Origin of the sequence: Agrobacterium pusense, from assembly GCF_900102105.1 — a bacterium.
GTDB lineage: Bacteria > Pseudomonadota > Alphaproteobacteria > Rhizobiales > Rhizobiaceae > Agrobacterium > Agrobacterium pusense.
Genome location: NZ_FNBB01000002.1, coordinates 284,131 through 340,244 on the forward strand (window position 1 = coordinate 284,131; position 56,114 = coordinate 340,244).

53 protein-coding genes, 1 other RNA gene and 1 pseudogene (1 of these 55 running past the window's edge) are annotated in these 56,114 nt (G+C 59.5%); 32 read left to right on the forward strand and 23 right to left on the reverse strand.

Features of this window, described 5'->3' with window-relative positions; translation table 11 throughout:
* Positions 1-208 precede the first annotated feature (208 nt).
* The 5 genes from lpxC to BLU28_RS05965 all read left to right on the forward strand — a co-directional run bounded on the left by lpxC (position 209) and on the right by BLU28_RS05965 (position 7,205).
* Positions 209-1,168, forward strand: a complete 960-nt coding sequence (lpxC, locus tag BLU28_RS05945) for a UDP-3-O-acyl-N-acetylglucosamine deacetylase (protein WP_004442781.1) — start codon at positions 209-211, stop codon at positions 1,166-1,168.
* 232 nt (positions 1,169-1,400) lie between these two features.
* Positions 1,401-2,267 (forward strand): outer membrane protein assembly factor BamD, encoded by an 867-nt coding sequence (locus BLU28_RS05950; RefSeq protein WP_006697761.1) that lies wholly within the window; start codon positions 1,401-1,403, stop codon positions 2,265-2,267.
* A 15-nt stretch (positions 2,268-2,282) separates the two neighbouring features.
* The gene (gene recN / locus BLU28_RS05955) at positions 2,283-3,956 is read left to right on the forward strand and encodes a DNA repair protein RecN (protein ID WP_077987441.1); all 1,674 of its coding nucleotides are present in this window, start codon (positions 2,283-2,285) and stop codon (positions 3,954-3,956) included.
* Between the two features lie 116 nt (positions 3,957-4,072).
* Positions 4,073-6,247 carry an NAD-dependent DNA ligase LigA gene (gene ligA, locus BLU28_RS05960; protein WP_077987442.1) on the forward strand — a complete coding sequence of 725 codons (2,175 nt, stop codon included), beginning with the start codon at positions 4,073-4,075 and terminating at the stop codon, positions 6,245-6,247.
* Between the two features lie 64 nt (positions 6,248-6,311).
* On the forward strand, positions 6,312-7,205 hold the full coding sequence (locus tag BLU28_RS05965; protein ID WP_077987443.1) for an aminoglycoside phosphotransferase family protein: 894 nt from the start codon (positions 6,312-6,314) through the stop codon (positions 7,203-7,205).
* Positions 7,206-7,209: 4 nt separating this feature from the next.
* Here the strand turns inward: BLU28_RS05965 and BLU28_RS05970 are convergent, their stop codons facing one another.
* Both BLU28_RS05970 and BLU28_RS05975 read right to left on the reverse strand, forming a co-directional pair.
* Positions 7,210-7,743, reverse strand: a complete 534-nt coding sequence (locus tag BLU28_RS05970) for a GNAT family N-acetyltransferase (protein WP_035209694.1) — start codon at positions 7,741-7,743, stop codon at positions 7,210-7,212.
* Positions 7,744-7,922: 179 nt separating this feature from the next.
* Positions 7,923-8,852, reverse strand: a complete 930-nt coding sequence (locus tag BLU28_RS05975) for a DMT family transporter (protein WP_045531911.1) — start codon at positions 8,850-8,852, stop codon at positions 7,923-7,925.
* Positions 8,853-9,049: 197 nt separating this feature from the next.
* Here BLU28_RS05975 and gcvA point away from each other — a divergent pair, with 197 nt between their 5' ends.
* From gcvA to BLU28_RS05990, 3 genes are read left to right on the forward strand one after another with little or no spacing between them, the layout of a single operon-like run.
* Complete coding sequence (gene gcvA, locus BLU28_RS05980) at positions 9,050-9,952, forward strand: transcriptional regulator GcvA (RefSeq protein ID WP_004442772.1); 903 nt, start codon at positions 9,050-9,052, stop codon at positions 9,950-9,952.
* A gap of 42 nt (positions 9,953-9,994) precedes the next feature.
* Positions 9,995-10,603, forward strand: a complete 609-nt coding sequence (locus BLU28_RS05985) for a 3'-5' exonuclease (RefSeq protein ID WP_044459616.1) — start codon at positions 9,995-9,997, stop codon at positions 10,601-10,603.
* 46 nt (positions 10,604-10,649) lie between these two features.
* On the forward strand, positions 10,650-11,141 hold the full coding sequence (locus tag BLU28_RS05990; protein WP_004442768.1) for a CreA family protein: 492 nt from the start codon (positions 10,650-10,652) through the stop codon (positions 11,139-11,141).
* A 36-nt stretch (positions 11,142-11,177) separates the two neighbouring features.
* On the opposite strand, the gene BLU28_RS05995 is transcribed toward BLU28_RS05990, so the two are convergent.
* Positions 11,178-11,645 (reverse strand): chemotaxis protein CheW, encoded by a 468-nt coding sequence (locus BLU28_RS05995; protein ID WP_003522339.1) that lies wholly within the window; start codon positions 11,643-11,645, stop codon positions 11,178-11,180.
* 226 nt (positions 11,646-11,871) lie between these two features.
* Here BLU28_RS05995 and BLU28_RS26255 point away from each other — a divergent pair, with 226 nt between their 5' ends.
* The 3 genes from BLU28_RS26255 to BLU28_RS06005 all read left to right on the forward strand — a co-directional run bounded on the left by BLU28_RS26255 (position 11,872) and on the right by BLU28_RS06005 (position 13,739).
* A complete protein-coding gene (locus tag BLU28_RS26255; protein WP_168247042.1) occupies positions 11,872-12,030 on the forward strand; it encodes a hypothetical protein in 159 nt (52 codons plus the stop codon).
* A 141-nt stretch (positions 12,031-12,171) separates the two neighbouring features.
* Positions 12,172-12,780, forward strand: a complete 609-nt coding sequence (gene sco / locus BLU28_RS06000; protein WP_004442764.1) for a cytochrome oxidase assembly protein Sco — start codon at positions 12,172-12,174, stop codon at positions 12,778-12,780.
* Positions 12,781-12,860: 80 nt separating this feature from the next.
* Positions 12,861-13,739, forward strand: coding sequence for a 50S ribosomal protein L11 methyltransferase (locus BLU28_RS06005; protein WP_077987444.1), 879 nt, complete (start codon positions 12,861-12,863; stop codon positions 13,737-13,739).
* Between the two features lie 147 nt (positions 13,740-13,886).
* Here the strand turns inward: BLU28_RS06005 and BLU28_RS26260 are convergent, their stop codons facing one another.
* The gene (locus BLU28_RS26260; RefSeq protein ID WP_003522343.1) at positions 13,887-14,060 is read right to left on the reverse strand and encodes a hypothetical protein; all 174 of its coding nucleotides are present in this window, start codon (positions 14,058-14,060) and stop codon (positions 13,887-13,889) included.
* 293 nt (positions 14,061-14,353) lie between these two features.
* Between BLU28_RS26260 and BLU28_RS06015 the strand changes: the two genes are divergently transcribed.
* Entirely contained in the window at positions 14,354-16,195 is a 1,842-nt protein-coding gene (locus BLU28_RS06015; protein WP_077987445.1) for an aminopeptidase P family protein, read from the forward strand.
* On the opposite strand, the gene BLU28_RS06020 is transcribed toward BLU28_RS06015, so the two are convergent.
* Both BLU28_RS06020 and BLU28_RS06025 read right to left on the reverse strand, forming a co-directional pair.
* Positions 16,192-16,506: an AzlD family protein gene (locus BLU28_RS06020; RefSeq protein WP_004442758.1), complete on the reverse strand. Its 315-nt coding sequence runs from the start codon at positions 16,504-16,506 to the stop codon at positions 16,192-16,194. The genes BLU28_RS06015 and BLU28_RS06020 overlap by 4 nt on opposite strands.
* A complete protein-coding gene (locus BLU28_RS06025) occupies positions 16,503-17,222 on the reverse strand; it encodes an AzlC family ABC transporter permease (protein ID WP_022556587.1) in 720 nt (239 codons plus the stop codon). Before BLU28_RS06025 ends, BLU28_RS06020 begins: the two co-directional genes overlap by 4 nt.
* Before the next feature lie 167 nt (positions 17,223-17,389).
* Here BLU28_RS06025 and BLU28_RS06030 point away from each other — a divergent pair, with 167 nt between their 5' ends.
* The gene (locus tag BLU28_RS06030; RefSeq protein WP_006697775.1) at positions 17,390-17,626 is read left to right on the forward strand and encodes a DUF2164 domain-containing protein; all 237 of its coding nucleotides are present in this window, start codon (positions 17,390-17,392) and stop codon (positions 17,624-17,626) included.
* Positions 17,627-17,706: 80 nt separating this feature from the next.
* On the opposite strand, the gene pncA is transcribed toward BLU28_RS06030, so the two are convergent.
* Positions 17,707-18,333, reverse strand: a complete 627-nt coding sequence (gene pncA / locus BLU28_RS06035; RefSeq protein ID WP_034498807.1) for a bifunctional nicotinamidase/pyrazinamidase — start codon at positions 18,331-18,333, stop codon at positions 17,707-17,709.
* A 451-nt stretch (positions 18,334-18,784) separates the two neighbouring features.
* On the opposite strand from pncA, the gene BLU28_RS06040 reads away from it, so the two are divergent.
* Positions 18,785-20,071: a DUF2778 domain-containing protein gene (locus tag BLU28_RS06040; RefSeq protein ID WP_077987446.1), complete on the forward strand. Its 1,287-nt coding sequence runs from the start codon at positions 18,785-18,787 to the stop codon at positions 20,069-20,071.
* Positions 20,072-20,083: 12 nt separating this feature from the next.
* Here BLU28_RS06040 and BLU28_RS06045 read toward each other — a convergent pair.
* From BLU28_RS06045 to BLU28_RS06065, 5 genes and pseudogenes are all read right to left on the reverse strand, one after another.
* Positions 20,084-20,508 (reverse strand): annotated as a pseudogene (locus BLU28_RS06045) (DMT family transporter).
* Entirely contained in the window at positions 20,505-20,987 is a 483-nt protein-coding gene (locus BLU28_RS06050; RefSeq protein ID WP_004442751.1) for a DMT family transporter, read from the reverse strand. Before BLU28_RS06050 ends, BLU28_RS06045 begins: the two are co-directional and overlap by 4 nt.
* A gap of 272 nt (positions 20,988-21,259) precedes the next feature.
* The gene (locus BLU28_RS06055; protein ID WP_077987447.1) at positions 21,260-22,072 is read right to left on the reverse strand and encodes a glycosyltransferase family 25 protein; all 813 of its coding nucleotides are present in this window, start codon (positions 22,070-22,072) and stop codon (positions 21,260-21,262) included.
* 103 nt (positions 22,073-22,175) lie between these two features.
* A complete protein-coding gene (locus BLU28_RS06060; RefSeq protein ID WP_077987499.1) occupies positions 22,176-24,650 on the reverse strand; it encodes an ATP-dependent helicase in 2,475 nt (824 codons plus the stop codon).
* A 102-nt stretch (positions 24,651-24,752) separates the two neighbouring features.
* The gene (locus BLU28_RS06065) at positions 24,753-25,163 is read right to left on the reverse strand and encodes a carboxymuconolactone decarboxylase family protein (RefSeq protein ID WP_004442748.1); all 411 of its coding nucleotides are present in this window, start codon (positions 25,161-25,163) and stop codon (positions 24,753-24,755) included.
* A 223-nt stretch (positions 25,164-25,386) separates the two neighbouring features.
* On the opposite strand from BLU28_RS06065, the gene BLU28_RS06070 reads away from it, so the two are divergent.
* The 4 genes from BLU28_RS06070 (at position 25,387) to BLU28_RS06085 (ending at position 35,033) form a co-directional block, all read left to right on the forward strand.
* On the forward strand, positions 25,387-26,553 hold the full coding sequence (locus tag BLU28_RS06070) for an efflux RND transporter periplasmic adaptor subunit (protein ID WP_006697783.1): 1,167 nt from the start codon (positions 25,387-25,389) through the stop codon (positions 26,551-26,553).
* Positions 26,550-29,699: an efflux RND transporter permease subunit gene (locus tag BLU28_RS06075; RefSeq protein ID WP_077987448.1), complete on the forward strand. Its 3,150-nt coding sequence runs from the start codon at positions 26,550-26,552 to the stop codon at positions 29,697-29,699. Before BLU28_RS06070 ends, BLU28_RS06075 begins: the two co-directional genes overlap by 4 nt.
* A 131-nt stretch (positions 29,700-29,830) precedes the next feature.
* On the forward strand, positions 29,831-31,243 hold the full coding sequence (locus tag BLU28_RS06080; RefSeq protein ID WP_077987449.1) for an FAD-binding oxidoreductase: 1,413 nt from the start codon (positions 29,831-29,833) through the stop codon (positions 31,241-31,243).
* A 91-nt stretch (positions 31,244-31,334) separates the two neighbouring features.
* Positions 31,335-35,033, forward strand: a complete 3,699-nt coding sequence (locus tag BLU28_RS06085; RefSeq protein ID WP_077987451.1) for an AsmA family protein — start codon at positions 31,335-31,337, stop codon at positions 35,031-35,033.
* Positions 35,034-35,407: 374 nt separating this feature from the next.
* On the opposite strand, the gene BLU28_RS06090 is transcribed toward BLU28_RS06085, so the two are convergent.
* From BLU28_RS06090 to ssrA, 4 genes are all read right to left on the reverse strand, one after another.
* Positions 35,408-35,617 (reverse strand): ribbon-helix-helix domain-containing protein, encoded by a 210-nt coding sequence (locus tag BLU28_RS06090; protein WP_035209777.1) that lies wholly within the window; start codon positions 35,615-35,617, stop codon positions 35,408-35,410.
* A 106-nt stretch (positions 35,618-35,723) separates the two neighbouring features.
* Positions 35,724-35,927, reverse strand: a complete 204-nt coding sequence (locus tag BLU28_RS06095) for a DUF4169 family protein (RefSeq protein ID WP_035209709.1) — start codon at positions 35,925-35,927, stop codon at positions 35,724-35,726.
* A 38-nt stretch (positions 35,928-35,965) separates the two neighbouring features.
* Positions 35,966-36,478, reverse strand: a complete 513-nt coding sequence (locus BLU28_RS06100; protein WP_004442741.1) for an SspB family protein — start codon at positions 36,476-36,478, stop codon at positions 35,966-35,968.
* Between the two features lie 230 nt (positions 36,479-36,708).
* Positions 36,709-37,080, reverse strand: a transfer-messenger RNA (tmRNA) gene (gene ssrA / locus BLU28_RS06105).
* Positions 37,081-37,222: 142 nt separating this feature from the next.
* Here ssrA and BLU28_RS06110 point away from each other — a divergent pair.
* From BLU28_RS06110 to BLU28_RS06140, 7 genes are all read left to right on the forward strand, one after another.
* Entirely contained in the window at positions 37,223-37,531 is a 309-nt protein-coding gene (locus BLU28_RS06110; protein ID WP_004442740.1) for a DUF2853 family protein, read from the forward strand.
* Positions 37,532-37,630: 99 nt separating this feature from the next.
* Entirely contained in the window at positions 37,631-38,425 is a 795-nt protein-coding gene (locus BLU28_RS06115) for a thymidylate synthase (protein WP_004442739.1), read from the forward strand.
* Entirely contained in the window at positions 38,422-38,949 is a 528-nt protein-coding gene (locus tag BLU28_RS06120) for a dihydrofolate reductase (protein WP_077987452.1), read from the forward strand. The genes BLU28_RS06115 and BLU28_RS06120 overlap by 4 nt, the downstream gene beginning before the upstream one ends.
* Before the next feature lie 143 nt (positions 38,950-39,092).
* Positions 39,093-40,211 carry an FtsH protease activity modulator HflK gene (gene hflK, locus BLU28_RS06125; RefSeq protein ID WP_004442737.1) on the forward strand — a complete coding sequence of 373 codons (1,119 nt, stop codon included), beginning with the start codon at positions 39,093-39,095 and terminating at the stop codon, positions 40,209-40,211.
* A 1-nt stretch (position 40,212) separates the two neighbouring features.
* On the forward strand, positions 40,213-41,136 hold the full coding sequence (gene hflC, locus BLU28_RS06130; RefSeq protein WP_004442736.1) for a protease modulator HflC: 924 nt from the start codon (positions 40,213-40,215) through the stop codon (positions 41,134-41,136).
* Positions 41,137-41,329: 193 nt separating this feature from the next.
* A complete protein-coding gene (locus BLU28_RS06135; protein WP_006697792.1) occupies positions 41,330-42,874 on the forward strand; it encodes a Do family serine endopeptidase in 1,545 nt (514 codons plus the stop codon).
* A gap of 88 nt (positions 42,875-42,962) precedes the next feature.
* The gene (locus BLU28_RS06140) at positions 42,963-43,712 is read left to right on the forward strand and encodes an SDR family oxidoreductase (RefSeq protein ID WP_077987453.1); all 750 of its coding nucleotides are present in this window, start codon (positions 42,963-42,965) and stop codon (positions 43,710-43,712) included.
* A gap of 23 nt (positions 43,713-43,735) precedes the next feature.
* On the opposite strand, the gene BLU28_RS06145 is transcribed toward BLU28_RS06140, so the two are convergent.
* Both BLU28_RS06145 and serB read right to left on the reverse strand, forming a co-directional pair.
* Positions 43,736-44,299, reverse strand: a complete 564-nt coding sequence (locus BLU28_RS06145; protein ID WP_004442733.1) for a GNAT family N-acetyltransferase — start codon at positions 44,297-44,299, stop codon at positions 43,736-43,738.
* Positions 44,296-45,186: a phosphoserine phosphatase SerB gene (serB, locus tag BLU28_RS06150; RefSeq protein ID WP_077987454.1), complete on the reverse strand. Its 891-nt coding sequence runs from the start codon at positions 45,184-45,186 to the stop codon at positions 44,296-44,298. The genes BLU28_RS06145 and serB overlap by 4 nt, the downstream gene beginning before the upstream one ends.
* On the opposite strand from serB, the gene miaA reads away from it, so the two are divergent.
* The gene (miaA, locus tag BLU28_RS06155) at positions 45,185-46,081 is read left to right on the forward strand and encodes a tRNA (adenosine(37)-N6)-dimethylallyltransferase MiaA (protein WP_077987455.1); all 897 of its coding nucleotides are present in this window, start codon (positions 45,185-45,187) and stop codon (positions 46,079-46,081) included. The two genes, serB and miaA, sit on opposite strands and share 2 nt — an antisense overlap.
* A 6-nt stretch (positions 46,082-46,087) precedes the next feature.
* On the opposite strand, the gene BLU28_RS06160 is transcribed toward miaA, so the two are convergent.
* Positions 46,088-48,094, reverse strand: coding sequence for an ATP-binding protein (locus BLU28_RS06160; protein WP_077987456.1), 2,007 nt, complete (start codon positions 48,092-48,094; stop codon positions 46,088-46,090).
* 381 nt (positions 48,095-48,475) lie between these two features.
* Between BLU28_RS06160 and BLU28_RS06165 the strand changes: the two genes are divergently transcribed.
* The 4 genes from BLU28_RS06165 (at position 48,476) to BLU28_RS06180 (ending at position 51,889) form a co-directional block, all read left to right on the forward strand.
* Complete coding sequence (locus BLU28_RS06165) at positions 48,476-50,269, forward strand: acetolactate synthase 3 large subunit (protein ID WP_037089928.1); 1,794 nt, start codon at positions 48,476-48,478, stop codon at positions 50,267-50,269.
* A 19-nt stretch (positions 50,270-50,288) separates the two neighbouring features.
* Positions 50,289-50,861, forward strand: coding sequence for an acetolactate synthase small subunit (gene ilvN / locus BLU28_RS06170; RefSeq protein WP_004442728.1), 573 nt, complete (start codon positions 50,289-50,291; stop codon positions 50,859-50,861).
* Between the two features lie 133 nt (positions 50,862-50,994).
* On the forward strand, positions 50,995-51,363 hold the full coding sequence (locus BLU28_RS06175; protein WP_006697797.1) for an ArsR/SmtB family transcription factor: 369 nt from the start codon (positions 50,995-50,997) through the stop codon (positions 51,361-51,363).
* Entirely contained in the window at positions 51,356-51,889 is a 534-nt protein-coding gene (locus BLU28_RS06180) for an SRPBCC family protein (RefSeq protein ID WP_037089932.1), read from the forward strand. Before BLU28_RS06175 ends, BLU28_RS06180 begins: the two co-directional genes overlap by 8 nt.
* 165 nt (positions 51,890-52,054) lie before the next feature.
* Here the strand turns inward: BLU28_RS06180 and BLU28_RS06185 are convergent, their stop codons facing one another.
* Positions 52,055-52,900 carry an aldo/keto reductase gene (locus BLU28_RS06185; RefSeq protein WP_045531875.1) on the reverse strand — a complete coding sequence of 282 codons (846 nt, stop codon included), beginning with the start codon at positions 52,898-52,900 and terminating at the stop codon, positions 52,055-52,057.
* 162 nt (positions 52,901-53,062) lie between these two features.
* Here BLU28_RS06185 and BLU28_RS06190 point away from each other — a divergent pair, with 162 nt between their 5' ends.
* The gene (locus BLU28_RS06190; RefSeq protein WP_077987457.1) at positions 53,063-53,656 is read left to right on the forward strand and encodes a LysE family translocator; all 594 of its coding nucleotides are present in this window, start codon (positions 53,063-53,065) and stop codon (positions 53,654-53,656) included.
* An 18-nt stretch (positions 53,657-53,674) separates the two neighbouring features.
* Here BLU28_RS06190 and BLU28_RS06195 read toward each other — a convergent pair whose 3' ends face one another.
* From BLU28_RS06195 to BLU28_RS06205, 3 genes are read right to left on the reverse strand one after another with little or no spacing between them, the layout of a single operon-like run.
* Positions 53,675-54,463, reverse strand: a complete 789-nt coding sequence (locus tag BLU28_RS06195) for an anti-sigma factor family protein (RefSeq protein WP_077987458.1) — start codon at positions 54,461-54,463, stop codon at positions 53,675-53,677.
* Positions 54,460-55,011, reverse strand: a complete 552-nt coding sequence (locus tag BLU28_RS06200) for an RNA polymerase sigma factor (RefSeq protein ID WP_223215383.1) — start codon at positions 55,009-55,011, stop codon at positions 54,460-54,462. The genes BLU28_RS06195 and BLU28_RS06200 overlap by 4 nt, the downstream gene beginning before the upstream one ends.
* Positions 54,995-55,375, reverse strand: a complete 381-nt coding sequence (locus BLU28_RS06205; RefSeq protein WP_044459614.1) for a COG4315 family predicted lipoprotein — start codon at positions 55,373-55,375, stop codon at positions 54,995-54,997. Before BLU28_RS06205 ends, BLU28_RS06200 begins: the two co-directional genes overlap by 17 nt.
* Before the next feature lie 207 nt (positions 55,376-55,582).
* Here BLU28_RS06205 and BLU28_RS06210 point away from each other — a divergent pair, with 207 nt between their 5' ends.
* Positions 55,583-56,114, forward strand: partial view of an ATP-dependent DNA helicase gene (locus BLU28_RS06210; RefSeq protein ID WP_004442716.1) — the 5' portion only. 596 nt of this gene lie beyond the right edge of the window; the window shows 532 of its 1,128 coding nt (coding positions 1-532); its start codon is at positions 55,583-55,585; the stop codon falls past the right edge of the window.

Here is a 56,114-nt window from a genome sequence, read left to right on the forward strand (position 1 = left end):
CGTTATTAACACTAAATTAATTAGCGTTGTCAGCCGCTTACGCATGTAACAATCCGAAACGAACAGTGATTTGTCGTGGCACGTACATGTGCGTATGTATGAGGCTGGGTAAAGGAACAGACTGACTTCGCCGGTCGTTAAAACCCGGCTTGAAAACTTGAACGGCGCTGGCCCCAAGCGGCGCGGTTTGCAAAAAAGGCATACACTAATGACTATCGGACTGCTCGGATTTCAGACAACTATCGCACATGCCGTTCAGCTTAAAGGCATTGGCGTGCATTCCGGCAATCCGGTCTCGATGACGTTCCAGCCCGCAGAAGCTGGAACGGGCATCGTCTTCCATCGCCTCCATGACAATGGCAGCGTCACCGAGCTGAAGGCAGTGTCTGCCAATGTCGGCAATACCGATCTGTGCACCGTGCTTGGCCGTTCGCTTTCCCAGTCGGTAGCGACGATCGAGCACGTCATGGCCGCCATCTACGCCATGGGCCTCGACAACCTTGTCGTCGAGGTAGACGGTCCGGAAGCGCCGATCATGGATGGCAGCTCTGCTCCCTTCATTGAAGCGATCGAATCGGTCGGCATCAAGAACCTTGGCGTGAAGCGCCGCTATATCAGGGTCACCAAGCCGGTGCGTATCGATTCGGGTGCGTCCTGGGCGGAGTTCCGTCCTTATGACGGTACGCGCTTCGAGGTCGACATCGATTTCGACACGCCGCTGATCGGCAAGCAATCCTGGAAGGGTGACCTGACGGCAGAGACGTTCAAGAACGAACTGTCGCGTGCCCGTACTTTTGGCTTTATGCGTGATGTCGAGCGCCTTTGGGCCGCCGGTTATGCACTGGGCTCCTCGCTTGAGAATTCGGTTGTCATTTCCGACGACAACAGCGTCATCAACATGGAAGGCCTGCGTTACGCCAAGGACGAGTTCGTCCGCCACAAGACGCTTGACGCGGTGGGCGACCTGGCACTTGCGGGCGCTCAGTTCATCGGTTGCTACCGTTCTTATCGCGGTGGTCACAAGGTCAATGCCAATGCGCTGAAGGCCCTGCTGAGCGACCGTACGGCTTACGAGATCGTAGAGGCTCCGGCCGCACGCAACCAGATGGTGCGCGCCCGCGAATTTGTGGCCGTCAATATGCCCGAATTCGCGCCCTGGTCCGCGTAAGGTCTTTTGAAGGCTATCAATTGACAGAAAAGCCGCTCCTTCGGGGCGGCTTTTTCGTGAGACGGAGCAGGAAGTTGCAAATTATCGCCGGATAATCGTGCGATTGCATGGGGTGATGCCATAAAAATGCGTTAATGCGTCATCATTGCGTTGCCCTGCGGATGCTTTTATGGCTAGAACGCCAATACAAAGCCGATGCTTATGTATTTGCGCGGGAAGTGGGAACTGTCGAATGAAGCATGTAGGGTCTGGTGCAATGAAGGGTACGATGCGGGGGATCGCCGTTTCGTTGATGTTGGTCGGCGCGAGCGTCGTCGTCACTGCCTGCCAGTCCGATCCGGATATCGACATCACCAAGCTCGGCGTGGAGACCGATCCGCCTGACGTTCTGTACAAGCAAGCGCTGGCGAACATGAACAAAGGCAATATGACGGAAGCCTCACGCAAGTTCGAGGCGATTGACAAGCAGTACCCCTTCACCGAATGGGGCCAGAAGGCGCTTGTCATGCAGACCTTCATTGCCACGCGCACCAACAAGAACGATGTGGCAATCACCACCGGTAGCCGTTTCCTGCGGCAATATCCGCGTTCCAAGGACGCCGCTTACGTTCAGTACATGATCGGTCTTGCCTATTCGAAGCAGATTTCCGACGTCACGCAGGACCAGCGCGCCGCGCAGCGCACAGTTGAGGCGATGAACAAGGTCGTCAACGATTATCCCGATTCGGAATATGTCGCGGATGCGCAGGCCAAGATCCGTTTCGCCCGCGATCAGCTTGCCGGCCGCGAAATGCAGGTCGGTCGTTATTACCTTGAGCGCAAGGAATATCTCGCCGCCGTGTCGCGTTTCCGCATTGTCGTCGAGCAGTACCAGAACACCAACCAGATCGAGGAAGCGCTGGCGCGTCTGACGGAAGCCTATTACGCGATGGGCCTGGTGGACGAAGCGCAGACTGCGGCTGCCGTTCTCGGCAACAACTATCCCGACAGCCAATGGTATGCGGATTCCTACAAGCTGCTGAAGGGCCAGGGCCTGGAGCCGCGTGAGAATAAGGGGTCCTGGATTTCGCGCGCCGGCAAGAAGCTCATCGGCGCCTGAGACGGGGCATAGGCCATGCTGGTCCAGCTCTCAATTCGCGATATTGTTCTCATCGAAAGGCTCGACCTCGGTTTCGAGGCGGGCCTTTCCGTGTTGACGGGCGAGACGGGTGCGGGCAAATCCATTCTTCTCGATAGTCTCTCGCTGGCGCTTGGCGGCCGCGGCGATGGCGGCCTTGTGCGCCACGGGGAGGAAAAGGGGCAGGTCACCGCGACTTTCGAGGTGCCGAACAATCATCCGACACGGCTTCTCCTGCGCGAAAACGGTCTCGATGACGATGGCGACCTGATTTTCCGCCGCGTGCAATCTTCCGACGGGCGCACCAAGGCCTATATCAACGATCAGGCCATCAGCGTGCAGATGATGCGCCAGCTTGGTCAGATGCTGGTCGAGATTCACGGCCAGCATGATGATCGTGCGCTTGTCGATACGGATGCGCACCGCACGCTGCTGGATGCCTTTGCCGGGCTGAGCGAAGAGGCTCGCGCTGTTCAGGCATTCTATCGCACCTGGAAAGATGCTGACCGGGCCTTAAAGACGCATCGCGCAAAAGTCGAGGCTGCGGCGCGCGAGGCGGATTACCTGCGCTCTTCCGTCGAGGAATTGGAAGCTCTTTCGCCGCGCGATGGCGAGGAGGATGAACTGGCCGAACGCCGGGCGGTGATGCAAAAATCCGAACGCATCGCTGGCGATATTGCTGAAGCCAGCGAATTCCTGAACGGCAATGCTTCGCCCGTGCCTGTCATAGCATCCATGATGCGGCGTCTGGAGCGCAAGAGCCACGAGGCTCCCGGCCTGCTGGAAGACACCGTGCAATTGCTGGATGCCGCGCTGGACAATCTTTCCAATGCGCAGATGGAAGTGGAAGCGGCGCTGCGCCGCACAGAATTCGATCCGCGCGAGCTGGAGCGGGTGGAGGAGCGGCTGTTCGCGTTGCGCGCCGCCGGACGCAAATATAATGTCGCCGTGCCAGACCTCCCCGCTCTCGCCGAAAAAATGGTGGCCGATCTCGCCGATCTCGACGCCGGCGAAGAAAAGCTTGGCAAGCTCGAGGCCAATCTCGGCGTCGTGAAGGCTGATTTTGACCGTGCCGCGCAGTCGCTTTCCGACAAACGCCGTAATGCAGCGGAAGCGCTTTCCAACGCTGTCATGGCCGAGCTTCCGGCGTTGAAGCTGGAGCGGGCGCGGTTTACCGTCGAGGTCACCTCCGATCCCGAGCAGGCGACGGCCGACGGCATCGACACGGTGGAATTCCACGTGCAGACCAACCCGGGCACGCGCCCAGGTCCGATCATGAAGGTCGCATCAGGCGGCGAATTGTCTCGCTTCCTGCTGGCGCTGAAAGTGGCGCTGGCGGATCGCGGTTCGGCACCGACTCTGGTGTTCGACGAAATCGACACGGGTGTCGGTGGCGCGGTGGCGGATGCCATCGGCCAGCGGCTGCGCCGCCTGTCCAAAACCGTGCAGGTCCTTTCCGTCACCCATGCGCCGCAGGTGGCGGCACGGGCGGCGACCCATCTTCTCATTTCAAAGGGTCCGTCCGGCGACGGCAGCGAGCGTATCGCCACGCGCGTCGCCACGATGGAGCCGCAGCACCGCACCGAAGAGATTGCCCGTATGCTTGCTGGCGCGTCCGTGACGGACGAGGCGAGGGCTGCTGCCGCTCGTCTTCTCGCAGCCAAGGACTGACCCTTCGCGGCAATGCCAGTGCAGTGCCTTTCGGCATTGTGAGTCCAGCGGCAAAACTGTTTTTAATGTTTGTTATTTCGGCTAAAAGCGTTCGGTAATTCCGAAAAGAGGCCGTCATGTCGAAAGACCAGAAACCCGTTGAAAACCTCACCGAGCTTGAAGCCTCTTCGGAGCTTGCATTTCTGGCGGCCGAGCTTGCCCGCCATGACGCGCTTTACCATGGCAAGGATGCGCCGGAGATTTCCGATGCGGAGTATGACGCGCTGAAGCGGCGCAACGACGCCATCGAAGCGAATTTCCCGGCGCTGGTGCGGGCCGACAGCCCATCGAAAAAAGTAGGCTTCGCGCCGCTTCCGACCTTTGCGCCCATCGTGCATGCGCGACCGATGCTGTCGCTCGACAATACGTTCTCGGAAGAAGATCTGCGCGACTTCGTCAGTTCGGTTTATCGTTTCCTCGGGCATCTGCCTGATGACTCCATTGCTTTCACTGCGGAACCGAAGATCGACGGGCTTTCCATGTCCATCCGCTACGAAAACCGCAGGCTGAAGACAGCGGCGACGCGCGGTGACGGCACGACCGGCGAAAATGTCACTCCCAATATCAGGACCATCAAGGAAATTCCGAACGAGCTGCCCGCCGATGCGCCCGATGTGGTGGAAGTGCGCGGCGAGGTCTATATGGCCAAAAGCGACTTTCTGGCGCTCAACGCCCAGATGGAAGCGGAAGGCAAGCAGACCTACGTGAACCCGCGCAATACTGCCTCCGGCTCCCTGCGTCAGCTGGACGCCAATGTGACGGCGAAACGCAAGCTGCGGTTTTTCGCCTACGCCCTCGGCGAGGTTTCGAATGGCGGTCAGCCGACGCGGATTGCTGATACCCAATATGGCATCGTCGAGAAGTTCAGGGAATGGGGTTTCCCGGTTAATCCGCTGATGAAGCGATTCACGTCCGCCCAGCAATTGCTTGAGCATTATAATGAAATCGGTGTTGCGCGGCCCGATCTCGATTACGATATCGACGGTGTGGTCTACAAGGTCGACCGGCTTGATCTGCAGGAACGGCTTGGCTTCCGCTCGCGCAGCCCGCGTTGGGCGACCGCACATAAATTTCCAGCAGAGCAAGCCTTCACGACGGTTGAAAATATCGAAATTCAGGTTGGCCGCACCGGCGCGCTGACACCTGTCGCGCGTCTTACCCCCATCACTGTCGGCGGTGTCGTCGTTACCAATGCCACGCTGCATAATGCCGATTATATCGAGGGCATCGGGAATAGCGGTGAGCGCATCCGCCCGGAAGATCACGATATCCGCATCGGCGACACTGTTATCGTGCAGCGGGCCGGCGATGTCATTCCGCAGGTGCTGGACGTGCTTCTGGAAAAGCGACCGGCCGGCGCGGCAAAATATGCCTTCCCGGAAAAATGTCCGGTCTGCGGCAGCCATGCGGTGCGGGAGCGTAATGAGAAGACCGGCAAGCTCGATTCGGTCACGCGCTGCACCGGCGGTTTCGTCTGCCGGGCCCAGGCGGTGGAGCATCTGAAACATTTCGTCTCGCGTAATGCCTTCGATATCGAAGGGCTGGGCACCAAGCAGATCGATTTCTTCTTCGAAAGTGACGATCCTGCGCTCTCGATCAAGACCGCACCCGACATCTTCACGCTGAAGGCGCGTCAGGATGCTTCCCATCTGACCAAGCTCGAAAATATCGACGGTTTTGGCAAGGTCAGCGTCAGGAAGCTGTTCGACGCCATCGATGCCCGCCGCGAGATCGATCTGCACAGGCTCATCTTCGCGCTGGGCATCCGCCATGTGGGTGAGACTACGGCGAAGCTTCTGGCGCGCTCCTATGGCACTTACGACCATTTCGAAGAAAGCATGAAGGCGGCGCCGGATCCCGCAAGCGATGCGTGGGCCGAGCTTAATGCCATCGACGGCATCGGCGAGGTGGTGGCCCGCGCCATTGTCGAGTTCTACAAGGAGCCACGCAACCTAGACGTCATCGATCGGCTGATAAGGGAACTTCGTCCGAAAGAGGCGGAAAAGCCTTCTACGGAAGGCAGCCCGGTGGCAGGCAAGACGGTGGTGTTTACCGGCTCGCTGGAGAAGTTTACCCGCGACGAGGCGAAGGCCCGGGCGGAAAGTCTGGGCGCCAAGGTTGCCGGTTCCGTTTCGAAAAAGACCGATATTCTGGTGGCGGGGCCGGGAGCGGGCTCCAAGCTTGCCAAGGCGGCGGAACTGGGCGTGCAGACCATGGATGAGGACGAGTGGCTGGCCCTGATCGGCGGCTAAGGGGCCGTCATGGAAATATTGTCCTCTGCCGCTAGAGCTTTGTGCCTGAGACGGAGGATAAGGCATGGATGACCGCATCGTCGTCAGCGCAGAGCAGGTCCGGGCGCTGGTTGTCAGCCAGTTTCCTCAATGGGCGGCGTTAGATGTTCGGCCGGTGGAACTGAGCGGCTGGGACAATCGCAGTTTTCGCCTTGGCGATGAAATGCTCATCCGCATGCCGAGCGCCACCCGTTACGTGGCGCAGGTCGAGAAGGAGCATCGATGGCTGCCAACGCTAGCGCCTTTCCTGCCTTTTCCGATCCCTGCTCCAGTAGCGCTCGGGCAGCCGGGGCAGGGTTATCCGTTTCGTTGGTCGGTCTATCGCTGGCTCGAAGGGGAACCGCTTGCTCAGCATCTGGAGAAGGTCGATCTGTCGGTCATTGCCATTGATGTCGCCACGTTCTTGAGATCATTACATGAGGCGGATGCTGTGGATGGCCCGGTCGCAGGGGCGCATAACTTTCACCGCGGGGGCTCGCTTGCAGTCTATGACGGGGAAACGAAGGCCTCGGCGGCGCGGCTTGCCGGTGAGGTGGATCAGGCGCTGGCTATCGAGATATGGCAGCTTGCGCTTTCGAGCTATTGGCAAAAGCAGCGGGTGTGGGTGCATGGCGACATTGCCGAGGGCAATCTGCTGGTGAAGGATGGCAGGCTTTCGGCCGTCATCGACTTCGGCAGTTCCGGCGTAGGCGATCCGTCTTCTGATCTCATTCTCGCGTGGAATGTGCTTGATGCTGAAAGCCGGGCTGTTTTTCGCAGAGCGCTCGATCTGGATGAGGCCACATGGCAGCGCGGGCGCGGGTGGGCCTTATGGAAGGCGCTGATCGTTCTGGATGCCGAGCGCGGCCGTAACGAAAAAATGGCCGAATGGTCGCGCCGGACCATTCGGGAAGTGTTTGCCGACCACTTGCGCAGCTAACCGACTATCGAAGTCGCGCCATCACGTGGGCATCAACGTATTTGCCATCTCGATAGGCGTCGTTGCGCAGGGTGCCTTCAAGTTCAAAACCGAATTTCTCGTAAAGCCGGATCGCGGGGAGATTGTCGGTGAAGACGTTGAGTTCGATGCGGCGGATATCGTGCCAATTATCGGCGGTGTCGATCAAAGCCGCCAGAATATATGTTCCGACACCTCTGCCGGCAAAATCGTCGTGGACACTGATTACCAGATCGGCGATGTGGGACTGTCTTCCTGCCCTGCGGAACAGTCCTGCATTGGCAACGATCTTTCCCCGCCATTCGCCAACGATGGCGATATCGTTTGGGCCGCGGTTCTCCATCGATTTTCGTGTTTTTTCAACCGACTGAAATGGTTGTCGAAGCGTGCCGTGACGGACGCCGGGCAGGTTGAACATTTCTGTCAGGGCTTCAGCGTCGTCCAGACGCGCGGCGCGCAGGACGACTTCATTCAAGCTGAATTGCGAATCTTCATTATCGGCAAATTTCACAGTCTGCATGCCTGTCTCCTTGGGCGTATGGGAGCAGGAGTGCGAACCCTGCTCGACTGGCAGGGTGGAAATGGATCGCTTAACGCGACGACATACCTTCCCCTGCCGGGTGGCCGGTGATGGTGTGACGACGGGTGGTGTTCTGCTTCGCGATCATGGGCGCACAATGCTTTTGCCGTGTAATTCTGTCAAGCAGGTGCGTTGCGCAGCAGGCTTCTGAGTTTTGACGGCAGCCTGCCGTCGATCGCCGCGAGACCCGCAGCAATCATCGCCATGCCGGCGAAGTGCTTCATTTCCAGTTGCTCCCCTAGAAGCAGGGAACCGAGCAGGATGGCGCTGACGGGGATGAGGAAGGTGACGAGGGCAAGGTTGGTGGCGCCGGCGCTGGCAAGAATGCGGAAGAAAATGAGATAGGCGAGCGCCGTCGAGAGCAGTGCGATGCCGACAAGCGCGCCCCACGTGCCGAGGCTCGGCATGGCGAGTGTCCATGGCTTGTCGATGAGAAGGGCGGCCGGGATCAGCATCAGTGCCGAAGAGGAAATCTGGCCGGTGGCGGTCATCAGCGGCGGCACACCCATGGCCTTGAAGCGGCGGCCGAATATGCCCGCGAAGGCATAAGAGATGGCCGCGCCGAGGACGGCGATCTGGCCCCAGAGGCCGGATGAGCCGGTAAAGGCGGCGGGGCCGATCATGGTCGCCACGCCGGCAAAGCCGACCAATACGCCGGTCAGCTTATTGCCGGTCATCTTTTCATCAGTGGTGAGAAAATGCGCGACGATAACCGTGAAGAGCGGCGTTGTGGCATTGAGGATCGAAGCCAGTCCGCTGGCAATATGGGTCTGGCCCCAGACGATCAGGCAGAAGGGAATGATGTTATTTAGAAGGCCCATGCCGAAAAAGGCGCGCCACACCGCCCATTGCCTCGGCAGGCGAAGGCCCATGATGCGGCAGACGATCTGAAGCGCGATTGCCGCAAGGGTAACACGCAGTGCGACGATGGTGACGGGAGGTAGCTCCTTGACCGCAACACCGATGAAAAAGAACGATCCGCCCCACAGGAGCGAAAGCGCGACGAGCATCGCCCATTCGCGGGCATCCATCTGTTTCTGTATCGCCATTATCATCTCCAACGCATGAGCATCGACATGATCGCAGACGGGATCCCCGCCATCCACCCGATATTGGTTGAGTAAATCTCAAGCTCGGAGGTGATGGGTTTTCACGTCGCTCTGTGTCTTGTTGCGTTCATTTACTCTCTGTTTTATGATGTTTTCAAACGATTGTTTCTCGTTCGATAATTGAGTTGAGCTAAATCATGTCCGCCGAACTCCCGTCTCTGAAAGGGCTGCAGGCCTTCGAGGCCGCAGCGCGCTATCGCAGCGTCACGCTTGCCTCCAACGAGTTGAATGTCACGCCCGGCGCCGTCAGTCTGCAAATCCGGGAGCTGGAGGCGCGGCTTGGTGTGCAATTGTTTTTTCGCAAGCCGCGTAGCATCCAGCTGACGCGCGAGGGGGAGCGTTATTACGGCGCGCTCCGCACCGCTTTCCGGATGATGCGCGAGGCGACGGCGGAGCTGACAGCGCGGTCTGAGATCACCGTTTTGACGCTGAGCTGCACACCGACCTTCGCCGTCCAATGGCTGATGCCGCGATTGCCCGCCTTCCAGCAGCAGCACCCGCAGGTGGATGTGCGCATCAGCGTCACGAACCGATTGGTGGATTTTTCGAGGGACGACGTCGATCTGGCCGTCCGGCACGGTTTCGGACGGTACGAAGGGCTTGAGAGCATCCGCTTCATTGATGACAGCACGTTGCCGGTCTGCTCGCCCCAGCTTCTTGAAAAATACGGCCCGCTACGGGAAGCGGGCGATCTGAAATCGGTCCCGCTGCTGCATGATGAAAACCGCAATGAATGGCGGCGCTGGCTGGAAGCGGCAGGTGCAGCGGAAGTCGACGCGTCCGGCGGCACCGTTTTCATCGACAGCAACGGCGCGCTGGATGCCGCCAAGGCCGGGCATGGCATTGCACTGACCCGGCGTTCGCTCGTTTCCCGCGAGCTTGCCGAAGGTGCATTGATTGCGCCATTCGGTAAGGACATGGCCAGCACGCTCGCCTATTTCCTCGTTTATCCCAGGCGTATGCTCGATAATCCCGATCTCGTGACGCTCATCGACTGGATGCTTTCGGAAGCGCATTCCAGCGAAGCCGGTTCTCTTTGAGGCCGATCCGGTTTATGCCGGAAGAAACAACGGGAATCACTCTTGAAAACCATCGCCATCGACTTCGAAACCGCCAATGAAGAGCGGGGCAGCGCCTGCTCCGTCGGCCTTGCCTGGATAGAAGACGGGGCGATCGTTCGTGTCGAGGAACGGCTGATCCGGCCGAAGGACATGCGGTTTTCGCCCTTCAACATCGCCGTGCACGGCATCCGCCCTGCCGATGTCGAGGATGCGCCGGAATTTCCCGAGGTGATGGAGGAGTTCATCGACGACTTCCATGGTGCGACGATGATAGCCCACAATGCCGCCTTTGATTTCAGCGTCATGCGCGCGTCCTTCGACAAATATCGACAGTCCTATCCCGATCTTTCCTATCTGTGCAGCGTCAAGATCGCCCGGCATGTCTGGCCCAATCTGGTGTCGCACAAGCTGAATGTGATCGCTCATCACCTTCAGCTGCGTTTCGTACACCATAATGCCGCGGAAGATGCCGTTGTCTGCGCGGCCGCGTCGATTGCGGCGGCCAAGGCATTGAGTGTTGCCCATATCCACGATCTGCCGGAGAAAATCGGCATGGTGGCCGGTCGACTTACCGCCACGGGCTACCAGCCGTGCAGCATGAAAAAACGGCCTGCCGCCCGGGTTGCGTAACGGTGGCTTCCACCTATGTTTGAAGCAGCGTAACGGAGAAGATGCGATGACAAAGAAAACTCTGTCGGGCTTGTTTGCGGGCTTTCTGGTGTTGCTTCCGGTGACTGCGGCAAATTCGCAGGTGGTTGGCGAGGTCGGCGTCGACTGGATCGGCAATGATATCATGATAGAGGCGATCGCTGATCCGAAGATCAAAGGCGTGACGTGCCATGTGACCTATTTCGAGCGTGGCGTCATCGACCGGCTGAAAAACGGCAACTGGTTCGAAGACCCCTCCAACAACGCCATTTCCTGCAGCCAGACCGGGCCGGTGGAGATTGGTGACATCAATCTTTCGAAGGGCGGCGAAGAGGTATTTCGGCAGGGGATGTCGCTGGTCTGGAAGAAACTCGTCGTCAGCCGCGTCTACGACAAGGCCAATGATACGCTGATTTATCTGGTGCACGCGCGGGAACTGACCGATGGTTCCGCCAAGATGGCGATATCGACGGTGCCGCTCTATAACCAGCAGGTGACATGGGAAAAGGGCAAGCCGTAAGGCTCGCCCCCGCAATTGCCATGTCGATGCCGGGGATTACGCGGCTTCGCGCGCCAGTTCGTCGGCGATAACCGTATCGAGGTTGAGGAAGCAGACCATGCTTTTTTCCAACGCGACGATACCGCGGCAGAAGCTTCGCTGTTCTTCCGGAATGATATCGGGCGCGGGCTGCAGATCTTCGGAGCGGATGGTCATCATGTCGGAGACCTGTTCCACCAGAAGGCCGACCAGCTTGCCGCCGATATCGGTAACGATGATGGCGGAGCGCTCGGAGGGCTCGGTCATTTTCATGCCGAGGCGGCCGGCCATGTCGATGACGGGAATGACGGCGCCGCGCAGGTTGATGAGGCCGAGAACATAGGGCGGGGTGTGCGGCATCGGGGTCACCGGCGCCCAGCCGCGGATTTCGCGGATCGCCATGATATCGATGCAGAATTCCTGATCGCCCAGATGAAAGGAAACGATTTCGAGATATGCGCCGGATTGCTTGATGGCGTTGGACATGACGGCAGGTTTCCTCTGATGGCTCTCTAACAGGCCCACGCAGGATTGAGCTTTATGCGGCGGCCGGAGAATGGACCGGGAGACATCATGTCGAGGCTTGAAAAGCCGCTGGGGTCATAATGCATGGCAAGATTTTAAACTTTCCCTAACAATTCTCCATCTCGCCACGGCAAACTCCAGTATTTTACCGGTTTTCGACTGTGCGTGGACGGGCTATGATAGGAACATGAACGCGCTCGTTTCCCATCCTCTGAGGTTTATTCTGGCTGGACTTTCCGTGGTGGCTTCGCTTGCCGTCGTGCTTCTTGCGTTTGACGGTTGGGTGCGGCACGGCACCGATATTTTCCTTTCCGCCGTGCAGAGCGGTATCGCCTGGTGCCTGTGACGCCGCGCCGTCGTCGGGCTTTGTGACAAATCAGCGCGGTCGGCTCAAATACGGCCAGTTGATTTGCCGTCGCCGCCGTCCTTCGCTATCTGTCTGTCGGACGCCCGGACACGGCGCCGGCTTTCGGGGTAGGATTGGACAATGAGAAATATTCGCATCGTATTGTGGGCGGTCGTGATCGTTCTAGCCGGCGTCGTCAGCTGGCTGACGATCGAAATGACGAAGACCCGCGAGCAGATGGTGGAGACCGCCTATGGCGTGCCGTTCGAACTGACGGCTCAAACGGGTCAGCCGATTACCGAAAAAGCCTTTCAGGGCAAGCCGACAGCGCTGTTCTTCGGTTTCACCCATTGCCCGGAAGTCTGCCCGACGACCCTGTTCGAGCTGAATGGCTGGATGGAGAAGGTGGATCCGGCCGGCGACAAGCTGCAGGCCTATTTTGTTTCCGTCGATCCCGAGCGTGATACGCCTGAAATCATGCAGCAGTATGTGTCCAACGTGTCGAAGCGGATCACCGGCATTACCGGACCGGCCGACAAGATTGCCGAGACGCTGAAAGGCTATCGCATCTATGCCAAAAAAGTGCCGGTGGATGAGAAGGACCCGAATGGCGATTACACCATGGATCACACGGCATCCGTTATCCTTCTCGATGCCAATGGCCGTTTTGCGGGAACGATCGCCTATGGTGAAAATCCCGATGTTGCCGAGCAGAAGCTTCAGAACCTGCTAAAGGGCGCGAAGGTTTAATTGCGTTCGGCTTATTGGACTGAGTGCGGTTTTGTGGCAAAGGCAGATTGAACAGCCGAAGCCAGAGGAAACAGCCTGCCGTGAGCGAAATCCGACTTTACGTCACCACGACCGAAATCAAGGCCGGTGAAATTCTCGATTTGATGTCGGACTATTTCGGCGAGGAGGATGTTGCGATCGCCACGACCGAGGTGGACGAGAAGCGTGACATCTGGGAAGCCTCTGTCTATTTGATGGCGGAGCAGGAAGAGGAATTTCGCGAGCGCATCAGTACGCTGCTTGCGCCGGCCTTTCCGGGCCTTGTCATCGAGAAGGAGATTGTTCCTGATGTCGACTGGATCGCCAAATCGCTTGAAGGTTTGAAGCCTGTCCGGGCAGGGCGTTTCATTGTTCACGGCGCTCATGATCGCGACAAGGTGCGGCCGAACGATCTGGCCATCGAAATCGAGGCGGGACAGGCTTTCGGCACCGGCCATCATGGCACGACGGCGGGGTGCCTCGAAATGATCGAAGAGGTTCTGCGCGCGCGGCCCGTGCGCAACGCACTCGATCTCGGCACTGGCAGCGGCGTTCTGGCCATCGCCGTGCGCAAGATGCGTCCTATTCCCGTGCTTGCGACGGACATCGATCCCGTCGCTGTGAGGGTGGCGAAGGAAAATGTCCGGCTTAACGGCATTGTTTCGGGCATGGTGCTGGAGACGGCGCCGGGTTTTCACTCGGACGCCTTCCGCAAGCATGGCCCGTTCGATCTCATCATCGCCAATATTCTCGCGCGGCCACTCATCAAGATGGCGCCGCAGCTCGTCACGCATCTGGCACCCGGCGGCACTGTCATCCTGTCGGGCATTCTGGCGTCACAGCGCTGGAAGGTGCTTTCCGCCTATAATGGCGCAAGGCTTTCCCATGTCCGCACCATCTGGCGCAATGCCTGGGTGACGCTGCATCTTCGCAAGGACTGAAGCTCTCGCAACATTTATTGCGGACAAAAGAAAAAGGCGGCGCTTTCGCGCCGCCTGAAAACCCGCGAGCCTGGGAGGAGCTCGCTCAAGCGGGTAGACGTATTCCTGTCCGGACGCGGGTAGGGAGGAATGTCGCGCCGGATAAAATCAGAATACGTAGCTGGACTTTGCCTTGCGACGCAGATCGGCGCGGTTCATACCGAGCGCTTCGAGCGACTTGTCGTCGAGGTTCAGAAGGGCGGCGTTGACATGACGGCTGACCTGACGCTCGCGTGCTTCAACGACGCGATCGAAGGCGGTGCGGAGGAAAGATTTTGCCATTGCTTCAAATCCTTGTTTGCCAGAAGAGTGTCTCTCTCGCTGTGTTGATCCTGATATAAGCGATGTGTTTTTGTTTGGTTAGAGGGTATATATCAGGGTAGGAATGCATTTTTTGCATATCACTAAGCCTTCAGTATTACTTATTCCGCAAAATATGCCCAATTTATCACCGCAATCCCGGGCATCACTTATGTCTTGAAACCGGCTTTGTCCGCGTGGCATTGTCGTTGCGCGCCAACGATTTGATGGTGCCGACAAACAGCTTTCTCCATGACAGTTCCCGAAAGATGCCTATGTTCCAGACCTTCGAAAACAAATCCGCGCCGCAATTCGGCAAGGCTCGCGTCGAGGCGCTGCGCGCCGGTTTCGATGCCCTCGGTATCGATGGGTTTCTGGTGCCGCGTGCCGATGAATATCAGGGAGAATATGTGCCTGAGTGCGCGGAGCGCCTCTCATGGTTGACCGGATTTACCGGTTCCGCCGGCATTGCACTGGTAACGCGGAAGGAAGCGGTGGTATTCGTCGATGGGCGCTATACGACGCAGCTAAGCTCGCAGGTTGACCAGACACTGTTCACTGGTGGTGATCTGGTCGGTGCGCCACCCTCCGTCTGGCTGGCCGAACATGCTCCAAAGGGTTTCCGGCTTGGTATCGATCCGTGGCTGCACACCGGCGCCGAATTGAAGCGGCTGGAAAAGGCGATCGCCGGCAAGGGCGGTTCAATCGTTCTTCTGGAAAAGAACCCGCTCGATGCGCTGTGGCAGGATCGTCCCTCCGAACCGCTGGAGCCCGTCGTCATCCAGCCAGAGGCATTTACCGGCAAGCTGGCGAAGGAGAAGATTGCCTCACTGGCGGAAACCGTTTCCGCAAAGGGGGCGGATGCACTGCTGGTGACCGATCCTTCGTCCATCGCCTGGATTTTCAATGTTCGCGGCAACGACGTGCCGCATACACCGCACCCGCTCGCCCGCGCGATCATTTATGCAGATGGCAGGGCCGATATTTTTCTCGACAAGCGCAAGACCGGCATCGAGGCCGAGGCCTATCTGGCGCAGCTCGCGACACAGTTGCCGCCGTCGAAGATCGCGGATCGCCTGCACGCCATTGCCAGCGCCAAGGGCCGGGTGATGGTGGATGCCGATCTGACGCCAGTGGCGCTGACCGGCGCAATTACCGCAGCGGGCGGCTCCCTGATCGAGGAAGCCGATCCAGTCCGTCTGCCCCGCGCGCGCAAGAACAGAGCTGAGCTTGCCGGTTCCGCCGCCGCCCATGTGCAGGATGGGGCGGCCATGGTCGAATATCTCTGCTGGCTGGATCGCCAGCAGCCCGGCACGGTGACGGAAATCGACGCCGTCAAGGCGCTGGAGGCGGCTCGCGTCAAGGTGGGGCAGGGGCTGCAAAACCCGCTCAAGGATGTCTCTTTCGACACGATTTCCGGGGCCGGCGCACATGCCGCCATCATCCATTACCGCGTTACGACAGATACGGATCGCACACTTGCCGATGGTGAGATGTTCCTCGTCGATTCCGGTGCGCAATATGTCAACGGCACCACGGACATCACCCGCACCGTTGCCGTCGGCAGCGTTCCGGAGGAGCAGAAGCGCTTCTTCACGCTGGTCCTGAAGGGCATGATCGGCATAAGCACCGCACGGTTTCCAAAGGGAACGCGCGGTTGCGATCTCGATCCGCTGGCGCGCATCGCTCTCTGGAAAGCTGGCGCGGATTATGCCCACGGCACCGGCCACGGTGTCGGTTCCTATCTTTCGGTGCATGAGGGGCCGCAGCGCATTTCGCGGCTGTCGACACAGGAGCTTTTGCCCGGCATGATCCTGTCGAACGAGCCGGGTTATTATCGTCCCGGTGCCTTCGGCATCCGTATCGAAAACCTTATCTATGTGCGCGAGGCGGAGGAGGTGGCCGGAGGCGACCAGCCGATGTTCTCTTTCGAGACGCTGACATGGTGCCCCATTGACCGAAGGCTGGTGGTCGCCGCACTTTTAACTGACGAGGAGCTCAACTGGCTAAATGCCTACCACGCAGGCGTGCTGGAGAAGCTTTCTCCCCTGATAACCGACGAAGAAGTCAAGGCGTGGCTCGTTGCGGCGACCAAGCCATTGGAGCGGGTTGCTTAAAGCAGCCCGAAATGCCGGATGGCGATGACGATGGCCCAGCCGATGGCGAGCATCGTCAGGCCGGGAAAGCGCAGGCAGACCAGAAGGGCGCCCACCATGCCGATCTTCACCTCGTATCCGCCTTCAAAAAAGGCGGGTGCGACGAGTGTGGTGAGAACCGCCACGGGAACGGCGTTCAGGCCCGCCTCCATCCGCGGCGGGATGGATTTCATCCGCGTCATCAACACATAACCGCCGATGCGGGTGAGATAGGTGGCGATGGCGGCGAGTGCGATCAGGAAAATCGTATCTGCGTGCAGAACGTTACTCATGGCGTTTCCACCCCATTCTCAGAATTCGTCGCGCCATTCGGTTTCGGCGGATAGAGGACCGCGACGAGAATTCCGGCGACGGCGCCGAGACTGACATGCCACGGCGAACCGACGATGTGATAGGCAACCGTTGCGCCGACTGCACTTGCCAGCATGACAGGGTAGAAATTTTCTCGCTGACGGAAGCTCAGCACCATGCCCATGAAGTAGATCGGGAGCAGGACATCGAGACCGATGGCTTTCGGGTCGCCGATCATATTGCCGAGCGATGCGCCGAGAATGGTCATGGCCAGCCACAGCACATAAACGGGTGCCGCAAAGCCCATGTACCAGGAAAAGCCCACCGTGCCGGAATTTTCGTATTTCCTCACCGATTCGGCGAATTGCGGATCCACCAGCACGAAGAAACCCGCGGCCTTCTGCAGGAATGACCAGTTCGAGATCATTCGGGCGATGGCGGCGGAATAGAGGATATGGCGGAAATTGACGGCGAACACGGAAAGAACGATCAGCCAGGGGGCAACCTTCTGGCCGAACAGTTCGATACCGACGAGCTGGCTTGCGCCGGCGTAGACGGTGCCGCTCATGATCGTGGCTTCGGTGACGCTCAGCCCGTTATCGACCGCGACCGCGCCGAACAGCGCACCGAAAGGGGCGGCGGAGAGGGCGATCGGGAAACCGCCCTTCAATCCCTCGCGAAAATCTTTATTGAACATCTCTGGAACTCCTTGCCGCCGCTCTATCGCCGTCCCGTCCGACTGGCAAACGAATTGCATGAATGGATCGATTGATTAACTTGAAGCTTCCGTTACGGTATGGTGCCGGGCGGGCGGTCTCATCGCCCTCTTCCGGCGCCGCTGAACAATCTGACCATGGAAGATCGATGCTGGAGAAGCAGGAGAAGGCCGCGTTGGCCGCACGTGTCCGGGACTATCTTGCCCGGGAAGCCGAAGCTGAAATCGGCCTTCTGCAGGCGGAAATCTTCGTGGATTTTCTGGCGGAGGAATTGGGATATGTGTTCTACAATCAGGGGCTTCGCGATGCGCAGGCGGCGATCCTGAGACGTCTTGAGGACGCGGCGGGGGATATAGACGTGCTGGAAAAACCGAAGCCGCGCTGATGCACCCACCGCGCAGAGGCCTATCAAAAGGGCTCCTGTGGCGAGCACGGCAATCGGTAAAGTGGTAGGCACAGCTCCCTTTAATCGCGCAAGATGTCGCGGCTTTTAAGAATGATTGCGCCTTTTTCACGCATCGTCGCAATCGCGGCCTTTATACCCTGCGGGTCGATGCCGCGGCTCGCATCTTCGATGAAGCGGACCTTGACGCCGGGCAGCATGTCCAGCGCATCGAGCACCGAAAAACTGACGCAATAATCGGTGGCGAGGCCACAGACATCGAGTTGCGTCACGCCCTGTCGGGTCAGATAATCGGAAAGCCCCGTCGTCGCGCCCTGGTCATTGTCGCGAAAGGCGGAATAGCTGTCGACAGCGGGGTTTTCGCCTTTCTGCTGAATGTAGTCGAAAGCTTCCGTCTTCAGATCCGGGTGGAATTCCGCATCCGCCGTGCCCTGCACGCAATGGTCGGGCCACATCATCTGCGGTTTGCCGGAGAGTTCGCCCATGTCGAAGGGTTTCTTGCCGGGATGCTGCGAGGCGAAACTGCCGTGGTTTTCCGGGTGCCAGTCCTGCGAGGCGACGATGAGGTCGTAGCCGCCATTGTCGATCAGGGCATTGGCAGTGGGCACGACCTTGTCTCCATCGGCAACGGCCAGATTGCCGCCCGGGCAGAAACCGTTCTGAATATCGATGAGCAGCAACGCCTTCATGATGGCCTCCCTTTTCCGGGCAGGATGCCAAGCTGCTCCTGGGGGATCAAGCCTTTTTCCGCCTGCCCGGCATGTGCTGTGGTGGGGAGCAGCGACCTTTCATGTCGCACTCCTGCCGCATTTCCAGCAAATTTCCGGCAAAGTCGGAAATTACCTGACAATACGGCGGAAATTTTTCAAGGCCAATGACGCCATTAGGGCGCTTCCCCGGGACCACGCGGTGCACAGGCATCCGGTATCCGCGTAAGTCATTGTTTTGCCTTAGCGCCACAATGCGCAGACCTTAACGAAATATTTTTGCAGGGACTCGTAAACACTTTGGTTACCATAATTCGTCATGCTTCGAACCAGTCAGTTCCGAAAGCGGCCCGGTGTTCGCCCGTTCTTCGGATGTCCCAAAATCCCTCCGGCGTCGGCCGGGTATGCGTGAACGGTTCGAGTAACGAGTATCATGGCGTTTTCTGCTGCGGCCTATAACGGCGCCGGTCTTGCCGGTTCGCATTCCCTCAAGAGAGGCAAATCCTTTTCGTTCGGGCGAATGTCGGCGCTTCTTGGTGGCGGTGCCTTTGCCGGCATTTTTGCCTTTGCCGCTTTCGCTTCGCTGCACGGCATGGCCGCCGCCTCGCATGGCGTCGGACAATTTGAAAAGACCCTTGTGGCAAGGCTGGATACCGCCGAGGCGGCGATTGCCCGCACGGCGGCGCGTGATATTCACGTCCGCAAGTTTTCCCGCCTGAGCGACCACAGTCACGGCCAGCAGAAGGCCGTCCGCCTTGCCGGCATCATGCCGGAGATCGGCGCGAAAGAATTCGGCGAACGATTCGGCGCGGCGGCAAACGCCAAAGGACAGGCGACCGTCAAGGAACTTGCCGCGCTTCAGCCTTCCGCAATCGTCGATTCGGCGCTTGGACGCACCTCCGAGGTTGCCTATCAGAGCGCCGTTCCGCAGCATCCGGCATTCGAAGTGGCGCTGGCCCGACCGCAGGTCGAGGAAGAGGCAAGCAGTCTGCTTCCCGACGACGTGCCGCTGCCGAGCTTCAGACCTGATGTCGCGACAGCTCAAACGGTCGAGCCGTCACCGCGTCCTGCGGCAACTGCCAAGGCGGATGAGCGCGTTCCCGCTGTCGCCTCTGCGTCTGCTTTCGATGCGCCGGTTCCGCTGCGGGCGCCGCAGGCGCCAAAACAGAGCACCGGCGCCATGCTGGCCTTCGCGAAACCGGATAATCCGATGCGTGAGCCAAGCAAGATGGATGCGGTTCCGTGGCCTGACCGTGGCAATGGCACGGCGATCTACGATATCTCTTCCGGCGTGGTGCACATGCCGAATGGCGAGAAACTGGAAGCGCATTCCGGTATCGGCAAGATGCGCGACAATCCCGATTATGTTCACGTCAAGATGCGCGGGTCCACACCGCCTTCAAGCTACAAGCTGACAATGCGCGAGGCGCGCTTCCACGGCGTTGAAGCCATTCGCCTGACGCCGGAAAACGGTGTCAATCCGCACGGCCGCGACGGGCTTCTTGCTCATACATACATGCTGGCGAAACGCGGCGAATCCAATGGCTGCGTTGTGTTCCGCGACTATTCCCGCTTCCTCGCGGCCTTCAAGCGCGGTGAGGTCAAGCGCATGGTGGTCGTGCCGAAGCTGAACGGCAACCGCCCGACGCTCGCGAGCAGCGGTGGTAAAAGCGGCGGCAAGACGCTGCTCGGCATGTTCTCGCGCGGCAGCGACTCGTGACTGCGCGAATATTTAACGGCTGCGCCGCTGCGTCAGCACCATGCCGGCAGAATGAGCAGGATGCCGAGAGCGCTGGCCCAGATTTTCGGCGGATGATCGCTGAAAAGATCGAGCATCACACCTGAGACCATCTGGCCGCTTATGACCAGAAGCGCGGTGTTGACCGCGCCGATGCGGGGGATGAGCCAGCTTCCCGAAGCGATGAAGACGACGCCGATGGGGCCGCCGATAAAGGCAAGCCAAGGTGCATCGGCCGCACCCGGTGGAATGAGGCCGCCGACAACGAGTCCGATCACGGTCAGCACGGCAAAACCGACGATGTGATTCCAGAAAGACGCGATGAGCGGCGAGTTTGACAGGCTGAGTCGGCCGTTGATCTGGCGGCTCAGCGCCACGAAGACGCCGCCGGTAAAGGCCATGGCGATCCAGACGATCATGCCGTTCTCCCGACAAGGATGATGAGTGCGCTGCCGCACAGAATGAGCGCCACTGCCGCCATGTCCCGAAGGTCCGGCTTTCTTCTGGGCAGTCCGAACAGACCGAAAATATCAGCCAGAAGGCTGAAGATGACCTGTCCACCAAGTCCGAGCGCAATGGTTCCCGAAAGCGCCAGCGGTGAATTGACGGCGGTGGAGGTGAGGATGACGATCGCGGCACCCACAACGCCGCCGCAATAGGCCCAGAGCGGCGCTTTCGGTTTTGCCGGGGCCGAAAGGTCTTTCTTCGAACGCATGATAGCCAGATAGACCAGCGCCGCCACCGTGCCGGTGCCGTGCGCCGTCCAGGAAGAAAACAGCGCGTTGCCGTAATGGGCGAGCTGTCCGTTGAAATGCACCATCAGCGTCAAAAGACAACCGCTGGCGAAGGCGGCGGCGAGATGCAGCGGATTCAGGCGTGGATGCGTCGTGTCTGTCATGTCGGATCGGAAAAGCTGAAGATGGATACGAGCTTTAGCCCATCTGCGCCTGAATCGGAATCGAATTGCGAGAGCTGGCGGATTTGGACGAGATTATCCTGAGCGTTGCGGAACAAGCGATGTGGCTACGCATTATTGCAGCATGAAGAAAACGACACGCAAACCGTTGAACCGGATGACGATTTTCGTCGTCTCGATTTTTATTGTCGGAGCCGTTGTGGCGGCAATTTATCTCATCGGCTTCACGCCCGGCGAAGTGTAAGACGGAGCGATCAATGACCGGCTGGGGCGGCGTCGCCCTTGCCGCGTTCCATTGCAACGCGTGCCCTGGCGACCGCGAAGCGAATACCGCGCAGCAGGAACCGGCTGGTTTCCAGATAGGCCCGATAGGGCAGGACAGTAAAATACCGCCAGCGCGGCAGGCGGTAAATGCGCAGATTGTTCTGGATCTGGCTTTCACCATCCGCATCCTGTGTGGCGCAGAGCGGATAGATGAAGGCGGCCTTCAGGCCGGAGAGATATTCAAGATCGAAGGCGATATCGTAGGCGAGCCGCATCGGGATGAGCTTCGATATCCATTGTCCGGCACGACGGTTGACGAGATAGGCGCCTGAGCCTTTCTCGCGTGTCAGCGCAATGGCGAGCGAGCGACCGTTCGAGAGCGGACGGAACGGAAATTTCCGCCCATTGCTGACCGTCGTGAGACGCAGCAAGTCCCAGTCTGAGCCATTCAGCGCCGCCTCATCAATCGCATTGAGAAAATCATCATCGAAGATCACGTCATCCTCGAGGATGAGCGAGATATCGGCATCGCCTTCCATGAATTTTCGGGCGCAGGCGACATGGCTGAGATAGCAACCGATTTCCGGAGGTGACGTGCGGCGGCCATGCATCAGCATATAGGAAATTTCGCTGAATTCCGGGATTGGATAATTCAGCTCCCTGCCATTGACGCCTGGGATGCGCTCCGCCTTGAGACCCATGGCATCAAGGCGCGCGGTCATATCCGCGAGGCGCTTGGTGGCGCCGTCCATGTTGATCAGGAAAACCGCAAGCTTGCGCTGGCTTTTCGGCAATATATGCAAAGCAGTCCTCACCCGGTTCTCACATCCTATTGCAACTCCTTTATTGCAATGGCGTGACGTGGGCTATGGGAAAAGCGGCCTTCAGGCACTCATAGTTGTTGAATCAAACCTTTTCCACAAATCCATCCAGCACGCGCTTCTGGCCGGCGCGGTCGAAGTCGATGGTGAGCTTGTTCCCCTCGATGGCAGCGATATTGCCGTTGCCGAACTTGATGTGGAAGACGCGGTCGCCGACGAAGAATTTTGACGGCGTGTCGGCCACGGATTTGGCCACCAGTTCCCCATCGATGGTGCGGGTGCGCGGGCCGCTTTCGCCATAGCCAATACGTTCCACCGCATGGCCGGAGCGCGTGCCCCAGTTGTCGCGGGTGGCATCGCTACGGTTCTGCTGCGCACGCTTCCAGCCCGGGGTGGAATAGGTGTTGGCAAAGGGATCTGCCTTGTCGAAACGCGATTGTCCGTAGCCACCACGCCCGCCATAACCGCCGTAATTGCTGTCGGATGCTGCGACATCGACATGGGCGGGCGGCAGTTCATCCAGGAAGCGCGAGGGCAGGGTGGATTGCCACAGCCCGTGAATGCGCCGGTTCGAGACGAACCAGATATGGCAGAGTTTCTTAGCACGCGTAATGCCGACATAGGCAAGACGACGTTCTTCCTCCAGACCGGAGCGGCCGCCTTCATCCAGCGCCCGCTGGTGCGGAAACAGGCCTTCCTCCCAGCCGGGCAGGAAGACGGTGTCGAATTCCAGACCCTTGGCGGAATGCAGCGTCATGATGGAGACGGCATCGAGATTTTCGTTCTGCTCGGCATCCATGACGAGGGCGACATGCTCGAGGAAACCGCGCATGCTTTCAAAGGCTTCCATCGAGCGGATGAGTTCCTTCAGGTTCTCAAGGCGTCCGGGCGCTTCGGCCGTCTTGTCGGCCTGCCACATGGCGGTGTAGCCGCTTTCGTCGAGAATCTGCTCGGCAAGCGTGGTGTGCTCGGTGTTTTCGAGCAGACCCTGCCAGCGGCGGAAATCCTGCACCACATCGAACAGCGCCTTGCGCGCCTTCGGTTTCAGCTCGTCGGTTTCGATGATGTCGGCCGCTGCCGCCAGCATCGGAATGTCGCGGGCACGCGCATAGTCGTGCAGGTTGCGGATCGTCGTATCGCCAAGGCCGCGCTTGGGCGTATTGACGATCCGCTCGAAGGCGAGATCGTCGGCCGGCTGGCAGACGAGGCGGAAATAGGCCATGGCATCGCGGATTTCGAGGCGCTCATAAAAGCGTGGGCCGCCGATGACGCGGTAATTGAGGCCGAGCGTGACAAAACGGTCTTCGAATTCGCGCATCTGGAAGGAGGCGCGGACGAGGATCGCCATGTCGTTCAGCAGGTGACCCTTGCGCTGAAGCTGCTCGATCTCTTCGCCGACTGCGCGGGCTTCCTCCTCGGAATCCCAGGCAGCATGCACCACGACCTTTTCGTCGTCAGGGCTGCTGCGTTCGGTAAACAGCGTCTTGCCGAGGCGTCCCTCATTATGCGCGATAAGGTGGCCGGCCGCGCCGAGAATATGCTCGGTGGAGCGGTAATTGCGTTCGAGCTTGATGACCTTGGCGCCGGGGAAATCCTTGTCGAAGCGCAGGATGTTGTCCACTTCCGCGCCGCGCCAGCCATAGATCGACTGGTCGTCGTCACCCACACAGCAGACGTTTTGCGGCTCGCCCTTGGCGCGCTGCGCAAGCAGCCGCAGCCACATATATTGCGCCGTGTTGGTGTCCTGATATTCGTCCACCAGAATGTAACGGAACTTCTGGTGATACTCCTTCAGAATATCGGCGTGGCGGCGGAAGATGCTGATCGGGTGCATCAGAAGATCGCCGAAATCGCAGGCATTCAGCGTTTTCAGCCGGTTCTGATAGGCGGTATAGAGCTCGCGGCCCTTGCCATTGGCGAAGGCGCGGCTGTCTCCTTCAGGAATATCCGGCGGCGTCAGGCCCTTGTTCTTCCAGCCGTCGATCATGCCGGCGAACTGTTTGGCCGGCCAGCGCTTGTCATCGAGACCTTCGGCCTGGATGAGCTGCTTGATCAGCCGCACCACGTCATCCGTATCGAGAATGGTGAAATCCGACTTCAGGCCGACGAGTTCGGCGTGACGACGCAACAGCTTGACGCCGATGGAGTGGAACGTGCCGAGCCAGGGCATGCCCTCGACCGCGCCGCCGACGAGAACGCCGATGCGTTCCTTCATCTCGCGGGCGGCCTTGTTGGTGAAGGTCACGGCAAGGATCTGGCTGGGATAGGCCCGGCCCGTTGCGAGAATATGGGCAATGCGGGTTGTCAGAACACGGGTCTTGCCGGTGCCGGCGCCGGCGAGGACGAGAACCGGCCCGTCCAGCGTTTCCACGGCATCGCGCTGTTCCGGGTTGAGGCCGGAAAGATAATCGGGTGCGGCACGCGTTTGATCGCGCGCAGCCATGGCGCGGGCGGCAATGCCAAGCCCGCCGCCGTTTTCCGAAGGGGCATTGTTCGTCGCCCTGCGCGGCGCCACGGGTTCCTCATCGAAGAACGGCATATCGTCAAAACTGTTGCTCATGCGGCCCAATGTAGTGATTCGGGATATAAAGGCCAGAACCGTGTTCTGCTTTTATTCCGGTATCGCTGCTCAAAATGCCTATTCCAAGGCATTATTTCGGGTTCATGCCCTCTGATCGGCATCAAAAGCGGCATCGACAGGCACTTGAAGGGCCACTGCAAGCTGGTTGGTCTTGGCGGCGAGCGCGATAATCCGCATCAGATCGGCATGCTGTTCATTCGTCATGCCCTTGGCTTTCGCGGCCGCCGTATGGGAATGGGCACAATAGGAGCAGCCATTGGTGACGGACACTGCGATGTAAAGCATTTCCTTCACCAGAGGGTCGAGCGCCGAGGGTGTCGCCATCACCGCCTTGACCTCGGCCCATGTCTTTTCCAGAAGATCAGGATCAAAGGCGAGGTAAAGCCACATATTGTTGATGAAGTCCGATTTGCGGGTGGTGCGGATATCATCGAACACCGCTTTCACGCGCGGATCGGCTTCGGGATTTTGTGTTTTCGTGACGGTGCTCATGGCTTCCTCCGGCTCATTTCGTGCTGACAGACTACCGCGCTGAACAATATTTGCGATAATATAGCGTTTATGGTGTGCTCGACGAGAATCCATCACAAATTACAATTACGTAAGAAACGTATTTGTGCGTTGCCTCGTTTTAAACGACGGGGAATACTGCTGATGTCCCGAAGCCTGAGCTTCAGGGGCTTTCTTATGCTGCGATGATCAACCGGAGAACTATATGCGGGTCTGGAAACAGGTGGGTGTCAGTCTGGCCGTGGTGGGGGCAGGTCTCTGTCTCTGGGGCGTCTATTCGCCCGACGCCCGCAATATGCTCGCCAGCATCGGGCTGGTCAAAGCACCCGCTGCTTCGGTCGAAGTCGCCGCAGCCGGCGGATCGGCGGCCGGCGCGCCGACGGGACAGAATGCGGGTGGCGCACGCCGCAACAATAACGCCACACTGGTTGTGACCGCCCCTGTGAAGAAAGGCACGGTCAACGACCGGTTGAACGCCATCGGCAATGGCGAGGCGATCCAGTCCGTCGTCGTCATGCCGCAGGTTTCCGGCACGCTTTCTGAAATTCGTACATCGTCCGGTGCACGCGTCGTGAAGGGGCAGGTGCTGGCGCGGCTCGATGACGAGGAGCAGGTGATCGAACGCGACAAGGCGCAGGTGGCGCTGCGCAGCGCCGTCGAAAAATCCAATTCCTACAAGAACCTGAAATCCGTTTCGCGCCTCGACGTGCTGGATGCCCAGATTGCCGAAGAAGCCGCCAAGCTTGCGCTGAGCACCGCCGAACTCAATCTCAAGCGGCGTGATATCGTCGCGCCCATCGAAGGCGTGGCCGGTATCGTCGCCGCCAATATCGGTGACAATGTCACGACGCAGTCCACCATTGTCAGCATTGACGACCGGTCTGAAATTCTCGTCAATTTCTGGGCTCCCGAGCGTTTTGCGACTGCGATCAAGATCGGCATGCCGGTGGAGGCCACGTCGATTTCGCGCCCGGGTGAGACTTTCAAGGGGGAGATCGAGGCCGTTGACAACCGTGTCGACGAGGCGAGCCGCACCATCCGCATCCGGGCGAAGTTCGGAAATGAGAAGGATGAGCTGAGGGCGGGCATGTCATTCGGCGTCACCATGCGCTTCGCCGGGGAAACTTATGCCTCGGTTGATCCGCTGGCCGTGCAGTGGGATGCGGAAGGCTCCTATGTCTGGCGTGTGGCTGACAATAAATCTAACAAGGTGCGGGTGCAGATCGTGCAGCGCAACCCGGATGCCGTTCTCGTCAAGGCTGAACTGGCGGAAGGCGAACCTGTCGTTATTGAGGGCCTGCAGCGCGTGCGCGAAGGCGGGGCGGTGCGGGTCGGCAACCAGCCCAAGCCCGAGGAGGTTGCCAGCCAATGACGACCCAGCCGCCTTCCGGTCAGGATTCCAAGCTCGCCTTTACCGCATTGTTCGTGCGTCGGCCAATTCTGGCCGCGGTCCTTAACACGCTGCTGGTCGTTGCCGGCCTCGCCGCTCTGGTCGGCGTCGAAGTGCGCGAATTGCCCGACGTCGACCGGCCGACGATCAGCGTCAGGACCACGTATGAAGGTGCCGCGCCTGAAACGATCGATCAGGAAGTAACGCAGACCATCGAAGGTGCGGTGGCGCGTGTCAGCGGCATCAAATCCATCGCGTCCAACTCACAATTCGGCACCAGCCGCGTGACGATGGAATTCGGCGACAATGTCGACATGGCCGTTGCGGCCAATGATGTGCGCGACGCCATTGGCCGCGTCACCAACCAGTTGCCCGACGATGCCGACGAGCCGCAGATCATCAAGGCGGATTCCGACAGCCAGCCGATCATGCGTCTTGCCGTTACATCCTCCACGCTCAGCATGGAAGACCTGACCAAGCTGGTGGATGACGAGATCATCGACCGCCTGGCCGCCGTCGATGGTGTGGCGGACGTGGAACTTTACGGCGATCAGGAAAAGGTCTTTCGAGTAGACCTCAATCAGGCGGCACTCGCCAGCCGTGGTTTGACGGTGACCGACGTTTCCAATGCACTGGCAAGTGCAGCGCTCGATGTGCCTGCGGGTTCGCTGAAAAGCACGACGCAGGATATCGTCGTGCGCGCCACCGCGAGCCTGATAAAGCCCGAGGATTTTTCCAATCTTCTCATCAAGAACAATATCCGCCTCAGGGACGTGGCGACCGTCATGCTGGGGGCGGACGACGAATCCACGTCGCTGCGCTCGAACGGCGTTCAGGGCGTCGGTCTTGGCATCATCCGCCAGGCACAGTCAAACACGCTCAGTATCTCGACCGGTGTGAAAGCCGCAGTCGACGCCATGTCGGCCAATCTGCCGGAGGGCACGCGTGTCGTCGTGACCAGTGACGATGCCGTCTTCATCGAAGGCGCGCTGCACGAGGTCGAACTGGCGCTCGGGCTCTCGGCGATCATCGTCGTTGTGGTGCTTTATCTCTTCCTGCGCGACTGGCGCGCCACCCTCATTCCCGCGATCACCATGCCGGTGGCGCTGATTGGCACCATCGTCGCCATTTATATGGTCGGCTTCTCCGTCAATATCCTCACACTGCTCGCCATCGTTCTGGCGACTGGTCTCGTTGTCGATGACGCCATCGTGGTGCTGGAAAATATCGTGCGCCGCCGGGCGGAAGGCATGGGCCCCCGGGCCGCTGCCGTTCTCGGCACGCAGGAGGTGTTTTTCGCCGTCATCGCGACGACGGCGACGCTGGCTGCCGTGTTCATTCCGCTTTCTTTCCTGCCGGGTCAGCTTGGCGGCCTGTTCCGTGAATTCGGTTTTGTGCTGGCCTTCGCGGTGGGTTTGTCCTCCATCGTGGCACTGACGCTGTGCCCGATGCTTGCTTCGCGCATGCTGAAGGAGGGGCTGAAGGAGCCGACCGGCCCGCTCGCCTGGTTCGGTAATGTCTTTGCCTCCACATACAAGTCGACGCTGTCCGCCTGCCTCAACAACCCCCTCATCGTCATCGTCGTTGCGCTCATCTTTTCCGGCCTGTCATGGATCGCCTTCGGCATGATCCAGAGTGAATTGACGCCGCGCGAGGACCGCGCCTCTATCATGATGCGGGTCACCGCGCCGCAGGGCGTCAGCCTCGAATATACCCGCGACCAGTTGCAGCGGATCGAAGAAAACCTGCAGCCGCTTCGCGACAGCGGGGAAATCCGTAACATCTACTCCATCACTGGCATGAACGGCTCGTCCAATACCGGCTTCATGGTGCTGACGCTGGCGCCCTGGGCCGACCGAGATCGCACTCAGAACCAGATCGCTGCCGATGTCACCTCTGCCGCCAACAAGGTTCCGGCGTTGCGGGGCAACGCGATGCAGCCGAACAGCCTCCGCATTCGCGGCGCCGGCAACGGATTGCAGATGGCGATGGTCGGCAGCAATTATGCGGCGCTGACAGAGGCGACGCAGAAATTGCTGCTTTCCATGGAAGAAAGCGGCCTGTTTGATACGCCACGTTTCGACAACGAACCCAATCAGGCGCAGATTTCGGTCTCCATCGACCGTGAGCGCGCGTCTGATCTCGGCATCGACATCACCGGCCTCTCTCGCGCCATGCAGTCGCTGCTGGAAGGGCGCTCGATTGTCGACGTCTTCGTGGATGGCGATGCGATCCCGGTGCGGCTCCTGTCCTCCACCCGGCCGATCAATGATCCGACCGATCTTGAGAATGTCTTCCTGAAGACGGGCGACGGCAAGATCGTGCCGATGTCGGTCATCGCGTCGCTCAAGGAAAATGCGGTTGCGCCGCAGCTCAACCGCGAACAGCAGCTTCCCTCCGTCGGCTTTACCGCGAACCTCAAGGACGGCGTTTCGCTGGGCGAGGCGCTGCAAAAGGTGAACGAGCTCTCGCAATCCGTCCTGCCGCCCGGTGCACGCTTGCTGCCGCTGGGCGAGGCTGCGACACTGGAGGAGAATTCGAGCGGCATGCTGCTGACCTTCGGTTTCGCGATTGCCATCATCTTCCTCGTGCTTGCCGCGCAGTTCGAAAGCGTGTTGAGTTCGATCATCATCATGTCAACGGTGCCGCTCGGCCTTGCCTGTGCCGTCATCGCGCTGCTCGTCACCGGCTCCAGCCTCAATGTCTACAGCCAGATCGGCCTCGTGCTGCTCGTTGGCGTCATGGCGAAGAACGGTATCCTGATTGTTGAATTCGCCAACCATCTGCGCGATCAGGGTGCAACCGTGCGGGAAGCTATCGAAAAAGCCACCAGCATCCGTCTGCGTCCGGTCATGATGACGATGATCGCGACCATCCTTGGCGGCGTGCCGCTGGTTCTGGCGCAGGGAGCCGGCGCCGAGGCGCGCATCGCGCTCGGCTGGGTCATCGTCGGCGGCCTCGGCTTCGCGACGCTGGTGACGCTTTACATCACACCGGTCTCCTACCTGCTGATCGCCCGCTTCGCCAAACCGCAAGCGGATGAGGAAATCCGCCTTCACCGCGAACTGGAACTTGCCGCCCGCCGCAAGGCGCTGGAGGAAGACAAGCCGCTGCTTGCTGCGGAATAAAAACGGTTGCCGCCTTGCCGTCTGGCGCCATTGCGCGGCTGGACAAAGCGTTAACCTTATCCCATACCACCTGACGGAATTTCGTAACGGATCGAATCCTTTACGGGATGATGTTGCGGTGGAGACGGACGATGGCGTTGAAAGATGTGGTGGCGGGAAAGCGTAACGAAGAGGGCATTGCGTCTGCACTCGCCGTTTTGAAGCAGCAACTCGGCGACAGGCTCCAGACCGGACAGGCGTTTCGGGAGCAGCACGGCCACACCACCACCTATCTGACGCTCCAGGCGCCTGACTGCGTCGTTTTTGCCGAGAGTGCTGATGATGTGAAGGCCGTCGTGAAGGTCTGCTCGCAATATAAGGTGCCGGTGATTCCGTTTGGGACGGGGTCTTCGCTGGAAGGGCAGGTGAATGCGCCCAGCGGCGGAATCTGCATCGATTTCAGCCGGATGAATCGCATCATTGAGGTGAATGCCGAAGATCTTGATGTGACGGTGGAGCCGGGCGTGACGCGCGAGGACCTCAATGTCTATCTGCGCGATACCGGCCTGTTCTTCCCGATCGATCCCGGCGCCAATGCCTCGATCGGCGGCATGGCCTCGACACGCGCTTCCGGCACCAATGCCGTGCGTTACGGCACGATGAAGGACAATGTGCTCGCCGTTACCGCCGTCGTCGCCAACGGCGAGGAAATCCGCACCGCCCGCCGCGCTCGGAAGTCGTCTGCCGGCTATGACCTGACGCGGCTTTTAGTGGGGGCCGAGGGGACGCTCGGCGTCATCACTTCGGTGACGCTGCGGCTGCAGGGCATACCGGAAAAGATCGCCGGCGGCGTCTGCACATTCGACAGCATCAAGGCGGCCTGCGATGCCGTCATCATGACGATCCAGATGGGGGTTCCGGTTGCCCGTATCGAATTGCTCGATGAGGTCCAGGTCCGGGCCTGCAATGCCTATTCCGGCCTGAACTATGCGGAGAAGCCGACGCTTTTCGTGGAGTTCCACGGCACCGAGGAAACGGCGGCGCTACAATCGCAGCAGTTCGCAGAAATCGCGGCTGAATGCGGAAGCATCGACTTCCGCTGGACAAGCGATGCCGCCGAACGCAACAAGCTCTGGAAGGCGCGGCACGACGCCTATTGGGCCTCGCGGGCGCTTGCGCCCCATCTCGACGGGCTTTCCACCGATGTCTGCGTGCCGATTTCGAGGCTGGCGGATTGCGTGGTTGAAACGCAGCTGGATATCCAGGAAAACGGCTTTCTCGCACCGATCGTCGGCCATGCCGGCGACGGGAACTTTCATGTCCTTATTCTGTTCGATGGAAAAGATGCGGAAAGCGTAGCGAAAACCGAAGCCTTCGTTGCCCGTCTCAACCGCCGCGCCATCGCCATGGACGGCACCTGCACCGGCGAACACGGCATAGGACAGGGCAAGATGAGTTTCCTCGCCGAAGAGGCCGGCAATGCATTGGATGTGATGCGCGCCATCAAAATGTCGCTCGACCCGGACAACATTTTCAATCCGGGCAAGTTGTTCCGTCTTGTCTGATCGTTCTCACATTTGATTGGTACAAAAGGCTGCTTGCCGTTAAGGCAAAAAAGAATAGGTTTGCAGCGTTCGTGAAGGGAGATGCAGGTCAGTGCTCGGACGTATTCTGGTTTTTCTGGGCGGACTGCTGGCGGTGGTGCTGTTTTCGGCGCTGCTTATTCCCTATTTCGTCGACTGGACGGATTTCCGCCGTGATTTTGAGGACCAGGCGAGCCGTATTCTCGGTAAGAAGGTTGTGGTGCATGGCCGCGTCGAGGCCCGCATCCTGCCGTTCCCTTCGGTAACGTTGCATGACGTCCGGGCCGGGACGGATGCCGATGGATCGCCGCTCATCCAGGTCGCGCGTTTTTCCATGGACGCCGAGCTCGCGCCCTTCCTTTCCGGCGAGGCGCGCATCTTTGACATGCGCATCGAGGAACCCAAGGCGAAGATCAGGCTGCTGAAAGACGGCACGCTGGACTGGATGCGTGGCAGCCGCGCGGAAATTCCCGCCCGAACCGTGGTTCTGGAAAGCGTGCAGATTGAGGGTGGCCAGATCGAGTTCATCGACGAGCAATCGGGCCGCAACCGCCTGATCACCGGTCTTACCGCCGATATGTCCGCCAATTCGCTGGCCGGACCATGGAAGGCGGACGGGCGGGCTGCCGTCGACGGGCATCCAGGCTCTTTCTCCCTCTCAAGCAGCGAACCTGATTATGCCAATGGCCGCATGGGCCTTCGCGTCCGCGTCGTGCCGGATGAGCATCCCGTCGAGGTCGATCTGGATGGCGTCATCGCCGCAGCGGCGGGAAAGCCCGCCTATAGCGGTTCCTTTTCTTTCAGCTTCAGGGAAGACGAAAAGCAGAAACAGGCCGGGCAATCGCTCTTCTCCTCGCCGCGCACCCGCGGCAGTTTTGAACTGACCAATGAGAGCGTGCGTATACCGAGCTACCGCATGGAACTCGGCGGTAACGAAAATCCCTATGTCGTGACCGGAGAGGCGACGCTCGATACCGGCGCCAAGCCCGAATTCCTGCTGACGGCCGATGGCCAGCAGATCGATGTCGCACGTTTTGCGCCGCCTGTCGTGCAGACGGGCAAGACCTCGCGCCAGCCCACTGTTTCCGTGCGCCAGCGCATCGAGGCCTTTGCCGCCATGGTGGCGCGCATTCCCGTACCGCCGGTGCCGGGCAAGGCGAGCATCAGCCTTCCCGCCCTGGTTTCCGACGACACGACCATTCGTGACATCCGGCTGGATGTTCGGCCGCAGGGCAGCGGCTGGCAGGTGGTGAATGCGGTGGCGACGTTGCCAGGAAGAACCCAGCTGGAGGCCAAGGGATCGTTGACCCTGCTTGGTGGTCCGGCCTTCAACGGCAATATGCTCGTCGCGTCCAACCAGCCCTCGGGGCTGGCGAACTGGCTTTCCGGCTCCGTCGATCCGGCCATCCGGCAACTCAATGCCGCCGGCTTTTCTGCCGATGTCTCGTTGACGACGCTGAACCAGCGCTTCGACAATCTGGAGCTCGCCATCGGCGACGCGTCGCTGAAAGGCGAGCTGGAACGGCGCTCCGACGGCAAGACCTCCAATCTTTCGATCGATCTTGCGGGCAACGAAATCGACCTGGACGCGCTGAAGGCACTCGGCAGTCTGGCGCTCGGCGATCAGGTCGGAAGCTCGGTTCTCGACCACCGCATTACTGCGAAGTTCAAGGCCGACCGGTTCAACATAGCCGGGGTGACCGCCAATCATGTCGAGACCGCCTTCACGATGGCGGGCGGGGTTCTTTCGCTGGAAAATATGACGGCCGGCGATATCGCCGGTGCAGAGGTCAGGGCAAGAGGCGAATTGCAGGGCTCGTTGCTGAAATATGCGGGCAAGGGCACGGTGAACCTGCACGCGGCGGATATGCAGCCCTTCTTTACGATGCTGCAGCAGAAACTGCCTGCTCATCCCTTCCTCAGCCGCCTGGCGGCCAGCGCGCCATGGTACGCCAATTCCGACCTTGCAATGGATGTCTCGGTCAACAGCGAAAACGGCGGCGCCAATGTTGCCGTCTCCGGTACCGTTAACGGCAGCCGGCTGTCCGCCGTTGCCAAGATGCCGGATTTCCTGTCGATCACCGATGACACGGCCATGTCACTGGAAGCTGTCTTGAAAAACCAGTCGACGGCCATCCTGTTCGGCCAGGCCGGGCTTGACCCGTTGCCCTTCGACGCTGACGGCGAGGGCCTCCTGTCCGTCAAGCTCAATGGCACGCTCGGCGCGCCGGCACAGACCGATATCCGCTTCTCGACGGAACGCACACATTTTTCGGCGAACGGCTCCTTTGCCGTTTCAGCTGCCAATTTCGGTGAAGGCAGCGCCGATGTCGTTCTCGAAAGCGCTGATATCGAGCCCTATCTCATCATGAATGCCGTTGGGCTGCCGCAGCTCGGTGGGGGCATGGCGGTGAAGGCCAATGCGAAAGTTGCGGTGGATGGACAAAAAATTGCGCTTTCTTCTGTCGGCGGACAGGCAGGCGGTAATCCCTTCTCCGGCAACCTGACGTTCGAACGCGCCGCGCCCCATTCCGTCAGCGGCGATCTCTCAGTCCGGACCGCCGATCTCGCGTGGCTTGGCGACGCAATCTATGGTCCGGTGATCGATCCGGAAACCGGGGGCCTCAATGCCAAGCCGCTGGCCATGCCGGCCTTCCCGCAGCTCAAGGCGTCTCTGTCGCTCAAGGCGGAAAGCTTCGAGGCTGGACCTTTCGGCACGGTCACGGGTTTGACGGCCAAGGTAACGCATGATTCGGGCAGTCTCGCACTCGACGACATCACCGGCGGCTTCATGGGCGGCAAGATTGCAGGACGGTTTGCGATGTCCACGGGCGAGGGGGCGGGCATTTTCCGCACCAAGATCGCGGTAACCGACGCCAATCCGGAGCCGATCCTTTGGGCGAATGCGAACGGTCCGGTTGCGACCGGCCGCGTGGCCATTGATCTTACGGCAGAATCGACCGGCAAAAGCGTTGGTGAAATGCTGAAATCAGCGGGTGGCTCGGGTGAAATCCGGGCCAGCGGGCTGGTGCTGAAGGGGCTCAATCCCGGTGCCCTGCCGCCAATACTGCAGGCGGCGGATGGCTTGCAGCAGCCGATCGATGCTCCGAAAGTTCGGCCGCTGGTGGACCAGAGCCTGTGGCAGGGCGAGATCGGACTCGGCGATGTATCCCTGCCGTTCTCGGTGAATGGTGGTGCGCTGCATTTCCAGAATTTGCGGGCGGCGATCGATCCATTGACGCTGACAGCCGATGCGACGGTTGATCTTGCTGCTTTCACGGTGAATGGCGACTTCGATCTCCTGTTCAATCCCGGTACCGAAACGGTTGCCGGGGCCGAGCCGTCTTTGCGCCTGAATTACAACGGTCCGCTTGCTGCGCCAGCCCTGACGACCGACGTTTCGGCGCTCACCAACTACCTGTCCCTGCGGGCCTTCGAAAAGGAGCGGCGCAGGGTGGAGGCAATGCAGGCAAGCGTTCTTGAAAAGCAACGCCTGCGCCGCGAAGTGGCGCTTTATCGTTTCCAGGCGGCTGAGCGGCAGGCGGAAAAGGAACGGGCGGAGGCGGAAGCCAAGGCGAAGGCAGAGGAAGAAGCGCGGCTGAAGGCTGCTGCCGAAGAACGTCTGCGGCAGGAAAAAGAACAGCAGGAACGGTTGCAGCAGCAACAGCAGCAGCCCGTGCCGCAGCCGCAGTCGGCGCCGGTTCTGGTGGTGCCACCGACGGAAAATGCAATCCGGGAACTCGCCCCGGAAAATGCTCCCGCCAATCCGTAATTTTCCGAAAAGGGCTCGGCGTCGCTTTTCATCTCTGCTTCGGTTCCATGTCCGCGGTCTGGACGGGCTCCGGTCGCTACCCCGCAATCCGGACTTTCAGGTCCGAAACGGTTGAAGACACAGTGAATGAAGGGGAGAAAGCTTGGCTGTTCCCGAGAAACCATGGGTGTCCCCATAGGGGGATGTCTGGACGGGGAGGTTTCGGACAAGGGCTGGAAACAAGGCTACGCAATACGGGAATGCCTTGCAGCGCAGATTAGTCCGCGAATGTTTAATGAATACTTTCGCAGCGTTACCAGTTTTCGGCGGGAATGTTTTGTAGTCGGCGAATATAAATTGCGGGGCTGGCGTCGCCGGGTGACTCCGTCGTGAATTTATCGGGTCTTCAGCCAGTTCAGCACATAAACGCGTAGCGACGAAGACAGATTGCTGTCGGAGGGGCGGTTGTCATCGATTTCGGCCAGCAGGGCCGCGAAGCTGATCTTGCGTCTTTCCGCGATGATTTTTAACTCATCCCAAAAGGCGTCCTCAAGCGAAATACTGGTCCGGTGGCCGTGCAACGTCGTGGAATGCTTGCGGATCATCAGATCGGTCTTTGGCTGGAAATCTGAATCATGTTTTGCCGGCAAGCCCCTGTTTTACGATTCTTTTCCGATTTGCTGGCTCTGTCTGTCCCTCGGCAGGTCGGTCTCAGTCCTTCCGGGGCTCGTGAGCGTCGTTTTCGAGCCGGCCCTGGTCAAGTGCCTTTTCGGCCTTTTCATTCAGGGCTGATGTGAGATTCTTTTCGGCTTTGGTGCGTCCGAAGGACAGGCGGTTCTGCTCCGCCTGTTTTTCTTTTTCGCTGCGGGCTTTCTGCTTCCGGAACTGGCGCAGATTGACGATATCGGCGGCCATGCGGATACGTCTCCTCGGGTTTCGCGCTCAGGCAGGCGTTATTGCTTCTTGCGGAAAGCATCCAGCGAGACGACGGAGCCTTCCTTCTTTTCCTCGCCGGCCTTGGGCGTTTCGGAAGCGGAAGCCGGCTTCGCCTCGTGCGACACCGGATATGCGGTGATTTCCGCGTCTTCCGCTTCTTCCTCGTCCGCCAGGGGGACATCGAACTCAAGTTCGAAATTCACGGAAGGATCGTAGAAACCGCGGATGGCATTATAGGGAATGACGAGCTTTTCCGGTGTATCGGAGAAGGAGAGACCGATTTCGAAGCCGGTTTCGGTGACCTTCAGGTCCCAGAATTGATGCTGGATGACAATGGTCATCTGCTCGGCATATTTCGCCTTGAGGTGCTGCGAAATCCGCACACCGGGTGCACCGGTCAAGAAGGTAATGAAGAAATGGTGGTCGCCGGGCAGACGGCCGGTGGCGGCCACTTCGCCCAATACCTTACGAATAACGCCGCGAAGGGCATCCTGTGCGAGAATGTCGTAACGGATATGATCCTGCCCCATGCGGTCCTGTCTTTCCCTTATTCGAACGTCTTTTTCATGCGCGGAGCGCCTTGGGTACCAAGGACGCTGTAACACTTTGAATCTCTGCGTAATCCTTGAGCCGGGATCAATTCCGATCCGGATGGTTACGCTTTGCTCAAGTATACGCAATGTCCCGAACGGCAGCAATGGAAAAGCCGATGCTGTCCGCAAGTCAGCTATCATATAACCAATTCAGGCAAAATGGAGAAGGTGGAGGTTTCTGTTGCCAGGTACCTCCGAACCCCGCCTCACGGGGCTAACCGTGAGGGCTTTAGAGCGGAATTCCCGCACCGCCATTAGGCAGCGAGAGCGTATTCCTTAGCGTTGTTGTCGTTTGCAACTACACTTGTGACCCGATAACGGCGGTATCATGCCGAGCAAAAGTTCGATCTTTACACCCTTGTCGATCCTATTTCGCCCCCATCAAAAGCCGGCCTTTCATCTTAAAGCCGCCGGTTTTTGGTGGAGGCGCCGGGTACCGCCCCCGGGTCCAATAGGTTTATTACACCGACCGTTTATCGCCATAGCCGGGTTGCCCCGGCAAGGCTCATATAGGCGTTTCGACCGGCTGAGAAAAGGGGGGAGATGACAATTCGATGAAAAGGTTTCGTGTTTGACGCCGGCAATTTAGACAATTCTTGACGACGAGGGATTGCTGTCTCATTCTCCCTGCAACCGGTCATTAGAAGCAACACCGGGCCGGGGACACACGAAGGAGTGGACATGACTGACTATCTCGCAGATGTGAAGAAATACGATGCAGCAGCCGACGAAGCCGTTGTCGGCAAGATCGTCAAACATCTCGGCATTGCCCTGCGCAACCGGGATTCCTCGCTGGTGTCCGCGTCCGATCCGGAAGAGCTTGCACGTGTGAAGGCTAGCTGGTGCGGCAAGAAGCTCGGTGTCACCGATGACAGCGCCGACAAGGCAATCGATGCCGTTGCGAAAGCCATGGCCGCCGACCGCTCAAAATCGCGCGTGACCTTTTATTACCTGGTCGCCAAGGAACTCGGAAAGCTTCAGTCGCTCTGATTTTCCCGGAAAAACGGGGATAAGCGTTTCCCCGGTGATTGGTTCTGCCGCCCTGTGCTATTATATCTGCCTGATATCAGGGAATCGGCGGCAGAACGCATGAAACAATATCTCGATCTTCTCCGGCATGTGATGGAAACCGGCTCCGACCGCGGAGACCGCACCGGCACCGGCACGCGCTCGGTGTTCGGTTACCAGATGCGTTTCGACCTTGCAGAGGGGTTTCCGGTCCTCACCACCAAGAAGCTGCATCTGCGGTCCATTATCCATGAACTCCTGTGGTTCCTGAACGGCGATACCAATATCGCCTATCTCAAGGAAAACGGCGTTTCCATCTGGGATGAATGGGCCGATGAGAACGGCGATCTAGGCCCGGTCTATGGCGCACAGTGGCGGTCCTGGCCCGCGCCGGACGGACGCCACATCGACCAGATCGCGCTTCTGATCGAGGGCCTGAAAACCAACCCGAACTCGCGCCGTCATATTGTCTCCGCCTGGAACCCGGCGCTGGTGGACGAGATGGCGCTGCCGCCCTGCCACTGCCTGTTCCAGTTCTATGTTGCTGACGGAAAGCTCTCCTGCCAGCTTTACCAGCGTTCCGCCGATATTTTCCTCGGCGTGCCGTTCAACATCGCGTCCTATGCTCTTTTGACGCTGATGGTCGCGCAGGTGGTTGGTCTGAAACCGGGCGATTTCGTCCACACGCTCGGTGATGCGCATATCTATGCCAACCATTTCGAACAGGCGCGGCTGCAGATGACGCGCACGCCGAAGGCCTTGCCGACGATGCGCCTCAATCCTGATGTTAAGGACCTTTTCGGCTTTAAGTTCGAAGACTTTACGCTGGAAAACTACGAGGCCGATTCAAGCATCAAGGCACCGATCGCGGTATGACCGAGCCGCGTATCATCATCATCGTCGCAGTGTCCGAGAACGGCGTCATCGGCCGCGACCTCGACATGCCGTGGAAGCTTTCCACCGACCTCAAGCGCTTCAAGGCGATGACGATGGGCAAGCCGCTCATCATGGGCCGCAAGACGTTTTTATCCGTCGGCGAGCGTCCGTTGCCCGGCCGCCCGCATATCATCGTCAGTCGTAATGCCGATTACCGGCCGCAGGGTGTCGATGTCGTCTCCTCACTGGAGGAGGCCTTGAAGCTCGCCAAAAGCAAGGCTGCGGAACTGGGCGTGGATGAGGTCTTCGTGGCCGGTGGTGGAGAGATCTACCGTCAGGCCATGCCCTTCGCCGATCAACTTTCCGTCACCCACGTCGCGGTAAAGCTCGATGGCGACACTTTTTTCCCGGAGATCGATCCCGCCGTTTTTGAGAAAACCGAGGAAATCCCGGCTCCCGCTGGGGAAAAGGACAATTATCCCGTTCTGTTTACCACGTATATGCGGAGAGCCGCGGCAAAGTGAACTATTTACCCAGATTGGGTATTTAGTTACCACCTCTGCGTTGAAACGAACGCTTCTCCTTCCTATAACGGGTCGATATTCCCGCCGCACGCGAGCAATCGCTTTCGAACGGAACCGGGAGAGGCTTTTATAAAGAGGTATTGATGCCCTGGAGCAATCAGAATGGCGGCGGCGGCCCATGGGGCGGCGGCGGTGGAGGAAACAACCAGGGCGGCGGTGGCGGCCCGTGGGGGCAGGGGCCTAACCGGCCTCGCGGCGGTGGCGGCGGCAATGGCGGTCCGCCCGATCTGGAAGAGATCATCCGGCGCAGCCAGGACCGTTTCAAAAATGTGCTGCCCGGCGGTTTCAATGGCGGCGCAGTTGCCATCGTGGTTCTCGTCGTGCTGGTTTTCCTCGGCATCCAGTCCATCTACACCGTCCAGCCGGACGAGCGCGGCGTTGAGCTGCGTTTCGGCCGTCCGAAGGACGAAATCTCGATGCCCGGTCTGCATTTCCATCTGTGGCCGATCGAGACGGTTGAAATCGTCAAGGTCACCGAGCAGCAGCAGAATATCGGTTCGCGGGCCTCGTCGTCTTCGTCGAGCGGCGTGATGCTCACCGGCGACCAGAACATCGTCAACGTTCAGTTCTCGGTGCTCTATACGGTTTCCGATCCGAAATCCTATCTCTTCAACGTCGACAGCCCGGCCGAGACGCTGCAGCAGGTTTCCGAAAGCGCCATGCGCGAAGTCGTCGGCCGTCGTCCGGCGCAGGATATCTTCCGCGATAACCGTCAGGCAATTGCGGCGGATGTGCGCACCATCATCCAGTCCACCATGGACGGTTATGGCGCCGGCATTTCCATCAATGCCGTGGCCATCGAAGATGCGGCGCCGCCGCGTGAAGTGGCCGACGCGTTTGATGAAGTGCAGCGTGCCGAGCAGGACGAAGACCGCTTCGTTCAGGAAGCCAATCAATACGCCAACCAGAAGCTCGGCGCCGCTCGCGGTCAGGCCGCCCAGATCCTCGAAGAGGCGAACGCCTACAAGTCGCGCGTCGTCAACGAGGCGCAGGGTGAGGCGCAGCGCTTTGTCTCCATCTATGACCAGTATCGCACCGCGCCTGACGTGACCCGTCAGCGCATGTTCCTGGAAACGATGGAACAGGTCCTGAAGGGATCCAACAAGATCATCATCGATGAAAAACAGGGCGTGGTGCCTTATCTGCCTCTGAACGAGATCATGCGCAACAATCCGGGCGCAGCACCGCAGGGAGGCAACTGATATGGGTAACCGTCTTACAGCCGTTCTCGTCGGTCTCGCCGTCCTGCTTTTTCTCGGTTATTCGTCGATCTTCGTGGTCAACGAGCGCCAGCAGGCCATCGTCGTCCGCTTCGGTGAAATCCAGGACGTGAAAACAGCGCCGGGCCTCTATTTCAAGCTGCCCTTCGCCTTCATGGATGCTGACCGCGTGCAATATATCGAGAACCGCGCCTTGCGTTTCGACCACGATAATATCCGTGTTCAGGTTTCCGGCGGCAAGTTCTACGAGGTCGATGCCTTCGTGGTCTACCGCATTACGGATGCGCGCCGCTTCCGGCAGACGGTCTCCGGTGACCAGATGTCGGCTGAATCGCGCCTGCGCACCCGTCTCGACGCATCGCTGCGCCGGGTTTACGGTCTGCGCGGATTTGAATCGGCGCTGTCGGATGCACGTGCGTCGATGATGCAGGAAGTGCGTGACGATCTGCGTCCCGATGCGGAATCGCTCGGCATCAGCATCGTCGATGTCCGCATCCGCCGTACCGACCTGACGCAGGAAGTCTCCCAGCAGACCTTCGAACGCATGAAGTCGGAGCGTCTGGCGGAAGCCGAACTGATCCGCGCCCGTGGTAACGAAGAAGCGCAGCGCCGCCGCGCTATCGCCGACCGTCAGGTTGTGGAACTGGAATCCGACGCTCGCCGCCAGTCCGAAGTTCTGCGCGGTGAAGGCGATGCGGAGCGTAACAAGGTGTTCGGCGAGGCTTTCCAGCGTGATCCGAACTTCTTCGAGTTCTATCGCTCCATGTCGGCCTATGCCAACGCACTCAACGGCAATGGCACGACGCTGGTTCTGTCGCCGGACTCGACGTTCTTCCGTTATTTCAACAATATCGACGGTGCGGCCCCTGCCTCTCCGGCCGCGCCCGCACCTGCGCCGGCGAACTGATAGCGGATAAAATGAATTTAGAGGGGCCGGTTTTTACCGGCCCTTTCTTTTTGGTGGGGTTTCGTGCCAATGCTGTGGCTAAGGGCAAGGCGTCCCCCGCCTGTTCACGAAAAGGTATTTTTACACTTCATCATTCCGCCTTATGCTTTGACGATATATGCAGGGCAAGACGATTTGAAACGCGAGGACGCATATGGCCGTGACCCTTCTTTCGCCTTTTCGCAGCAGCATTTCCGCAGTCGCGGTAATAGCGCTTGTTGCGGGCAGCCTTGCGGTGCCGCTTCCGGCGGGCGCGCAAAGCCACGGGCCGGAATCTGTTGCCGATCTTGCCGAGCCGCTGCTGGATGCGGTGGTGAATATTTCCACGTCGCAGAACGTCAAGACAGATGGCAAGGGGCCGGTTCCGCCACGTCTGCCGGAAGGTTCGCCCTTCCAGGAGTTCTTCAAGGATTATTTCGACAGCCAGAAGCCGGAAGGCGGTGAAAAGGTCAATTCCCTCGGGTCCGGTTTTGTGATCGATCCCGCCGGTTATGTCGTCACCAACAACCACGTCATCGAGGGTGCCGATGCCATCGAGGTGATTTTCCCGAATGGCTCGAAGCTCAAGGCGACGCTTGTCGGCACCGATACCAAGACCGATCTTTCCGTTCTGAAGGTGGAGCCAAAAACGCCGCTGAAGGCGGTCAAATTTGGCGATTCGCGCAGCATGCGCATTGGCGACTGGGTAATGGCGGTCGGTAACCCCTTCGGGCTTGGCGGATCGCTGACCGTTGGCGTCATTTCAGCGCGCGGCCGCAATATCAATGCCGGCCCTTATGACAATTTCATCCAGACGGATGCGGCCATCAACAAGGGTAACTCCGGTGGACCGCTCTTCAACATGAAGGGCGAGGTGATTGGCATCAATACGGCGATCATTTCGCCGAGCGGCGGTTCGATCGGTATCGGTTTCGCCGTTCCGACGGAGCTTGCGCAGAACATCGTTCAGCAACTGATCGAATTCGGAGAGACCCGCCGCGGTTGGTTGGGTGTTCGTGTCCAGCCGGTCACGGACGATGTGGCCGCGAGCCTCGGCATGGACAGCGCCAAGGGCGCGCTGATCTCCGGGGTCGCCAAGGGCGGCCCGGTGGAAAACGGTCCTATCCAGGCTGGCGACGTCGTGCTGAAATTCGATGGCAAGGATATTCACGAGATGCGCGACCTTCTGCGGATCGTGGCGGAAAGCCCGGTCGGCAAGGAAGTCGATGTCGTCATCCTGCGCGACGGAAAGGAAGAGACCGTCAAGGTCAAGCTGGGCCAGCTGCAGGATACCACGGATGAGAAAGCTTCGACTGACGACCAGCAGACTGACGACGGCGACAGCGGTGTGATCGCGCCGGAAGACAATGATGGCGGCGACGATCAAGCCCAGGATCAGACTCCGGAGGTGCGTGAAGCGCCGCAGAGTGTGCTTGGCATGAATCTCGTTGTGCTCAGCAATGAGTTGCGGACGGAAAAGGGCATTGCCGAGAGCGTTGAAGGCGTGCTGGTCGCAAGTGTCGATCCGGGTTCGTCCGCAGAACAGAAGGGCATGAAGGCAGGCGATGTGATTGTGGAAGTCGGACAGGACTTCATGGAGGTTCCGGGCGACGTGCTGGTGCGGGTGAATGGTCTGAAATCGGAAGGCCGCAAGAACGCCCACATGATGGTGGCCGATGCGCAGGGCAATCTGCGCGTGGTGGCGCTGCCGCTGGAATAACGCTTTCCGCACGGTCGGGCAGGAATCGGGTGGTTCCGATGCTGCCGGCTCTTTAAGCCTTGGCCTCCACCGAACGGAGACCAAGGCTATGAAATTACTTGAAAACAAAGTCGCCATCATCATCGGCGCGTCATCCGGCATCGGCCGCGCGACGGCGCGCCTGTTTGCCGCTCATGGCGCCGCCGTCGTCATCAATGCGCGCGGCGAAAAGGCGCTGGACGAGGTTGCCGCCGAGATTCGTGAGGCGGGCGGACATGTGCACACGGTTGCCGGCGACGCTGGCGTTGCGGAAACCCATTCCCGTTTGGCCGAGGCGGCCACCGACGTTTTTGGTGGTCTCGATATCGCCGTCAACAATGCAGGCGGCGTGGGTGCCGCCAAGCCGCTGGCGGAGATTTCGCCTGACGAATGGGATTACGTGCTTAACGTCAACCTGACTTCCGCCTTTCTTGGCGCGCGCTATCAGATTCCGCTGATGCTGAGGCGCGGCGGCGGTTCCATCGTCTTTACCTCAAGCTTCGTCGGCACCAGTGTCGGCATACCGGGCATGTCGGCTTATGGCGCTGCGAAGGCCGCGCTGATGGGGCTGGTGAAGGGTATTACCGCCGATTATGCCGCCCGCGGCGTTCGCGCCAATGCGTTGTTGCCCGGGGGTGTGGACACGCCGATGGCAGGGGATCAGGCACAAAAGGACTGGGCCGCCGGCCTGCATGCGATGAAACGCATCGCCCAGCCCGAGGAAATAGCGCAGGCAGCGCTTTTCCTCGCCAGCCCGATGGCGAGTTTTGTCGCTGGCGCGGCGCTTTTTGCCGATGGTGGCAACGCCGCGGTGAAATAATTCCGGACCGGCGGGTCACGACGTCAACGCGCCCGCCATTGCTCCAGCGTCAGCGCATAGGTGACGTGCGGACGCAGATGGGGATGCGTCTCTGCGGGCACGCGGGGATGGTCGAAATCCCGCGAGGGATCACGTTTCAGCCCGATTCGCTCCATCACGGCGGTCGAACGGTGGTTGTTCCAGACAGCGAAGGAGACGATTTCCGGCGTCTCCTTTTCGTCAAAGGCCATCACGAGCAGCGACTGCGCCGCTTCGGTGACATAGCCATGTCCCCAGAAACGGGTGGCGAGCCGCCAGCCGATCTCCATGGTGCCGACCGGGAAGGGCGGGTCGAGATTAAGGACGGGCGAAATACCGCAAAATCCCATGGATTCGCCTGTTTCCCGCTGCTCCATCGCATAGAAGCCATAACCACTACCGCGGATCATGCCATTGATGGTTTCGAGAACCGCGTCCGCTTCCTGATGGCTGCGGCGGAAGGGGAAAAATTCCATGACCTTCTCGTCGGCATTGATTTCACGGAAAAGGTCTCGGTCGCTCTCCTTCCACTCCCGCAGAATAAGTCTTGGGGTCTCGCGAATGATCATGGGGTGACAAAGTCCGTCTTTCGATAACCCTGAATATAAAGAAGCGCCGTCAGGTCGCCATGGTCGATGCGCATCTGCGCTTCGGCCGCCACGGCCGGCTTGGCGTGCAGGGCCACGCCCGCGCCCGCCACATGCAGCATGCCCAGATCATTGGCTCCATCGCCAACCGCCATCGCCTCATCTGGAGAAATGCCGAGTTTGGCAGCAATATCATTCAACGCATCCACCTTGGCCTGTTTTCCGAGGATGGGTTCGGCAACGGTGCCATCAAGCTCGCCATTTGCCTCACCAAGCAGATTGGCGCGGTTCTCGTCAAAACCGAGCACCGCGGCGACACGGCTGGTGAAGACGGTGAAACCGCCTGACACGAGGGCCGTGTAATAGCCTTTCGCCTTCATGGTGGCGATGAGTTCCTTGCCACCCGGGGTCAGCGTGATGCGCTTTTCGATGACCTCATCGATGACAGCAACCGGCAGTCCTTTCAGCAACGCGACGCGCTCCCGCAGTGCCGGTTCAAAGGCGATTTCGCCGTTCATGGCGCGTGCGGTGATGGCTGAGACCTTGTCCTTCAGCCCGACTTCAGCTGCCAGCTCATCGATGCATTCCTGACCGATCATGGTCGAATCCATGTCTGCGATCAGGAGTTTCTTGCGACGCTGGTCCTGCTCCTGGATCACGATATCGATCGGCTGGCCGGCGAGGGTGTCAGCGATAGTCCTGTGTGCCTGCTCGGTTGCGGTGCCGGAGGGCAGGGCGATATCGCAGGCAATCCCGTTCGCCAGCCAGTAGAGGCCCGATGCGTTCACGGCCTTCGCGGCCGCTTCGCCGAGGGCCGGTGTCAGAACAGGATTTGACGGATTGGCGATAAGCGTGGCAACCAGAGCCATGATGAAAAACCTTGATGAGAATTTTGATGCGATCCTGATAACCGGCCCGACGGCTAGCGGCAAGTCCGCGCTTGCGCTTCGTCTGGCTGTGGAGCGGGACGGTGTCGTCATCAATGCCGACAGCATGCAGGTTTACGACACGCTGCGCGTGTTGACCGCCCGACCGTCCGAAGACGAGATGGAGGGGGTGCCGCATCTCCTCTACGGTCACGTGCCGGCGAGCAGTCTCTACTCCACGGGCGAATGGCTGCGGGATATCTCCGCCGTGCTTGCCGATCTGCGCGAGCAGGGGCGTTTCCCCGTCATCGTCGGCGGCACGGGGCTTTATTTCAAGGCGCTGACAGGCGGGCTTTCCGACATGCCTGCCATTCCGGACACGATCCGTGAGCCGATGCGGGCCCGGTTGATCGAAGAAGGCGCAGCCATCCTTTACGCCGAGCTTGCCCGGCGCGATCCCGTCATGGCCGACATGCTCCAGCCGGGAGACGGCCAGCGTATTGTCCGCGCGCTGGAGGTGCTTGAAGCGACCGGGAAGTCCATCAGGGATTTTCAGCTTGCCCGTGGCCCGATGATCGTTGATCCGGACCGGGCGCAAAAACTCGTGGTCCTGCCGGAGAGGCCGGAATTGCATGCGCGTATCAACCGCCGTTTCGAAGCCATGATGCATAGCGGTGCAGTGGAGGAGGTGCAGGCGCTTCTCGCCCTCGATCTTCCGGCCGATGCCACCGTCATGAAGGCGATTGGCGTTGCCCAGATTGCTGAAATGCTGGCCGGGCGCATGAGCACGGCGGATGTAGTTGAAAGATCGGCCGCTGCAACCCGACAATATGCCAAACGGCAGATGACATGGTTCCGCAACCAGATGGATGAAGACTGGATGCGTATTCAGCCGTGAAGGAACTCAATCTTTCCTGTAGAGACTGCCGAGCGGTTTCTTGAGCAGGCTTTCACGCAGCGACGGACGTGTATCACCCTGGGGACCATTCTGCGCCTGCATCTGGAAACCGGCTTTGCGCAACTCGTTGACGGCGCTGGAGGCGGTGTCGGTGCCTACCGGATTTTGTGATGCAGGCAGGGCGCGCCCAGGTAGCATGTCCGGGCGGTAGGGTTCGTATTCCTCGCTTACAGCCGCCCCCAGCTCCCGCTTCCAGGGATCGATATCGGCCGCATCGAGAGGCCGCGCGGTCGGTTCCGCCGGATCTGAAAAGGCCGCTTCCACGCTCTGCTGAAAGCCGGTGATAACCGGCCTGCTTGCGGCGCGCATGCGGGTGACGATGGCGTTCAGGTCCACGGTATCGGGCGTTTCCTGGCTGGCGAGGCTGATCGTGCCGCTCGCCTTGGGCAATTTGATGGTGGGCACCCGGTCGAAACGCATGCGCATTGGCACCCCGACTGCCTCGCCGAAGGCGATGGCTTCGCCATTGCCGATGGAGGAAAGAAAGCTTGTGGTTGAGGCCGATGCGTTCGGCACAGCCGAGAGAATGATCTTCTGGTCGATCTCGTTCGACAGCCGCATGGCGAAAACAGTCGAACATTGCGACAGGATTGTCTGATCCAGCTCACTGGGTCTCTGGGTGATGATGCCCAGCGAAATGCCGTATTTCCGGCCTTCCTTGGCAATCTGGGCGATGGATTGCCGGGTGGGGAAAAAGCCGCGCTCGGGGTCGGCGGGAACATAACGGTGCGCTTCCTCGCACACCACGAGCATATGCAGCGAACCGCGCGCCAGCACCGCCAGTTCGAAGGACATACGGCAAAGAACGGAAACCACCGAGTTTACCACTTCGGACGGGATGCCCGACAGTTGGAATACCGAAATCGGTTTGCCTTCCCCGGGAATGCGGAAAATATGCGCCACGGTTTCCAGAATCGTGTCGCTGATCGTATTGCTGGAGAACATGAAATTATAACGCGTGTCGTTGATGGCCGAAAGAATGCGGCCTTTCAGCGTGCGCAGCGCCGGTTTTTCGCCACGCCCCTCCAGCCGCCCGATGCGCTCGTCAATGAGGGCGAGAAGATCGGCGATGCGGTAGGGAACCGGCGTGTCCGGTGTGATCGCGCTCTTGTCGGAGGTGCGGCGAACGGCCGAACCTTCGGTTCCGCGAAACGCTTTTTTCGCCTCGGGAATCAGATCCCGCAGAACATCCATTTCCTCCGGCACGGGTTTGCGGCCGCGGAACACAACCTCCGCGAACTCCTCAAGGCGCATCAACCAGAAGGGAAGGTCCAGCGTATCGGTGTCGATGACGACGGAATGATCTGGGAAGGCGGCGGCGAATTCATTGTGCGGATCAAGAATGAGGACACGCAGTTTCGGGTCGGTCTCGATTGCCTTGTTCAAAAGCAGGGAGACCGCAGTGGTCTTGCCCACACCGGTCGAACCGACAACGGCGAAATGTTTGGCCAGCATCTGCGGAATATTGATGGCGGCATTGATCGTATCGTCCTGCGTCAGCTTGCCGATGACGCAGGCGTCGCGCTTGCCGCCGTCGTAAATCCTGGAGAGGTCGCTCGCACGGATACGATGCGCGACCGCGCCGAGATAGGGATAACGGGAGATGCCGGTGGAAAAGCGTTCGCTGCCATCTTCGGTACGATAAACCTCGCCCACGAGTTCAACGTCGATCAGCAGCCTGTTCGGCTTGTCTGGCGCCCAGTATTCTTCGCCGGTCCGCATGGCAAAGACAAGCGCGGCGACGCGGCTCGTGCCCATTTCAATGGAGATCAGGCGTCCGACGGACCAGAGCTGCGATACGTCTGTGGTGCCCGGTTCGGTTTCCGCAACAATGGTGGCGCGGGCGCCGTCGCAGGCGATGACACGGCCGAGCATGCGGTTCGCCGGCTGCTCGCCGGATCGCCGTTCGTTTTCGCCCATGCGGGACGCGTTATGAAACGTGTCGTTACTCACATTTTTTCCCGGTACATGCGGATGATCGCGGTGGTTCCGGCAGCATCTGCCTTCCCGGTATAAAAGATTATGCTTAACAACAGGTGTATCACTTGCGTTCGAAAATTTCGCGCAGACGCGCTTTCCGGTAATAAAAGAAGGCGACGGTGATTTTTTCATGCAATATGCGTTGACGGCTGGGGCTTTTGTGGCTAACACTCCGGCCCATGAAAAATCTTAACGTACTTATCGTGGTGGGACGGCGCATGGGCAGGATGGTGTAACCATCCGGCGAAAGCACCCATGCGCTGAACGAGGCTCCTCTAGGGGCCTTTTTTTATGTCTTCAAACAGGCCCTCGGGCTCCTCGATATCCAAAGCCAAAGCGGGATGGAAACAGGCAATGACGGATAAGGACAATACGGAAAACAGCAATCGCATGACAGGTGCGGAGATCGTTTTGCGGGCGCTGAAGGACAACGGCGTCGAGCACATCTTCGGTTATCCCGGCGGCGCCGTACTTCCGATCTATGACGAGATTTTCCAGCAGGAAGACATCCAGCATATTCTCGTGCGCCATGAGCAGGGCGCTGGCCATGCGGCTGAAGGTTATGCCCGCTCGACCGGCAAGGTCGGTGTCATGCTCGTCACCTCAGGTCCCGGCGCGACCAATGCAGTTACTCCCCTGCAGGATGCGCTGATGGATTCCATTCCGCTCGTCTGCCTGTCCGGCCAGGTTCCCACCACGCTGATCGGCTCGGACGCGTTCCAGGAATGCGATACTGTTGGCATCACGCGCCCCTGCACCAAGCACAACTGGCTGGTGAAGGACGTCAACGAACTGGCTGGTATCATCCATGAGGCTTTCCGCATTGCGCAGACCGGACGTCCGGGTCCTGTCGTTGTCGATATCCCGAAGGACATCCAGTTCGCCACCGGCACCTACACGCCGCCTTCGGCTGCCGTCCAGCAGAAGAGCTACAAGCCGAAGGTTCAGGGCGACCTTAATGCCATCCATGCCGCCATCGAACTGATGTCGAAGGCGAAAAAGCCGGTTTTCTACACCGGCGGCGGCGTCATCAATTCCGGCCCGGAAGCAACCCGGTTGCTGCGTGAACTGGTCGAGCTGACCGGCTTCCCGATCACGTCGACATTGATGGGTCTCGGTGCCTATCCGGCGTCCGGCAAGAACTGGCTCGGCATGCTGGGCATGCACGGTTCCTACGAAGCCAATATGACGATGCATGATTGCGACGTTCTCGTCTGCGTCGGCGCGCGTTTCGACGACCGTATCACCGGCCGCATCAACGCTTTCTCGCCGAATTCGAAGAAGATCCATATCGATATCGATCCCTCCTCGATCAACAAGACGGTTCGCGTCGACGTTCCGATCATTGGTGATGTTAGCCATGTCCTGGAAGACATGGTTCGCCTGTGGCGCGCTTTGCCGAAGAAGCCGGAGAAGGCGCAGACCGCAGAGTGGTGGTCACAGATCGAGCGCTGGCGTGCCCGCAACTCCTTTGCCTACAAGAATTCCAACGATGTCATCATGCCGCAATATGCCCTGCAGCGGCTTTATGAGGCATCGAAGGGGCGTGACACCTACATCACGACAGAAGTCGGCCAGCACCAGATGTGGGCGGCGCAGTTTTTTGGCTTCGAGGAGCCGAACCACTGGATGACCTCGGGCGGTCTCGGCACGATGGGTTATGGCCTGCCGGCCGCCATCGGCGTTCAGGTCGCGCACCCCGAAGCGCTGGTTATCGACATTGCCGGTGACGCCTCGATCCAGATGTGCATTCAGGAGATGTCCTGCGCCATCCAGTACGGCCTGCCGGTGAAGATCTTCATCCTCAACAACCAGTATATGGGCATGGTGCGCCAGTGGCAGCAGCTGCTGCACGGCAACCGCCTGTCCAACTCCTATACGGAAGCCATGCCCGATTTCGTCAAGCTCGCGGAAGCCTATGGCGCGGTTGGCATGTATTGCGACGACCCGAAGGAACTGGATGACAAGATTGCCGAGATGATCGCGGTCAAGAAGCCGGTCATTTTCGATTGCCGTGTTGCCAATCTCGCCAATTGCTTCCCGATGATTCCGTCTGGTAAGGCTCATAACGAGATGTTGTTGCCGGATGAGGCGACGGATGAAGCAGTTGCCAACGCCATTGACGCCAAGGGCCGTCAGCTAGTCTGAGCCGGGAGAGGAAAAGGACATGAACGCACACCTACAACCTACCGGCTCCGCCTACTTCATTCAGAAGGAAACGGCCGCCGTCGAAAACCACACGCTGTCGGTTCTCGTCAACAACGAGCCCGGCGTGCTGGCTCGGGTCATCGGGCTCTTTTCCGGCCGTGGCTACAACATTGAAAGCCTGACGGTTTCGGAAACCGAACATGAGGCGCATCTCTCGCGCATTACCATCGTCACGCGCGGCACGCCCATCGTGCTGGAGCAGATCAAGGCGCAGTTGGAACGGATCGTGCCGGTGCACCGGGTTCTCGACCTGACCGTTCGCGCCCGCGAACTGGGGCAGGAGCGGCCGATCGAGCGGGAAGTGGCGCTGATCAAGGTTGCCGGCACCGGTGAAGTCCGAGCCGAGGCGTTGCGGCTTGCCGATGCGTTTCAGGCCAAGGTCGTGGATGCGACGGTGGAGCATTTCATCTTCGAAATCACCGGCAAGTCGTCGAAAATCGACCAGTTCGTGGCGATCATCAAGCCGCTCGGCCTGATCGAAATCTGCCGCACGGGCATTGCCGCGATGAACCGTGGTTCGCAGGGGATGTGATTTCTCCGAGTGCAGAGCAGATGTTGGAATACAAGCCCGCGGTTCGCCGCGGGTTTTTTTATGGCCTGCTCTTGGCTGATATATATTCAACCATATGGTTGACTTTCTTGGGCGGGAGTCTATATTCAACAACATGGTTGAATTATCTGCTTCACATCTAGACACTGTCTTTCATGCCTTGGGCGACGCCACGCGACGCACGATGCTGCGGGATCTTTCCCGCGGTGAGCGAACGGTGACACAGTTGGCTCAGCCGTTCGACATCTCGCTCGCTGCGGCTTCAAAGCACATCAAGGCGCTGGAAAATGCGGGGCTCATCCGCCGCGAGGTGAGGGGGCGTATCCATGTCTGCCGCCTTGCGCCGGAACGGCTGGAAGAAGCGCATGAATGGCTGGATTTCTACCGGCAGTTCTGGGGCAGCCGCCTCGATATTCTTGAGCAGATGCTCAGGGAGGAAGACCAGGGAAAAACCCCTGCAGATGGAGGAAATGACAATGGCTGATATTGCAATGCCTGACACCTATGGTCGCCTCGTTGAACCGACGACCCTGAAGATCGAGCGGCTGCTGCCGGGGCCGGTCGAACGGGTATGGGCCTATCTGACGGAAAGCGACCTTCGCCGCCGCTGGCTGGCTTCCGGCGAGATGCGGCTTGCCGCCGGCGCACCATTCGAGCTGGTGTGGCGGAATGATGAACTTTCCAATCCACCCGGACGCCGCCCTGAGGGCTTTTCCGAAGAGCACAGGATGGCTTCCCGCATCATTACGGTTGTTCCGCCGCACCGCCTTGTCTTCACATGGGGCGAGGGTGCCGAGGTTTCCATCGAACTCCAGGCTCTTGGCAAGGACGTGCTCCTGACGCTGATCCATCGCCGACTGGCGGATCGCACCACAAGGCTCAATGTCAGCGCCGGTTGGCACGTGCACCTTGATGTTCTCGCTGCCCGCCTTCAGGAGGAGGAGCCGGAACCCTTCTGGGAAACATGGCTGGGTCTGAAAGAGGAATATGAGCACCGGATACCGCAATAGGCACGGTGCGTTCTCGTGATGCAACGGCGCGGCTTGCCGCGCCGTTTCGATTGGTCCGCCTGATTTTCCCTTGGGCGACAGGGCTGCCTATGGGACTTGGCGTTCACATTCCGATTCAACCGCTTGAGCGATTGATTCCGACGTGTCTCCTAACCGTTTGTTGCGTCAAAGCATTTCCAGCGCCGTCTTGCGCGTTGGCGGGGGGAAGACGGCATCCAGGGCGGCCCAGTCCTCCTCGGTTATATCAAGATCGGTCGCGCCGCGATTTTCTTCGACGCGCGCGGGATTCGAGGATTTCGGGATCGCGATGACGCCTTCCCTTTCCAGCAGAAAAGCCAGAGCCAGTTGCGCCGGGGTCGCCTGATAGGCCTTGGCGATGCGTATGAGTTCATGGTTCTTGAGAATACGGCCCTGTTCTATGGGAGAATAGGCCATCAGTGGCACGCCGTGTTGCTGGCACCAGGGCAACAGCGAAAACTCCGGCCCGCGTCGGGACAGATTGTAAAGTACCTGATTGGCGGCGCAGTTCCTGCCGTCAGGAACAGCGAAAAGCTCTTCCATGTCGTCCGTGTCGAAATTGGAGACGCCCCAGTCGCCGATCTTGCCGTCCCTCTTCAGTCTTTCGAAAGCCGCCACGGTTTCTTCGAGTGGGTGCTCTCCGCGCCAGTGCAGCAGATAGAGATCGATGTGGTCGGTGCCGAGCCGGGCGAGGCTGCGCTCGCAGGCGTCGACGGTGCCGGTGGCGCTGGCATTCCAAGGATAGACCTTGCTTACCAGAAACACGTCTTCGCGATGATTGACGATAGCCCTGCCGACTATCTCTTCCGATCGGCCGTCCGCGTACATTTCCGCAGTGTCAATCAACGTCATGCCAAGGTCGATGGCCCGTCGGATACTTTCAACCTCCTGCTCGGCGGATGATCTCGTCTCCCCCATGTTCCACGTCCCGAGGCCGAGGGCTGGGACCTCTTTTCCGGATGGGAGGGCAACGTAGGGAATGTCATCATACATCGTTTCGCTCCAGGGTTTTCGCGGAAAGAATAAGCCTTTGTTCCGACTTCTCAACCCGGCACGGGCGGGATCGATCCATCAAAAAAATTGACCTCGTCGATCGGTTTGCCGGGCTGGTCTGATGGCGGTCCCGTGGGTAGGGTTGCCTTCACAGGAGAGATCATGACTGCCGAGACATTTATCGCGCTGGTGCTGTTTGCCTTCACCACCTCCATCACGCCCGGTCCGAACAATATGATGCTGTTTGCTTCCGGCGTGAATTTTGGTTTCCGTCGCACCGTCCCGCATATGCTCGGCATCGGTGCGGGCTTTCTTTCGCTGCTGATCGGGGTCGGATTTGGCCTCGGGGCACTGTTGCATTCGGTACCGGTACTTTACACCGGGCTGAAATTTGCGGGTGGGCTTTATCTCGTCTGGATCGCGTGGAAAATCGGAACGTCCCGCAGCCTCCATGAAGGCACGGCGGCTTCGCAGCCGATGAGTTTTCTTGCAGCAGCGGCGTTCCAGTGGGTCAATCCCAAGGCGTGGGTGATGGCGGTTACGGCAATGGCGACATATACGGACGAGACGCAGTATTTCCTTACCGTAATGCTTGTGGGGGTGGCCTTCGCTGCCGTCAATCTTCCCAGTGTTTCCACCTGGGCCGGTTTCGGCTCGGCGCTTCGCGACTGGCTCTCCGTTCCAGTCCGGCTCAAATGGTTCAACATCAGCATGGCGGTGCTTCTCGTCATCAGTCTCTGGCCGATGCTGAAATAACGGCTCCACTCGGCGACCCTATGTCGGGAACTGCCGGTAACATTCCTCGGCGATCGCCTGTACCTCGGCTCGCGTCAGTTCCGCGGAGACGGCGTAACCCAGCTCGTTGTCGATCCAGTAGAAGGTCTCGATTCCGTCGGCGCTGGCCATGCGGAAACTGGTTGTACGGTTTTCTTCGTTGTGGCCTATCAGCACCGTCACCCGCCTGCCGGTCCTGTCCTGGTACATTAACATCGCACCCGGCTTGCCGCTGACGGGGATAAGACGCCCACCGACGAGGTCATATCCAATCTTCGAAAGATCGGGAATCGCGAAGGGGTAGCCGAGCCGCTTGCCAAGCCAGGTTGCCAGATGCTGCTGTTCCCCGGCCCCCACCTCTACGGGATGACGCACTTCGCTCGCGTAGATGAGATAAGCGGATTTCGCCTGGGCAGGAATGTCCGTCGTCAGCGATGCCAGCACCACATCCTGCGGCGCGGAAACGGACCAAGGCAGAAGCCTGCCGGCTGCCGCGCCCGCCGTGAAGATCAGGAAGGCTGCCGCGGTTCGCAGGAGAAGGGGTTTAAGCCGCCAGGCGCGTGCGACCTTTTCGCGAGTCAGCATCGATGCGTCACGCGGATGTGCGGCGGCATAGGAGGCGAAGGCATTTCTCAGGCTGTCGGCCTGTCTCTTCCAGTCTTCCACCCGGCTCTGCTCTTCCGGTCTTTCCGCGAGCCATGCCTCGACAGCCGCGCGGTCATCGTCGGAGAGAAGCCCGTCGACATAGGCGTGCAGGTCGTCTTCGGTTATGGCATCAGCCCGTTTCATCGTGGTCTCCGCAGGGGAATGATATTATCCGCCGCCAGATGCTGGCGAAGGGTTTCGCGGGCGCGGGACAGTCTGGACATGACGGTGCCGACCGGGATCGACAATGTCTCCGCCGCCTCCTGATAACTGTAGCCTTCCACCGTCACCAGCATCAGTACGGCGCGCATCTCAGGCGAAAGCAGCGCAAGCGCGCCGTGCAGGCGGTCGTTCTCCAGCGTATCGCCCAGCGTTTCGGCAGCGGCGATCGTTTCATCGAGACTTTCCGAAGGATGCCGTTTCTCTGTCCGGTGGCGGTTGCGATAAAGATTCGTCATTATCGTGTAGGCCCATGATTTCAAACCGGTTCCGCGCCATGTTGCTTTATTGGCCAGCGCCTTTTCGACGCAGTCCTGCAACAGGTCCTCTCCATCGGTATCTGAGCGCGAAAGGCTGCGGGAATAACGGCGCAGCATCGGTATCAGGGCCAGCATCTCCGCTTCGAAGCTGCTGGCCGCGGGGGACTGTCTCCCCCGCGTCGCAGCTTCCATCTCGTCAGGGTTTTGCTGCATCCCACACACCGTTCACGCCGTCGCCGGTGGCATCGCCCTTCTTGGTGTCCTTGATCCAGTAATAGAGCGGCATGCCGTCCTTCGCCCATTGCTTCTTGCCGTCCTTGCGCGTCACGATGGAGTAAACCCCTTCGGCTTTCGCATTCTCCGCAGCGAAGAAGGGCGGCCAGTTCGTGGCGCATTTGTCATAACAATTGGATACGCCCTTCTTGTCGTTCTTGAAAGTGTAGAGCGTCATGCCTTTTTCACCTGCGAGCACATTGCCTTTTTCGGTCTTGACCGTTTCGACCGCCGGGGCGGCATAGGCTGTTCCGGCAAAGGCCAGAACGAGGGCGGGGACGATGAAGCGGATTTTCATGGACATATCCTCCTTGGTTCGGGCGGGCTCGAGCCGCCGGCACAACAAGAGACACCGCTGGTCCGTGATTTATTCCCTTCGCAAAATATTTTTTTCAGCAGCCTGATGACGAACGGAGAAAACCGGGCGTAAACCTGCGCTTCAGCGCTCACGACATTCATCTTTCGTTCTTTTTCGGTTGCGTACCAGGCTCGAATCCTGCGATGAGGGCGCATGTTATTTTCACCGCAACAGGACGAAGCGCTCAAAGCTGTTTCCCGCTGGCTCAAGGAAGGCCGGTCGCCGGTTTTCCGGCTGTTCGGTTATGCCGGAACCGGCAAGACCACGCTTGCCAAGCATTTTGCGGAAAACGTCGATGGAGAGGTGCTGTTTGCGGCCTTCACCGGCAAGGCGGCGCAGGTGCTGCGTTCGCGCGGCGCGACCAATGCCCGCACCATCCACTCCCTGATCTACCGCCCGCGCGGAGAGGAGACGGTGGAAGACGAAGAAACCGGCAAGACCTCGATTGCGCCGATGTTCTCCATCAACCGCCAGAGTCCGCTCGCCAAGGCGGCGCTCATCATCATCGATGAATGTTCGATGGTAGACGAACAGCTTGGCAAGGATCTGATGAGTTTCGGCACGCCGATCCTCGTGCTCGGCGATCCCGGCCAGCTGCCGCCGGTTTCGGGCGGAGGCTTCTTTACCGAGCAGGAGCCGGATTATCTGCTGTCGGAAATCCATCGCCAGGCGAAGGACAATCCCA

Excerpts from the sequence above, each read along its gene's own strand:
- lpxC (WP_004442781.1), top strand. The coding sequence starts at position 209 with ATGACTATCGGACTGCTCGGATTTCAGACAACTATCGCACATGCCGTT.
- BLU28_RS05950 (WP_006697761.1), top strand. The coding sequence starts at position 1,401 with ATGAAGCATGTAGGGTCTGGTGCAATGAAGGGTACGATGCGGGGGATC.
- recN (WP_077987441.1), top strand. The coding sequence starts at position 2,283 with ATGCTGGTCCAGCTCTCAATTCGCGATATTGTTCTCATCGAAAGGCTC.
- ligA (WP_077987442.1), top strand. The coding sequence starts at position 4,073 with ATGTCGAAAGACCAGAAACCCGTTGAAAACCTCACCGAGCTTGAAGCC.
- BLU28_RS05965 (WP_077987443.1), top strand. The coding sequence starts at position 6,312 with ATGGATGACCGCATCGTCGTCAGCGCAGAGCAGGTCCGGGCGCTGGTT.
- BLU28_RS05970 (WP_035209694.1), bottom strand. The coding sequence starts at position 7,743 with ATGCAGACTGTGAAATTTGCCGATAATGAAGATTCGCAATTCAGCTTG.
- BLU28_RS05975 (WP_045531911.1), bottom strand. The coding sequence starts at position 8,852 with ATGGCGATACAGAAACAGATGGATGCCCGCGAATGGGCGATGCTCGTC.
- gcvA (WP_004442772.1), top strand. The coding sequence starts at position 9,050 with ATGTCCGCCGAACTCCCGTCTCTGAAAGGGCTGCAGGCCTTCGAGGCC.
- BLU28_RS05990 (WP_004442768.1), top strand. The coding sequence starts at position 10,650 with ATGACAAAGAAAACTCTGTCGGGCTTGTTTGCGGGCTTTCTGGTGTTG.
- BLU28_RS05995 (WP_003522339.1), bottom strand. The coding sequence starts at position 11,645 with ATGTCCAACGCCATCAAGCAATCCGGCGCATATCTCGAAATCGTTTCC.
- BLU28_RS26255 (WP_168247042.1), top strand. The coding sequence starts at position 11,872 with ATGAACGCGCTCGTTTCCCATCCTCTGAGGTTTATTCTGGCTGGACTT.
- sco (WP_004442764.1), top strand. The coding sequence starts at position 12,172 with ATGAGAAATATTCGCATCGTATTGTGGGCGGTCGTGATCGTTCTAGCC.
- BLU28_RS26260 (WP_003522343.1), bottom strand. The coding sequence starts at position 14,060 with ATGGCAAAATCTTTCCTCCGCACCGCCTTCGATCGCGTCGTTGAAGCA.
- BLU28_RS06015 (WP_077987445.1), top strand. The coding sequence starts at position 14,354 with ATGTTCCAGACCTTCGAAAACAAATCCGCGCCGCAATTCGGCAAGGCT.
- BLU28_RS06020 (WP_004442758.1), bottom strand. The coding sequence starts at position 16,506 with ATGAGTAACGTTCTGCACGCAGATACGATTTTCCTGATCGCACTCGCC.
- BLU28_RS06025 (WP_022556587.1), bottom strand. The coding sequence starts at position 17,222 with ATGTTCAATAAAGATTTTCGCGAGGGATTGAAGGGCGGTTTCCCGATC.
- BLU28_RS06030 (WP_006697775.1), top strand. The coding sequence starts at position 17,390 with ATGCTGGAGAAGCAGGAGAAGGCCGCGTTGGCCGCACGTGTCCGGGAC.
- pncA (WP_034498807.1), bottom strand. The coding sequence starts at position 18,333 with ATGAAGGCGTTGCTGCTCATCGATATTCAGAACGGTTTCTGCCCGGGC.
- BLU28_RS06040 (WP_077987446.1), top strand. The coding sequence starts at position 18,785 with ATGGCGTTTTCTGCTGCGGCCTATAACGGCGCCGGTCTTGCCGGTTCG.
- BLU28_RS06050 (WP_004442751.1), bottom strand. The coding sequence starts at position 20,987 with ATGACAGACACGACGCATCCACGCCTGAATCCGCTGCATCTCGCCGCC.
- BLU28_RS06060 (WP_077987499.1), bottom strand. The coding sequence starts at position 24,650 with ATGAGCAACAGTTTTGACGATATGCCGTTCTTCGATGAGGAACCCGTG.
- BLU28_RS06065 (WP_004442748.1), bottom strand. The coding sequence starts at position 25,163 with ATGAGCACCGTCACGAAAACACAAAATCCCGAAGCCGATCCGCGCGTG.
- BLU28_RS06070 (WP_006697783.1), top strand. The coding sequence starts at position 25,387 with ATGCGGGTCTGGAAACAGGTGGGTGTCAGTCTGGCCGTGGTGGGGGCA.
- BLU28_RS06075 (WP_077987448.1), top strand. The coding sequence starts at position 26,550 with ATGACGACCCAGCCGCCTTCCGGTCAGGATTCCAAGCTCGCCTTTACC.
- BLU28_RS06080 (WP_077987449.1), top strand. The coding sequence starts at position 29,831 with ATGGCGTTGAAAGATGTGGTGGCGGGAAAGCGTAACGAAGAGGGCATT.
- BLU28_RS06090 (WP_035209777.1), bottom strand. The coding sequence starts at position 35,617 with ATGATCCGCAAGCATTCCACGACGTTGCACGGCCACCGGACCAGTATT.
- BLU28_RS06095 (WP_035209709.1), bottom strand. The coding sequence starts at position 35,927 with ATGGCCGCCGATATCGTCAATCTGCGCCAGTTCCGGAAGCAGAAAGCC.
- BLU28_RS06100 (WP_004442741.1), bottom strand. The coding sequence starts at position 36,478 with ATGGGGCAGGATCATATCCGTTACGACATTCTCGCACAGGATGCCCTT.
- BLU28_RS06110 (WP_004442740.1), top strand. The coding sequence starts at position 37,223 with ATGACTGACTATCTCGCAGATGTGAAGAAATACGATGCAGCAGCCGAC.
- BLU28_RS06115 (WP_004442739.1), top strand. The coding sequence starts at position 37,631 with ATGAAACAATATCTCGATCTTCTCCGGCATGTGATGGAAACCGGCTCC.
- BLU28_RS06120 (WP_077987452.1), top strand. The coding sequence starts at position 38,422 with ATGACCGAGCCGCGTATCATCATCATCGTCGCAGTGTCCGAGAACGGC.
- hflK (WP_004442737.1), top strand. The coding sequence starts at position 39,093 with ATGCCCTGGAGCAATCAGAATGGCGGCGGCGGCCCATGGGGCGGCGGC.
- hflC (WP_004442736.1), top strand. The coding sequence starts at position 40,213 with ATGGGTAACCGTCTTACAGCCGTTCTCGTCGGTCTCGCCGTCCTGCTT.
- BLU28_RS06135 (WP_006697792.1), top strand. The coding sequence starts at position 41,330 with ATGGCCGTGACCCTTCTTTCGCCTTTTCGCAGCAGCATTTCCGCAGTC.
- BLU28_RS06140 (WP_077987453.1), top strand. The coding sequence starts at position 42,963 with ATGAAATTACTTGAAAACAAAGTCGCCATCATCATCGGCGCGTCATCC.
- BLU28_RS06145 (WP_004442733.1), bottom strand. The coding sequence starts at position 44,299 with ATGATCATTCGCGAGACCCCAAGACTTATTCTGCGGGAGTGGAAGGAG.
- miaA (WP_077987455.1), top strand. The coding sequence starts at position 45,185 with ATGATGAAAAACCTTGATGAGAATTTTGATGCGATCCTGATAACCGGC.
- serB (WP_077987454.1), bottom strand. The coding sequence starts at position 45,186 with ATGGCTCTGGTTGCCACGCTTATCGCCAATCCGTCAAATCCTGTTCTG.
- BLU28_RS06165 (WP_037089928.1), top strand. The coding sequence starts at position 48,476 with ATGACGGATAAGGACAATACGGAAAACAGCAATCGCATGACAGGTGCG.
- ilvN (WP_004442728.1), top strand. The coding sequence starts at position 50,289 with ATGAACGCACACCTACAACCTACCGGCTCCGCCTACTTCATTCAGAAG.
- BLU28_RS06175 (WP_006697797.1), top strand. The coding sequence starts at position 50,995 with ATGGTTGAATTATCTGCTTCACATCTAGACACTGTCTTTCATGCCTTG.
- BLU28_RS06180 (WP_037089932.1), top strand. The coding sequence starts at position 51,356 with ATGGCTGATATTGCAATGCCTGACACCTATGGTCGCCTCGTTGAACCG.
- BLU28_RS06185 (WP_045531875.1), bottom strand. The coding sequence starts at position 52,900 with ATGTATGATGACATTCCCTACGTTGCCCTCCCATCCGGAAAAGAGGTC.
- BLU28_RS06190 (WP_077987457.1), top strand. The coding sequence starts at position 53,063 with ATGACTGCCGAGACATTTATCGCGCTGGTGCTGTTTGCCTTCACCACC.
- BLU28_RS06195 (WP_077987458.1), bottom strand. The coding sequence starts at position 54,463 with ATGAAACGGGCTGATGCCATAACCGAAGACGACCTGCACGCCTATGTC.
- BLU28_RS06200 (WP_223215383.1), bottom strand. The coding sequence starts at position 55,011 with ATGCAGCAAAACCCTGACGAGATGGAAGCTGCGACGCGGGGGAGACAG.
- BLU28_RS06205 (WP_044459614.1), bottom strand. The coding sequence starts at position 55,375 with ATGTCCATGAAAATCCGCTTCATCGTCCCCGCCCTCGTTCTGGCCTTT.